We start from the raw sequence: 57671 nt of genomic DNA, 5'->3' as shown, positions 1-57671 counted from the left end.
GGTAGAAGATGCGCTGAAACGAATGACAACCGATGAAAAGATTGCTATGATTCACGCGCAGTCAAAATTTAGTTCTCCAGGTGTAAAACGTCTTGGAATTCCAGAAAACTGGATGACCGATGGGCCTCACGGAATTCGTACAGAGGTAAAATGGGATGAATGGGATCAAGCTGGATGGACAAATGATTCGTGTATCGCTTTTCCAGCGCTTACAGCACTTTCGTCAACATGGAATAAAGAATTGGCTTCTTTGTATGGTAAATCAATTGGAGAAGAAGCACGTTTTCGTAACAAAAATGTATTATTAGGGCCTGGAGTTAATATTTACAGAAGTCCATTAAACGGACGTAACTTCGAATATATGGGAGAAGACCCATTTTTAGCTTCTAAAATGGTTGTTCCTTACATTAAAGGAGTTCAGTCAAATGGAGTTGCCGCCTGCGTAAAACACTTCGCTTTAAACAATCAAGAAACCAATCGTAATTCGGTTAACGTAATTGTCGACGATCGTGCATTATACGAGATTTATCTTCCTGCTTTTAAAGCGGCTGTTCAAGAGGGAGATGTTTGGTCAATTATGGGATCTTACAATAAATATAAAGGACAGCAATGCTGTCATAATGAATATTTGTTAAACGATATTCTTCGTGGAGAATGGGGCTTCAAAGGAGTTGTAGTTTCAGATTGGGGTGGTGTTAATGATACTAAACAAGCTATTCACAATGGATTGGATATGGAATTTGGTTCTTGGACAAACGGACTTTCTTGGGGAACAAGCAACGCTTATGACAATTACTATTTAGCAAAACCATATTCTGAAATGATCAGAAAAGGAGAAGTTGGAACAAAAGAATTAGATGAGAAAGTGCGTCGTATTTTACGTTTATCTTTCTTGACCACTATGGATAGAAATCGTCCGTTTGGATCTTTTGGAACAGAAGAACATGCTTTGGCTGGTCGTAAAATTGCCGAAGAAGGAATCGTATTGCTTCAAAACAAAAACAATGTATTGCCAATCAATCTTTCTAAAACGAAGAAGATTGCGGTAATTGGAGAAAATGCAATCAAAATGATGACTGTTGGTGGAGGAAGTTCTTCACTTAAAGCAAGATATGAAATCACACCGCTTGAAGGATTAAAAAAGAGAATCGGAAATCAGGCTGAAATTGTGTATGCTAGAGGTTATGTTGGAGATCCAACAAGCAATTACAATGGTGTTGTAGCTAAAGTTAGTTTAGAAGAAAAACGTCCTCAGGCAGAATTAACTGCAGAGGCCTTAAAAGTAGCTAAAGATGCTGATATTGTTCTTTTTATTGGAGGTTTGAACAAAAGCCCAAATCAAGATGATGAAGGACACGACCGTAAACAATTAGAATTGCCTTATGGTCAGGATAAATTAATCAGCGAATTAGCGAAAGTAAACAAAAACATTGTTTTCGTAAATATTTCAGGAAACGCTGTAGCAATGCCTTGGATCAAAGAGGTTCCAGGAGTTGTTCAAGGATGGTTTTTAGGAACTGAGGCTGGAAATGCTTTGGCAAATGTTTTGGTTGGAGATGTGAATCCGTCTGGAAAATTATCTTTCACTTTCCCAGTAAAATTGGCTGATAACGGTGCACATGCTTTAGGAGAATTTCCAGGTGGAGATGAAGTAAAATACAATGAAGGAATTTTTGTAGGTTACCGTTGGGTTGACAAAAATAATATTAAACCTTTATTCTCTTTCGGACATGGTTTGAGTTATACGACTTTTGCTTACGGAAAAGTAACTGCTGATAAAAAACAAATCAATGTAGGAGATCAAATCACATTCTCTGTAAACGTTAAAAACACTGGAAGCAGAGAAGGAGCAGAAGTAGTTCAATTGTATATTACTGATGCTAAATCTTCTTTACCACGTCCAGTAAAAGAATTAAAAGGTTTTGAAAAAGTATCGCTTAAAGCTGGAGAAGAAAAAACAGTAACTTTTACGATTGATAAAACAGCTTTATGTTTCTTTGACGATAAAAAACATGACTGGGTTGCAGAACCTGGTGATTTCGAAGCAGTTATTGGTGCTTCATCAACAGATATAAAATCTAAAGTGGGATTCTCACTTAAATAAGAGTTTTTATTTCTAAAAATTGGTTGGTTTGTAAAGCTGCAAGTGTAAAAATTTGCAGCTTTGCTTTTGTCTTAAAAAAGTTAAAGGTTAGGAGTAAAATGTTAGAAGTTTTACTTTTGATAAATTAAGAATCAAATAAAATGAAACGAATATTATTTTTTACAATTGGTTTGTTTTTGTGCCAAAATATTTCAGCACAAACTCTCAATAAAATGCAATGGTTTAATGAACCTGAAAAATGGGAAATTAAAAACAATGCTTTAATCATGAATGTTACTGCAAATAGCGACTACTGGCGAATTTCGCATTATGGATTTACAGTAGATGATGCGCCTTTTTATTATGCAACGTATGGAGGTGAATTTGAAGCTAAAGTAAAATTGACAGGAAATTATATTGCTCGCTTTGATCAAATGGGATTAATGATTCGTGTTGACGAAAAAAACTATATCAAAACAGGTGTCGAGTTTGTTGATGGAAAATTCAATGTAAGCACTGTCGTAACACATGATAAAAGTGACTGGAGCGTAACGACTCTGGAAAAAGCACCGCCTTTTATCTGGATTAAAGCCGTTAGAAGATTAGATGCCGTTGAGGTATTTTATTCTTTTGATGATAAAAACTATATCATGACCAGAAATGCACCTTTACAAGATAATACCCCAGTTATGGTTGGTTTGATGGCTGCTTCTCCTGATGGAAAAGGATTTGAAGCCAAATTTGAAAATTTCTCCGTAAAACATCTGCCGGATCAAAGAAGATCAGAATGGCTAAAAAATCATCAATAGGGAAGTTAATTTTCAAATTCCAAAATCATTACTAACTAAAAAACTTAACCAAGACTAAATATAAATGAGTTCAATTTCATCTGATATTACACCAAAAAAACACTATGAAATTTTAGATGGTCTGCGTGGTGTTGCAGCTATTTTAGTAGTTGCTTTTCATATTTTTGAAGCTTTTGCTGGAGGAAACCGTTTCAAACAAATTATCAATCATGGCTATTTAGCCGTTGATTTCTTTTTTCTATTGTCAGGATTTGTTGTCGCTTATGCGTATGACGATCGCTGGGGGAAAATGGGGCAATGGGAATTTTACAAACGTCGTTTGATCCGTTTACAGCCAATGGTCATTATGGGAATGATTATAGGGGCTATATTTTACTATTTTCAAGCATCTGATATTTTGTTTCCAATGATTGGAGGAATGGAAGTGTGGAAAGTTATTTTGACTATGGTAATCGGTTTTACTTTATTGCCAATTCCGCCTTCATTAGAAATTAGAGGCTGGGGAGAAATGCATCCTTTAAATGGGCCGGCATGGTCACTTTTCTTCGAATATATTGCTAATATCTTGTACGCCTTAATCTTTCGTAAATTTTCGAATAAAGTCATGTCAGTTTTCGTACTGATATTTGCTGGATTGTTAATCAACTATACTGTTTTTGGAACAAAAGGAGATGTAATCGGTGGTTGGTCGCTGAATTTAGAACAGCTCAATGTTGGTTTTACGCGTTTGTTATATCCTTTTTTTGCTGGTGTTTTATTATGCCGTTTAGGAAAGCTGATTCACTTAAAAAATGCTTTTTGGATTTGCAGTATTTTAATTACTATTGTTTTAGCGCTTCCGAGATTTGGAGATGAAAACAGCCTTTGGATGAACGGTTTGTACGAATCATTCTGTATTATTTTTATGTTTCCACTTATTGTTGCTATTGGTGCAGGAGGAGAAATTAAGAATGAAGTTTCTCTAAAAATCTGTAAAGCTTTGGGAGATATTTCGTATCCAATTTATATCACTCATTATCCATTAATTTATTGGTTTACCGCTTGGGTTGTGGACAATAAAGTCTCAATGGCAGATGGATATTTAGAAGGAATCGGAGTCTTAATCGTAAGTATCGTACTGGCTTTTGTATGTTTAAAATTATATGATGAACCAGTTAGAAAATGGCTTGTAAATAAGTTTCAGAAAAGATCTAATTAAGGTACAAAGTAACAAAGTGACAAAGGTACAGAGTTTTTATGCTTTGTCTCTTTGTCTCTCTGCAACTTTGTACCTCAATAAAAATATTGAATTTCTTAATTTTGTTAGTTATAGATATTCAGGAAGGGGTGAAATTTTATATTTCATCCCTTTGTTTTTAGATAATAAAATGAAAATGATTAAGTTTAAATGAAAAATGTTGAGCATTTTAACGACATTGTTGGATATAACTATCCGTTATTTGTACTAATTTTAAAAGTAGCACACGGATGATACTGATTCGCTATCGCGAAGACACGGATTAAAACGGATTTTATACAGATTAATTAAAAAAATCCGTTTTAATCTGTGTTTTTACGAAGTAAATCCGTTTTATCTGTGTCATGTAAATTATTAGTCTGTTTAGTTGATAATCATATTATTGAATGTAGAGATGCACCGTAGTGTGTCTAAATTGAAACCACAAAATGTAAATAAGAAATGGCAAGATTAGATGAAACACACAAAATGCCAATTTTTCAAAAGGCAGAGCAGATTTTGAAACTAACAGAAGGTTTGGTTCACATTATTCCAGCTGAGAATGAATTCCTCCAAGAAACTACGGTTCGATTTATGTTAGAAAATGCTATGATTATTCCCGCTAAAATTGCTGGAGCAGAAGCTGGTGATTTGTATGATCTTAGAATGGAAAATGCTGCAATTATTAGAAAAGCTGCGAGAGAATTATATGTACAGGCAGGAAGTCTTCGTTATGAGGATGGAATTACAGATACTGATTATATTTATCTCTTGCGCGATACAATAGAAGAATTCCGCTTCTTGTTTATTGATTGGGTGGCAGGTTTTGATGTTTGGAATTATATAAAAGACAGTTGGGGATTATTTAATCCGCCTGGTGTAAATGCGCATGATAAAGATCCAGATGAGGATATTCCATTTAATCCAAACGATTTTTTTAATTCAGATGATGACGATGATGATTTATAAACAAAAAGGATAAACGAGTAAGTTTTATCCCTTTGCTTTTTCGTAACCAAAGTAAAACCTTTGTTTCTCTGTTACTTTGTCACTTTGCATCTTAACCTAGAGCAACTCATAAAAATTTCTTTTCCCGATTTTAATTTTGGTCTCTTTGATTAGCGGAACCAACTCGTATGGATTTAGAATCTTCTCCTGATTAATCTGAACAGCGCCACTTTCAATCAATCTTCTGTTTGCTGATTTTGTGATGTCATTTTTAATTAAGGAACAAAGATCAATCAAGGTGATTTGATTGGATTCGTTTCCTAAAGAAGAAATCATAACCGAAACAAATGATTTTGCTTCTTGATTTTTATTTTGAAATTGATTCACAAAGAATCTTTCGGCTTCCTCAGCGCTGTTTTTATTGTGGTATTGTGTAATAATATTTTTAGCAATTAACTTTTTGATGTTCATTGGATTTTCGAGTTCCAGTCTTTTCTTTATTTCTTGTTTTTCTTTGAATGAAAAATCCGTTGTCAATTCTAAAAACTCTAAAATAAGATCATCTGGAATTGACATCGTTTTGCCAAACATTTCATTTGGTTCATCTGTTAAGCCAATAATATTGTTCAAAGATTTGCTCATTTTTTCTTTTCCATCCAATCCTCTTAGCAAAGGCATACACATTACAATCTGTCCTGACATTTTAAACGTTTCCTGCAATTGTCTTCCCATAGTGCAATTAAAAAGCTGATCTGTACCACCCATTTCAATATCGGCATTGATTTTAACCGAATCAAAACCTTGTAATATTGGGTACACCAATTCGTGCATTGCAATTGGGGAATTCTCCATAAAACGTTTGTTGAAATCATTTCGTTGCATAAGCTGTGCAACAGTAACGTTTGACATAATCTGAATCACTTCCGAAAAAGAAAGTTGATCCAGCCAATCAGAATTAAAAACAATCTGCGCTTTTTCAACATCAATAATTTTGGATAATTGTGCAATGTAAGTTTCGGCATTATGCTGTACTTCTTTAGCAGTTAATGGCTTTCTACTTTTATTTTTTCCTGTCGGATCGCCAATTCTGGCTGTAAAACTTCCCACTAAGATCACAATTTGATGCCCCAAATCCTGAAATTGTTTTAGCTTTTTCAAGACAACAGCATGTCCTAAATGCAAATCAGGCGCTGTGGGATCAAAACCCAGTTTGATAATTAGTTTTCTGTTTTCTTTTGCAGCCTGATTTAGTTTTTCTTCCAAACCATTTTCGGGAAGAAAGATGGCAGTGTTTTCTTTAAGTTTTTGAATTGTTTCCATTTTTTTGAAAATAAAAAAGCCCGGACAAAATGCCCGGGCTTTAAGGTTTATATAATTTATCTATTTAATTTACAGGTGAATACGTTGAATTATATGCATAGCCTTTCCGAGCAGATATTATTGCATAATAATAAGTGCTGAAAAATGGAAGACGTAATATGCTGTTCAAGAATTTCATGACTGCAAAGATAAATTTTTTAATTATGGTATTCAAAAAAACTTAGCCCCTTAGAATCTTAGCGACTTAGCACCTTGAAACTTATTCTAAAACCAATTGTCCTAAAGCTTCTTTGCTAAAACCTTTTAGCTCATCAGTTTTCCCTGCTTTGATTTTAGCTACCCAGTTTGGATCAGATAAAAGAGGTCTTCCAACGGCAACCAAATCAAAATCGCCTCTGTCGAAACGTCTGTTTAATTCTTCCAAAGAAGTCGGCTGAGAGCTTTCTCCTGCAAATGCACCGAAGAAATCACCAGAAAGTCCGACAGAACCTACCGTAATAGTTGGTGCTCCCGTTACTTTTTTAGCCCAGCCTGCAAAGTTTAAATCAGATCCTTCAAATTCTGGTTCCCAGAATCTGCGTTGAGAAGCGTGTATAATATCAACTCCAGCATCTACAAGAGGAGTAAGCCAAGCTTCTAATTCCTGCGGATTTTTAGCCAGTTTATAATTGTAATCAGAAGGTTTGAATTGAGAAAAACGCATAATAACTGCAAAATCATTTCCAACTTGTTTTCTGATTTCTTTGATTACTTCAATAGCAAAGCGATTACGTTCTGGCAACGTTTTACCGCCGTAAATATCTTCACGTAAATTAGTTTCAGCTCTGAAGAATTGGTCGATTAAATATCCGTGTGCTCCGTGAATTTCGATTGTATCAAAACCTAATCTTTTAGCATCAGCTGCAGCTTTACCAAAAGCAAGGATAGTATCTTCAATATCTTTTTCAGACATGGCAACACCATTTCTAAAATCAGGACGATTCAATCCAGACGGACCTTCGAAAGGAACCGGAGGAACCCATCCTGAATGATGGTTGTCCATAATTCCCATATGCCAGATCTGCGGACCCATTTTTCCGCCTGCAGCATGAACTTCATCAATTACTTTTTTCCATCCATTTAAGGCTAAATCACCATAAAAATGAGGAACATTTGCATCATTTGATGATGAAGGTCTGTCTATTACAGTTCCTTCAGATAAAATCAAACCAACTTCGCCTTCCGCTCTTTTTTGGTAGTAAGTGGCTACTTCGTCAGTTGGAACTCCGTTTGGAGAAAAAGAGCGCGTCATTGGCGCCATTACGATTCTGTTTTTCAGGTTTAACGTTTTTAAGTTAAACGGAGAAAAAAGGTTGTTTGTACTCATAGTAATTTTACAAATTAGATTGAATTAATTTACTAAGTGCTTCAAAGGCACCTTCGTTGCGTTTATAGTAAGTCCATTGTCCAACACGTTTAGCTTCTATAAAGCCAGCGCGCTGTAAAATAGACAGATATTCTGAAACTGTCGATTGTGTTAAACCAGCCTTAGCCTGAATCTGACCCACACATACTCCGTGTTCAAATCCGGCATGTTCCAGCTGACCTGGAAAGTTAATTTCAGGTTCTTTTAACCATTCCAGCATTTGTAGCCTGGACTTGTTAGATAAAGCTTTAAAAATTTCTATCGTTTCCATAGCACAAATATATCGACTTTTCCCGATATACCAATTAAGAGAAATTTATTTAGCATAATTTTATGATTGAGGAAGGAGAAAATACTGTGATGATTTAGAATTTTAGTAAAGAAAATTTATATTTGTTTTTGTATTCTATTCTCATTTTATGTCATTTCGACGAAGGAGAAATCACACTCGGAAATTGACAAAGATTGACGACATACTTTGCAGAATTTCTAGTGTGATTTCTCCTTCGTCGAAATGACAAACAATGCGGTTATAGCAAAATTTAATTACCCTCAAATCAAATTAAACTTAAATCATGAAAAAAACTTTACTCATTTTTGCATTCTTATGTTGTATAATAACCAGTTCAAAAGCACAAGTTGTAGGTGTTGATGTTGGTGACATCGCTCCAGAAATTGACCTTCCAGATTCAAAAGGAGAAAAAGTTGCACTTTCTTCTTTAAGAGGTTCCTTAGTTTTAGTAGACTTTTGGGCTTCGTGGTGTGGTCCTTGTATTAAAGAACAGCCATTATTGCTAAAGCTGCACAATACTTATACAGACAAATTATCTATTTATGGTGTTTCTATGGATACCAAAAAGCCTTTATGGACAGGAGCAATTGCAAAAGGAAAATTACCGTGGACAAACGTAAGTGATTTAAAATACTGGCAGTCTCCAGTTGTGGGCGATTATATGTTACAATCGGTTCCTTTAAACTTTTTGGTTGATAAAAATGGCATTATATTAGCTAAAAATATTCATGGAAAAGCGCTTGAAGATATGGTGAAAAATATTTTGGAATAAACAGTTGTTAATTCAGAGAAGTATTTTGTCATCAGGAATAATAATTAAATAATTAAGATTATGATTAAAAAGACACTTTTAGTACTATTGGTTTTGGTTTCGCTTAAATCCAATTCACAGACACTGGAAACAGTTTCCAAAATGAAATTGAATTATCAGAAATGTTTGGATAAAGGAAACAATATGAGCGGTTGTTCCATAAATTATTACAATCAATCGGACAGTTTGCTAAATGTGGTTTATAAAAATCTTAAAGAGAAAATAAGTTCCAAAGAACAATCAAAATTGAAAAAAGAACAATTAGAATGGCTTAAAAAAAGAGATGTATATTTTGAAAAAGTCTATTCGGATACTAAAAAAGAAGGTCATTTTATCGAAGGAACTCGAGATTTTGAGATGGTGGTTTTTGATGAAAAAGCCAATTTTGTTTTCGGAAGAGTAAAAGAATTGATTAAGAGAAATTAGATTTTGTAATTTCAAATTCAAAAGTTAAAATAAAAGCCCAATTGATTTCAATTGGGCTTTCTCATTTTTTCTTGTTTTTAAGACTCTTTGATTGGTTTTTTAACCCCTCCAAAACTCGTTTTAAGCATTTCTCTAATTTGAAATTGAGTTTTGTTTCCCGATGCACTTTTCCACTCTTTAAGATCAAAAATATGAATCTGATCAGCGTAAGGATTTGTTAGAAATGAAATTCTGGAAATCGCATATTTATAATATTTCAATTCATGAGATACATGTCGGTTTGGAACGACTATCAGAATATTTTCCCATTTCAGGAAATCCTTTGCAACATCACTTCTTTCTGTTAATCCTAAAGATTCAAAAAAAGCAACAATCTTTTGATCATTAAGCTCGCTAATCTTATGATCCAAGGTTTTAAATTTACTGTGGAGTCTATTTTCGTTTATAATAGTACTCATAATAATTCTTGCTTTTTTTATGATTTTAAGATAAAGTTACATCAAAAGAAAATTATTCTTGAATCTTAAGCCATTAGATTCATTCTAAATTTTAAAGGCCTGTTTAGAAGCGTTATTATGAATGAGTTATCAGCTTTTGATAAAATACTATTAATCTCTTTATGTTAAAAAACTTATTTTTATCGCTATTTGATTTACTAACAACCGCTTTTATGAAAACCACTTTTGTTGCAAAAACTTTACTTTCTTTTTTTCTGTTATTATCGTTTTGGGTTTCGGCTCAAAAATCGGATAGAGAATTAATTTTAATTGATAAAGACTGGAGATTTTCGTTTGGACATTTATATGATACAGAAAAAGATTTTGGACATGCTACAGGCTATTTTTCTTATTTAACCAAAACAGGTTTTGGAGATGGACCTGCAGCAAAAGATTTTGACGACCGGGCATGGAGAAAATTGGATCTTCCTCACGATTGGGCGGTTGAACAGCCTTTTAGCGAAAGCGCCAGTTTTAGTCATGGATTTAAGGCAGCAGGTAAAAATTATCCTGAAAAAAGCATTGGCTGGTACAGAAAGAAAATCAATATTCCGGAAAGTGATTTAGATAAGATTATATCCATAAAATTTGACGGTGTTTTTAGAAATTCCAAAGTATTTTTTAATGGATTTTATTTAGGAACAGAACAAAGCGGTTATAACGGTTTTGAATACGATGTAACGGCTTATGTGAATTATGGAGGAGAAAACACTATTGTTGTGCGCGCCGATGCATCTATGGAAGAAGGCTGGTTTTATGAAGGAGCAGGGATTTACAGACATGTATATTTACAGAAAACAAATTCAGTTCATATTAAGGCAAATGGAACTTATGTGACTTCAGAGTTTAAAAATAACGAAGCTGATGTTATTGCAGCTGTTTCAATAGAAAATAAAGGAAATTATAAAGGTTCGATTGAAATTGTTCAGACTATTTTTGATAATGAAAAGAAGCAGATTGCAACTTTTTCAGAAAGTCTTTTAGCGCCGGAGTTTTATAAAACAATTACACATCATTCAAAATTCTATGTTGAGAATCCTAAATTATGGGATATTGATTCGCCGAATTTATATCGTTTAGTAACTCAAATCAAGCAAAATGAAAAACTAATTGATAGTTATGAAACTACTTTTGGAATTAGAACAATTGCGTTTGATCCTGAAAACGGTTTTTTTCTTAATGGAAAATCTCTCAAATTAAAAGGAACCAACAATCATCAAGATCATGCAGGAGTTGGTACGGCATTGCCAGATGAAATTCAGTATTACAGAATTAAGAAACTGAAAGAAATGGGCTCAAATGCGTATCGCTGTTCGCATCATCCACCGACTCCTGAGCTATTAAAAGCTTGTGATGAATTAGGAATGTTGGTGATTGATGAAACCCGTTTAATGGGAATTAACGATTATCATTTAAATGATTTACAGCGAATGATGGAACGTGACCGAAATCATCCCAGTATTTTCTGCTGGTCGGTTGGAAATGAAGAATGGAATATTGAAGGAGGTATTGTAGGTGAAAGAATCACCAATGTAATGCAGAATTTCGCCAAAAGTATAGATCCGACAAGACCAGTAACGGTTGGAATCAGCAGCGGATTTAAAAGCGGGATTTCGTCTGTAGTTGAAATTATGGGTTATAATTATCTTGGAAACGGAGATATTGATGCACATAGAAATCAGTTTAAAAATCAGCCCGGAATGGGAACGGAGGAAGGTTCTACGTTTGCAACCCGAGGGATTTATTTTACAGATGATGCCAAACACTATCAAAGTGCTTATGACAAGAAGCCAAGACCGACTTTTTATAGTATAGAAGAAGGCTGGAAATTTTATGCGGAACGTCCTTATCTGGCGGGAATGTTTATTTGGACAGGTTTTGATTATCGAGGTGAGCCAACACCTTACGGTTGGCCATCGGTAACTTCCTATTTCGGAATGATGGATGTCTGCGGTTTTCCGAAAGACAATGTTTTCTATCTAAAATCATGGTGGGGAAAAGAACCTGTTTTACATCTATTACCACATTGGAACTGGAGTGGAATGGAAGGCACAGCAATTGATGTCTGGGCGTATTCAAACTGTGATGAAGTAGAACTTTTTCTAAACAAGAAAAGCTTAGGCAAAAAGAAAATGGAGCAAAATGGCCATTTAGAATGGAAAGTAAATTATTCGCCGGGAACTTTGGAAGCTGTTGGTTATAAAAATGACAAAAAAGTATTAAGTGAGATTCAAAAAACTACAGGAAAAGTCGAAAAGATCAAGTTGTCATTAGATAAAGAAAATGTTGCAAAAGGAAATGTTTCTGTAGTTACGGTTGAAGTTACAGATAAAAATGGTCTTCATGTTCCCACCGCAAACGATGAAATTGAATTTGCGATAAAAGGTGGTAAAATTTTAGGAGTAGGAAACGGCAATCCAACTTCACTAGAAAACGATCAGTTTATAGATAATTTGGCTTTGGTTTCGATAACGAATTTTCAGGAACAAAAAGGAACAACAGCTGTTTTGCCTCAGCAATTATCAAATTACTCAGAAAGTGAATGGATAACTGCTTTTAAAGACCGTGATTACAAAAAACAAGTGCCAAGTTATATTTATAGAGGGGAATTTGAATTGAAAAGTAATTCGGTTAAAAATACGGTAAGTTTCTTCTACAAGAAAATAGGAGTGGAAAACGTTGTTTTTGTAAACGGAACTAAAGTAGAACCAAGTACAGAGGATGCTCAAAAATATACTTTTAATACAGCGATTTTAAAAGAAGGAAAAAATACGATTTATATAGTAGCAACACCTTTGCAAAAAGTAAAAGATTGGGATGTCATGAATACTGATCCTGGAGTTATTCAGGTTATAACTCCAGCAGAACCTTGGAAAAGAAAGCTTTTTAATGGCTATGTCCAAATCATTATCCAAAAAGAAGATAATGCTAAAGAATTTGTTTTATCCGCTTCTGCGAAAGGATTACAAACTGGGATTTTAAAATTAAAATAGCCTCCCGCAGATTTTGCAGATTAAGCAGATTTTTAGATTAATCCAATCAAAAATAAAAAATCTCATTTATCTGCAAAATCTGCGAGAAAAAAACTTTACGACTCTGTGACTTTGCGAGATTATTCCTTTCCCATAAAAAACTTGCGTGCTTTTCGTAAAAGCGCCCCTTGCGGTTAAACCTGAAGTCCCAAACCTGAAACAAAAATAAAATAAAATAATATTGTTTGATTTTCATAACTTTGCAAAATGAATAATCAGACAGAAACTCAGAATTGCGATTTTACTTCAGATTTAAAAATGAAGGGATTTAAAGTGTATCCTATAAATGGAGATTTTAGTAAAGTTCCGGTTTATAGCCGAAGAGACTTTTATAAAATCTGCATCAATACCAGCAAAAGTCTTATACAATACGCCGACCGCGGCATAGAAACCGACGGAAGCATTTTGTTTTTCGGTAATCCGATTATTCCCTATTCTTGGGAAACACTTTCGGAGAATTATGAAGGTTATGCCTGTGTCTTTACAGAAGAATTTCTGAAAGCAAAAGACCGTTCGGAAACTTTGCAGGAATCGCCTTTGTTTAAAATAGGAGGAACGCCAATTTTTTCTTTAAACGCTGAACAAAAGGTTTTTATAGATTCGTTATTCCAGAAAATGATTCAGGAATATGAAACCGATTATGTTTTTAAAGACGATTTGATGCGCAGTTACGTCAACTTGATTATTCACGAATCAATGAAGATGCAGCCTTCGGAGAATTTCTTCAAACATAAAAATGCTTCGTCCAGAATTACCTCTTTATTCTTAGAACTATTAGAAAGACAATTTCCGATAGAAACCAAAAATGAGCCATTAACATTAAAGACACCGCAGGATTATGCGAAAAGTCTAGCGGTTCATGTCAATCATTTGAACCGTTCTGTAAAAGAAATTACCGGAAGACCAACAACGGCTCACATTACAGACCGAATTATTAACGAAGCCAAAGCATTATTACAGCATACCGATTGGAGTATTTCTGATATTGGTTATTCTCTAGGATTTGAATATCCGAGTTATTTTAATAATTATTTTAAAAGGCTTACAGGAACGGTTCCAAAATCACTTCGTATGTAAATTGTTTCAATTTCATAATTTTTTGTTTGAATATTGTTATTTTTCAGAAGCATTGTTAGCCTAATTTTGCCTCTGAAATTACAGTATTAATCATTTATCAGCTTTTAACGGACTAAATAACTACTTCATAAAGCGTCTTCTAGCTTTCTCAAATTTAGTTTCCTGATTCTGATAATTCCTAAAACCGAAAAAATTATGAAAAACTCTGAAATGAATTAACAACTCTATTTTCTAAAACGAGATATAGCGTTTTTAGAATATTTTACACCAACTGGAAGGTAAATTAACCAAACAGTAAATTTATACATTACACAAAAAAGGAATAACGGGTTATTCTTAACGTTTTGGTAATGAATAATGTATAGTTTAAAATAAAATCAAACTCAAAAAATAAGTAAATTTATGTCAACAAATTATTCAGCCGTTATCGAAGAAGGAAAAGTCCCGAACACCTATATGACGGGTGACGTTTCCTATAAAAAACAAACCAGTGATATTCATCCAGAAAACACTGTTGTAAAGGAAGTGACTTTCGAGCCTTGTGCAAGAAGTAATTGGCATAGTAATGCAGGCTTGCATATGCTGATTGCGAAAGAAGGAAGTGGTTATTACCAAGAGAGAGGAAGTGCAGTGAGAATGCTTAAAAAAGATGAAGTTGTAACTATTTTGCCAGGTGTAGAGCACTGGTACGGTGCCACTCCGTTTGATAAATTCTCTTATGTAGCCATTATTACAGAAGTGGATAAAGGACACGGTGTCTGGATGGAAGCTGTAACTGATGGAGAGTATTTTCTCTTAAGTAGTTTCTAGTAAAGTTGCTATCCCTATAGCTATCGGGACTAAGATACTGAGATTCTAAGTTTTTTTTGCTTGATGCATAAATCTCGCAAAGTCGCGAAGTCGCAGAGTTTTATTTTCTTGCGTGCTTTGCGTAAACTTTTGCTCCCGATAGCTATCGGGATTGCGGTTAAACCTGAAACCTGAAACTTGAAACAAAAAAACTAAACAAATTATAAAAAAAATGGAAACAAAAAGCATTAAAGCCTTTGGTACAGAAGCAGCCGAAGCACCATTACAAACCTTAGATATTCAAAGAAGAGCAGTACAGGCACACGATGTTGAAATCGAAATTTTATACTGCGGAATCTGTCACTCAGACTTACATACAGCTAGAAACGAATGGCATGGAACAATTTATCCAATCGTTCCTGGACACGAAATTGTGGGTCGTATTACAAAAGTAGGAGAACATGTAAAAGGTTTCAAAGTTGGCGATCTGGCAGGAGTAGGTTGTATGGTAGATTCTTGCAGAGAATGCGAACATTGTAAAAATGATCAGGAACAGTTTTGCGATGAAGGAAATATTCAGACATTCAATTCACCTGACAAACATTTAGGAGGACAAACTTACGGAGGTTATTCTCAAAGCATTACGGTTGATGAAAGCTTCGTTCTACACATTTCAGACAAATTAAATCTTGCTGCTGTAGCGCCATTATTATGTGCTGGAATCACCACTTATTCACCATTAAAACACTGGAAAGTAGGTCCTGGTCAAAAAGTAGGAATCGTTGGAATTGGAGGTCTTGGACACATGGGAATCAAAATAGCAAAAGCTATGGGAGCTCACGTTGTGGTTTTTACGACTTCATTATCTAAAACTGATGATGCAAAACGTCTTGGAGCAGATGAGGTTGTATTGTCTACAGACGAAGCACAAATGGCACAACATGCCAGAAGTTTAAACTTTATTTTAGACTGCGTTTCTGCAGAACACAATATTGATGCTTACTTAAATTTACTAAAAGTTGACGGTACGCTTACTTTGGTTGGTGCACCAATGGATCCGCTTCCTGTAACCTCTTTCAGTTTGATTTTAGGAAGAAGAAGTTTTTCAGGCTCGCTAATTGGAGGAATTAAAGAAACTCAGGAAATGCTTGATTTCTGCGCAGAGCATAACATTACATCAGATGTAGAAGTAATTGGCGTAAATGATGTAAACGACGCTTACGAAAGATTATTAAAAGGAGACGTTAAATATCGATTTGTGATTGATATGGAGTCTTTGAAATAGGTTCAAAGTGACAAAGTAACAAAGGTTCAGAGGCTTTTCTTTAAGAAATTTTTGAACTTTTGTCAAACCAATAAAAAAGAATTTAAAACTAGGTTTAATGTGACAGGGATTTAAACTTGCAAAGGTTTTTACTAAGAAACCTTTGCAACTCTGTCCCTTTGCACCTTTGTACCTAAAAAAAGAAAAAAAATGCAAACACGTAAACTAGGAAATAGCGGTCTGGAAGTCTCAGCACTGGGATTGGGTTGTATGGGAATGAGTTTTGGATATGGTCCTGCTCATGATAAAAATGAGATGATTAATCTTTTACGTTCAGCTTACGAAAAAGGAATTACTTTTTTTGATACTGCCGAATGTTATGGCCCATTTTTGAATGAAGAATTGCTAGGAGAAGCTTTAGCTCCTTTTCGCGATAAAATTGTAATTGCGACTAAATTCGGTTTTTTGGAAGGGGATTCTAAAAAAGGATTAGACAGTCGTCCAGAATGGATTAGAAAAAGTATTGAAGGCTCATTAAAAAGATTGAACACTGATGTAATTGATTTGTATTATCAGCATCGTGTAGATCCTAATGTTCCAATGGAAGAGGTTGCGGGAACCATAAAAGATTTAATTCAGGAAGGAAAGGTGAAACATTTTGGACTTTCGGAAGCCGGCACAGAAAGTATTCGTCGTGCACACGCCGTTCAGCCCGTTACAGCGTTACAGAGTGAATATTCACTTTGGTGGAGAACTCCGGAAGAAGAAATTTTCCCAACCTTAGAAGAGCTCGGAATTGGATTTGTGCCTTTCAGTCCGCTGGGAAGAGGTTTTTTAACTGCAAAAATTGATGAAAATACGCAATTTGATAGTACAGATTTTCGAAATACACTGCCGCGTTTTGCTCCTGAAGCCAGAAAAACAAATCAAGCTTTTGTTGATTTATTAGGCAAAATGGCTGCCGACAGAGGTGTTACTAATGCACAAATTGCATTAGCATGGAATCTGGCTCAAAAACCATGGATTGTTCCAATTCCAGGAACAACCAAACTGTATCGATTAGAAGAAAATCTTGGTGCATTAGACCTAAAACTCTCTGCCGAAGATCTTTCAGAAATTAATGAAGCGGCCTCAAAAATTACAATCGAAGGTTCAAGATACCCAGAGCATTTACAAAAAATAGCTGGGAAATAAATTTCAGAAATACTTAGACTCTAAGATGCTAAGCTACTAAGCTTCAAAAAACAACCCCCTTAAGCAATTCAACTCTTAAGGGGGTTTTTAGCGAAGATTTGAGGGGTTTAGAACTAAATTGTGAAAAAAATCTACTCAAACTCCGCTGCTTAAAATAAAATAAATAACCAATTAAATTTATTTTACTTTTTATCTAGATTTTGCTTCAATAGTTTTGCATGCTCTAGATGTGCTGTTAAACCCGCAATATTGTTAGATGCCCACGTTTTTACATCTTCGTCTACCGCATTTTTAGAGGCGTCTTGAAGTTTATTAATTGCTTTTTCGTGACCATCGATCATCATATCTGCGAATTTTTTATCAAAATCTACACCTGATTTTTCGTTTAGCTTTTTATATTCTTCTTGACCTTCTTCTGTCAGAGAAGTTGGTAAAGTAAAGTTTTTTGCTTTTGCTAAAGCGCTTACTTCAGAAGCCGATTTAGTGTGCTCATCAACAAGCATTTTACCAAATTTTTTCACTTCTGGATTGGTACTTTTACTTTGTGCCAGTTTACCTATTTCTATTTCAGCTAAATTGATTTCGGCCTGATCTACTAAAAATTCAGAATCATCTTCTTTACTGTCGATAGAATCAAATTTAGCCTCATTTGCATCTTCTGCAACTTCTTTTGGGTCTTCTTGTTTCGTTTCGTTTTTACAAGATTGAAGGAATAAAATAATTAATCCTGCTCCCAAAATTGCTTTTCCGGCTAATAATAACTTTTTCATGATTGTATGGTTTAAATGTTATGATGTAAAATTATTGAGAACATAAAGGAATATCTTACAGGATTTTTAGAGATTTTTATAGGATTTGGATGTTATCTCTCATTTCTCAAATAAAAAGATATTATATTAGCTAAACTAGAAAACCAAAAAATGGAAAATACTTTTATTTATGGAATGAAGGTTACTTTAGGTAATGAGAATGGTATTGTAGTAATAGACGACTTAGATGAACCTAATTTTTGTGGAGTGATTCGCTGGGACACACCTAAAGAAAATGATACGGAAGATTGGAGGGGATTATTTGGAACATTTATACAGATAGGAGGAAAAATAATAAGAGATGATCATCCTTTTCAATTCATAAAGGATGATGGATCTTTGAAATAATGGAAAAAATAAAACTATTTGTACACATATTGAATCTGAATACTCAAATCTATTTTTAATGAAACAAAAAATTACCTTCCTATTTCTTTTAACAACAACCTTCCTTTCAGCCCAAATAAGCTACAAAGGTTTTATTGACAAATATCCAATCGAATTCGTAAGCGAAGTTTATTCTGATGGTGTTGGATCTGGGGTTTACGCCTATACGAACTATGATACTCCAATTTCTTTAAGTGCAAAACTTAAAGGAAAAACTTTGGTTTTTACGGAAAAAGATAAAAATAATAAGGAGACTGCAAAATTAAGTTTCGAGAATTATAATGCAAAAAGTAGTCAGTTAAATGGAATTTGGAAAGATTTAAATTCGGGAAAAGAGTTAACAATAAGACTAACAAAAGAATTTGATCTGGAAAAAGCTTATGATATGGAAGGAAAAGAAAGAGAAATTCTACAGTCAGTTTCCTTCAAAGACAAATATTTCAAATTAATCATTTCAAAAGATAAAGAGAGTTCTTATGCAAGTGTCTCTGGTGTAAAAATATTTGAAAAAAAGACTGATAAATTAATTCAGAAATTTTATGTAGAATGCCAGCTTTTAGGAATAGGAAACATTAGTATTGATGATTATAATTTTGACGGAATACCAGATTTTTCTGTTTATGAAGGTGGTACAGCTGGACCAGATAGTACAAGTTTATATTTTTTGTATAATCCCAAAACAGGAAAGTATTTTGAAAGCAGTTTCAGCGGTTCTTCATTAGAGTTTGATAGTAAAAACAAAAGAATCTATGAACATAATCAATGTTGTGCAGGAACTAGTGTTACAGAAGCAGAGTATAAAGTAGTCAACAATAAAATGGTGCTACTAAAACAAAATTGTTTCAAATTAGATATTAAATTGGGTAAGTTGAAAAAGGTAAAATGTAACTAAATAGTTTTTTATGGAAATTAAATCAAAGTTCAGAAAGCTGTTTTGGGTAAGAATAGGGATTGGTTTTTTGCTTTTTATTTTTACATTATATCTATGCTTAAATAGTATTCCGCAATATTCACAACTTAGTAAAAACCCTGTTTTTATTGTATCGTCTGTGTTTTTACTCTTATTCTTTTTTGGAGCATTGGATTTAATTAATGTTTTCAAACTAATCGTTACAGATCAGGAAATTGAAAAAATATTTGTCATATCTGGACGTAAAGAAAAAATTCCTTTCACATCTATTACTAGTTTGGAAAATAAAAAAATAAGAATGCAAACTAAATCAGGTCATCTTACAGATGGTTATACTTTGACTATTTTGGAATTAGATGACAATAGTACCATGATAATTTCACCTGATAATTTTTCCAATTATAAAGAGATTATGTCAGCTATTAGAAGCAAACTGGAATAAAGATCTTAATTTGATTTTTATAGCTTTTATGAAAGAATCCCGCCATTACAATGAGCGGGATTTTTTTTATATCCAGCCTTTCACAATTCCCATCCCACAAATATGAAATTTCCAACAAAAATTCTGTAACGAAATTCTTTCGCTTTCGGTTGAACTTTGTATTATAAGATTTTAAAAATACAAACCATTAAAATTTAAAGTCATGCCAGATCCAAGAATTAAAAACGAAGAGCAGTACAGAGCACTTGTGAAAAAGGGATACAGCAAAGAAAAATCAGCTCGTATAGCCAACACGCCCGATGCGGGAGTAAAGGGTGGAAAAGCAAAACCTTATGAGGAATGGACAAAAGAAGAGCTTCAAAAACAAGCCTCGAGAGTCGGAATCAAAGGAAGATCTTATATGAACAAAAAAGGACTTATAGAGTCTCTTAGAAATAATTAAAATTAAATTCATTTTATCAATGTGATAAAAATATAAATACCATGAACGCAGCCAGAAAAGAATTATTAATGAATCAGCTGATAAAAGCGCCTCATCTCGTGATCGAAAAACTGGATTTGGAGTATGTAAATGATAATCAGCTGACGATTGTGCGCTGTCGTGAAGGGGAGGATTTTGTCTATAAAAAGAATGGGCGAAATGTCAAATCGAAATCGGAATTGAAAAGAATAAAAAGTTTGGTTTTACCGCCAGCATGGGAAAATGTCCGCATTGCCGATTGTACAAATGGACACTTGCAGGCAGTAGGTGTAGACGATAAAAAAAGAAAACAATATCGTTATCATCCAAAATGGAATCTGATTCGGAATCAAACTAAATTTTACAAAATAGCCGAATTTGGTGCTAAACTTCCCTCTATCAGAAAACAAGTTGATATTGATTTAGAGAAGAAAGAATGGTCGAAAGAAAAAGTCACAGCTTTAGTGATTCGGTTAATGGAAGAAACACATATTAGAATTGGAAACGAAAAATACGCCAAAGACAACAAATCGTACGGACTTTCTACTCTGAGAAAACGACATATTAATATCAATAAAAATTCGCTTCGTTTTGAGTTTATTGGCAAAAAAGGAAAACTTCATACCATTACAACAAGAAATAAGCAGTTGATAAAATTAGTCAGCCGTTGTGAAGAAATTCCAGGTTGGGAAGTTTTTAAATATTACGATAAAAACGGAGAAAAGAAAGTGTTGGACAGTCATATGGTAAATGAATATCTGCACAACATTTCAGGTGAATATTTTAGTGCAAAGGATTTTAGAACATGGGCGGCATCAATTATTTTTTTTGAAAGTTTGATGGAAATGGGTATTACGTCCGATGAAAAAGAAATCAAACAAAACATTTTGACAGCCTTTGATTTAACTGCTGAAGCACTAGGAAACACAAGAAAAGTATGTAAAGATTATTACGTTCATCCGCTTTTAATATCAACATACGAAGACGGAACTATTCAGAAGTATTTTGATAAAGCGAAAAAAAGCCGAAGCACAAAAAAATATTTTACTAAAACAGAAACCGCTTTTTCTGAATTGATCCAGAATTATCAAATCGATTTAGAATCACCGTGTCAATAAAAAAATAGAGTTACTGCATCTCTTTAAAAGCTTTGAATTTGAAATACAAACAAAATCAGTATTAACTAAAAAACTATTATTATGTTACGTTGGACAGTCATTTTTATTATTCTAGCCATAGTGGCGGGAATATTTGGTTTTGGCGGAATTGCCGCTGGAGCAGCTAGTATTGCTAAAATTTTATTCTTCATATTTTTAGTATTATTTATTATTTCTTTAATCTCAGGAAGATCGAAAGTATAAGAAGAATATCAGTAAAATAAAGAACAAACTACAACGGCACATTTATTTCGATAATGTGTCGTTTGTGGTTTCAATAAAGAAAAAATATCAATCATGGGAACAAAAAGCGGTGCTTATCAGGATGTTTATATTAAAAGGGGATGATGAGATGGTAAGCCTAAAAAATGATGTAATAGATTTTTGTGAAAAATATATTAAACCTGTTCATCCTAAAAATTGGGATTGGTCGGTTCGTGATTTCGATGATCCAAAAAATGATCCTACAATTGCCGAAGCAAGAGCAATTGCAAACGTGGTTTTTAAAGACTTAAATAGTAAAAAGACAGATGTTGATCTTTCGACAATGAATAATGTGCATGCTATAAAAGCCTATTTAGACCCAAAAAGCAAACACGAAGCTTTTAATATGGAAGAATTTGCTTTTGCCTTAAAAGTAGAATTGGAACACGGCAAAGTAAAAGATGTGAATGTAACGAACAATCATCCATTTTTAACGGCTATGATTGCGCTTGCCCACATGACCGAAAGTTTAACCTATTATAAAAGATTAAAAGTGATGGAAGCTGAGGGCGAAATCTATGAAATAGTCCGTAAATTGGAGGCTTCGTCAACAGGAAAGGAGCAATGGTATAAAGAATTAGGCAAAGCAGAGCAGGAACTTAATGAAGCAAGAACGGGCTTGGCAGAGCGCTTGGAGCGAATGGACGATATCCCGGTATTAAAAATTATTGGTGATTAATTGAATTTTAAACTCAATAAAAAGCCGTTAAGAATTGAACTTAACGGCTTTTTTGGTTTCAATTAATAAAACCTTCTTTGGTCTTCTTTTGTAAATTTATTTCTTTTCTTCTGACGCTGCACATCGTCTTCGACATAATTGTTGTTTTCGTAGTCATCATCATCGTCGATATCTTCTAAAACATCTTCGGTTTCATTGAAGTCATTTTCGAATGTATCAGCAGGATTATCAAATTCGTCATTTTCAACTTCATCATCTAAATCCTCTTCGATGTATTCCTCTTCGTCATCAAACTTATCGTCAAATTCGTCTCCTTCTTCCAAAACCACTTCATAGACATCGTCATCGGTATCTTCCAAATCTCTGTCATTATGAAAATCGTCATTTAAATCATCCAAATCATCATCGTAACCATTAAGTTTTTCGTCAGGATTTGGTTTATTCGGATTATGACCGTCTCGAACAGTATAACCTCGCTCTGCATCTTCAGCATTACTACTTTGGGTTCTTTCCGTATTTAAGTCATAAAGTTCCTCATTCATTACAGTATTTCTGTCTGAAGTATTTGGATTTCCCGGATCTTTAGGAAAAGGACTGTTTCTTTTATCTGTAGTATCCATGATATTCAATTTTAGTAATTTATATCTTCAAATTTAAGTCCGAATAACTTAAGAATTCTTATACGATTGTTTTTTGTAATTGTATAATTAACAGATGCTTAGAATGAAATTTAAAGAAGGAATCATATAACCAGTCTGATTTTTCAGTCGGTAATTTTATCATCTTATTAATTATAAAAATTATTACCATGAAAACTACAGAGAAAACTATGAATAGTAAAAAAACGACTGTAAAAGAAACAACACCAAGAGGCGTTACAAAACCAAAATCGAATGCAGCTTCGGGACTTACAGAATTATTTGAAGATGGTTTAAAAGACATCTACTGGGCAGAAAAAGCTTTGACCAAAGCATTGCCAACAATGGTTAAAAATGCTTCTTCAGTTGAATTGAAAGATGCGATTGACAATCATTTAACTGAAACCGAAGAACAAATTAATCGTCTAGAGGAAGTTTTTAAAATTATAGGTAAAAAAGCAACAGCCAAAAAATGCGATGCCATGGAAGGTCTTATTGAAGAGGCAAAAGGCATGCTGGAAGAAACCGAAATTGGCGTGGTACGTGATGCCGCTATTATTGCTGCGAGCCAGAAAATCGAACATTATGAAATTGCAACATATGGAACTTTAAGACAATTTGCAGAAACTCTAGGGTTACCGGAAGCAGCAACACTTTTAGAACAGACACTCGATGAAGAAAAAGGTGCCGATAAAATTTTAACTGAAGTCGCAGTTAACGCAGTGAATCTTGAAGCTGCAGAAATTGAATAAAAAATAAAACATACTGAAAGTGCAGTTTTTGGACTGCACTTTTTTCTACAAACCTAAAGAGAATTATATGCCCGAAGGTCCTTCCATAGTGATTTTAAAAGAAGATGTACAGCAATTTACTGGAAAGAAAATCATTTCTGTTTCTGGAGATGCGAGTATTGAAATTTCCCGACTAAAGGATAAAACTATTAATAGCTTCAAAACCTGGGGCAAACATTTTTTAATTTGTTTTGATTCTTTTACCGTTAAAATTCACATGCTGATGTTTGGCACTTATAGAGTTAATGAACGTAAAGAATCTACGCCGCGTTTAGGTCTGGTTTTTGAAGACTGCGAACTCAATTTCTACACCTGTTCTGTTAAAATCTTAGAAGGCGATATTAATTCTCATTACGATTGGAGTGTCGATGTAATGAATGAAAGTTGGGATCCCAAAAAAGCACAAATCAGTTTAGGAGAAATGCCGGATAAAATGATCTGTGATGCAATTCTAGATCAAAACATTTTTGCAGGAGTAGGGAATATCATTAAAAATGAAGTATTGTACCGTTGCTATATTCATCCCGAATCTATAATTGGAAAAATTCCGCCAAATGAAATCAGTCAGATCATTGCCGAATGTTCGATTTATAGTTTTGAATTTTTGTATTGGAAAAAGAAATTTGAACTCAAACAGCATTGGGAAGTTTATACCAAAAGTGTCTGTCTACGATGCAATCTTCCTATTCATAAAAAACCGACTGGAGACCGAAAACGCAACAGTTTTTTCTGTCCCAATTGTCAAGAATTATATATATGAAAAATCAAATTTTAATAGGTTGCTCAAGTTACTATAACAGCTTTTGGAAGAAAGTATTTTACCCACAGAGTTTACCCTCAAAAGAATGGTTTAATTTTTACTGCCAGCATTTTGATACTTATGAGTTTAATGGCAGTTTTTATAAATTCCCAACACTTAAATTTTTTCAGAATTGGTATAATAAATCGCCAGAAGTTTTTTTGTTTTCAATTAAAGTTCCAAAAGAAATCACGCATATCAAAAAACTCCAAGACTGTGAAGGTCTTTTAGAAGACTTTTATGAGGTTTGTAAAAACGGAATGAAAGAAAAATTAGGCGCTATTTTATTCCAGTTTCCGCCTAGTTATGCTTTTAGCAGAGAAAAACTACATAGCATAATCGGAATTTTGAATTACAATTTTCAGAATGTAATCGAATTTCGTCATGAGAGCTGGTGGAATGCTGAGGTTTGGAATTCTTTTAAAGAAAACAATATTACGTTCTGCAGTGTGAGTCATCCCGATCTTCCGAAGACGATATTTACAGATTTTCCTTTATTATATGTTAGGTTTCACGGAATTCCAAAGATGTTTCATTCCAGTTATTCTACTAATGAATTAACAGATATACATAGTGTTATTGATTCTAAAAAGAAAGGATTTATTTATTTTAATAACACAGCAAGCGAAGCTGGTATTTTGAATGCTTTAGAGTTAAAACGAATGCATGTTTAGAGTAAATTTAACCGCCAAGAACGCAAAGTTTTTTTTGATAAGTCTTATATAAAAGCAAGGTTCGCAAAGTTTTGAGTATAAAACTTTGCGAACCTTGTAACTTTTCTTTGCGAACTTTACGTTTAAAGCACTCCAAGCTATTAAAGCTTCAAAGTTCCTTCAATTCCGTCATCCATTGTTTTTCCAGTAACAAAAGCAGCGGTCATTTTTGCGATAGCTACCATTTTACCGTTTTTGTTATTCCAATAATAACCGTCTTCTGGCACTACTTTAATTACACTTAAATTTGGATCGTCTTCTCCGCCTGGCATCCAGACTTTTACAATAGGACTCCATAATTCTTTAATCGTTTCACGATCGTATGAAATACTTGCGGTTCCGTGAAGTGTAAGAAACTTATCGTGCGGTTCAGAAAAGAAAATTTCTACCGTTGGATTTAATGAAATCTCAGCATTTTGACTGCTGTTTCGATCAGATAAGAACCAAAGTTGCCCCAAATCGTCTATTTTCTGAACAGACATTGGTCTTGATTGTAATCTATATTCGTTGTATGTGCAAAACATACAGGTTTTGATGTGCTCTGCCAGATCTTTAATTTTATCAACAGCAAATTCGTCTGTAAGGTCTTTATGATCTCCCATGATATTGTATTTTAAAAGTTTGTATATCTCTTATAATTAATTCTATATGTAAAGTTGGCATTTTTAAATCTGTTCACATTATATAATAAAACTTAGAAATTATGAGATTTCAATTTTTAATATTTTGTAGGAATTATGTTCAAAATGAGATGTTCCAGAAAAAAATACGTTATATTTGGACTGATTAAAATTTACACTCGAAAAATACCATGGCAGATTATACTATATTATATACGGATGATGACGAAGATGATATCAGCATTTTTGCCGATGCAGTAGATTCGATTCCAAGAGAAATTAAACTGCAGACCTATAGTGGAGGAGATAAACTGCTAAGCGCCATATTTAATCCGCCCTCAACGCCTTATGTAGTTTTTCTAGATTTGAATATGCCTGGAAAAAATGGATTTGATGTTTTAGAAGAACTTAGAAATTCAGATTACAAGAAGGATATTCCAGTTGTAATCTATTCGACTTCAAGTGAACCAGGAATTATTGAGAAATGCCGTAGCTTGGGAGCAAATGCCTTTATAACGAAACCAGTTTTGATGAGTGATATTATCAAATCTATAGAACATGCTATTCAAGTGGAGTGGGATAAATTTATTCCAACCAAGTCTAATTTTGTATTCAAATTCTAATTTTACGATAAATCGGGAATATATACATTAAAGGTAGATCCTTTATCTTTTTCGCTGGAAACAGTAACAAAACCTTTATGGTTTTCAACGATTTTCTTTACAATAGCAAGACCAATTCCAGTACCTTTAAATTCACTTTCGGTATTTAAACGCTGAAAAACTTCAAAGATCTTTTCTTTGTATTCCATATCAAAACCAATCCCATTGTCCGAAACTTTAAGATGATGATATATTTTATCCTTAAATTGGGCATTTGGCAAATTGATTCCATTTACTTCAGCAACTGAAATTTTTACCCTTGGAGGAATACCGTTTCTAGAAAACTTAAGCGCATTTTCAACTAAATTATGCAATAATTGTCTGAATTGAAATTGTATAAGAGTTGCTTCCCCTAAATCATGATACTCTACTTTGGCTTTCTTTTCTTCAATTTTTTCTGAAAAATCGCCAATTACTTCCTCCATAATATCATTTATGTTTACAGTTGTAAAAACACGATCTGCAGAATTCGCTCGCGAATAGGTCAATAAATCTTGTATAAGTGTCTGCATTTTTCTTGCTGATACTTCAATTCTGGACAAATAGGTTTTGGCATTCGCCGAAATATTCGTATCATCCAATTCGTTCAATCGACTGGCAAAAGTTTGTATTTTTCTTAATGGTTCTTGAAGATCATGACTCGAAATATAAGCAAAGGACTGTAGCTCAATATTCATGTTTACTAAATCCCTGTTCTGAATTTCGAGTTGTGTAGTTCGGTCCATAATTTGTTCTTCCAACTGATTTGTGAAGTTCTTTTGTTCCTCAATATCAGTACTGGTTCCAACCCACATTGCGATTTTGCCCGATTCGTCCAATTGTGCAATGGCACGGCTGAGTTGCCATCTGTAAACGCCATCGTATCGTTTAAATCGATGAATAAAAAGAAAATCATGTCCAGTTTTTACAGACTCCATCCAGAGTTTTACATTTTCCTCCCGGTCATCTGGATGTACGACTTGAAGCCAACCGTTCTTTTCGATTTCTTTTTTTGAAAAGCCGCAGTAATTATAGAAAGTTTCATTGAAATAATTTAGATTTCCGATAGAATCGCTTGTCCAAATCTGCTGTGGAATAGAGTCGGCGAGAAGCCTAAATTTCTTTTCACTTTTTTGCAAAACCTGCTGATTGTTTTTTTCAACTGTAATATCCATTACTGTTCCTATCATTTTTGCAGGCTCTTTGTTCTCATCAAAAAATATTTTGCCATGTACTTTTATCCAGCTTATCGTATTGTCTAGTTTTAAAATACGGGCTTCATATTTGTAAATGCTTGTCTTGAATGCTTCTGCCAATGCAGCTTCTAAGATAGGTTCGTCTTCTGGAAGAATTCGGCTTCTAATATCTTGATGGACTAGTTTTTTGTCTTTTTCAAAACCAAAAAGATCCAGTAAATTATCACTGTAGATTAGATTTTTAGATTGAAGATTTAAATCCCACATGGCAATTTCTCCAATTTCAGTGGCCAATCTGACTCTTTGTTCGGCCGTTTCTAGTTTTTTTCTAGCTTTTACTTTAGGTGTAACATCATTAACAGTTACCATGATTCCAGATGATTTCCCGTTTTTTTCATACAGAGGCGTATATTCGTAATCGAGATAGAATTTTTTTAGTTTTCCTTTAATATCAACATAAGCAATTGCTTCATTTTCACGAATAGTTTTGCCATTATTAAGGACCTCATTTAATAATTCGGGATATTTTTGATTTGCCAATTCAGGAAAAACTTCTAATAAAGGTTTTCCAATAGCTTCTTTTTCTTCCTTCTGCCAAATGTTGTGCATCATTGTTGTATTGGCCATTTCGATAATATGTTCTTTTCCTCTAAAGATTGCCATTGCAATAGGAGATTCCATCACAATATTTCTAAAAGCTTTTTCGCTTTCAGTCAAAAGATGCCTTGCTTTTACTTCCTCGGTCACTTCATAAGCTACAACGATAACGCCTTCAATGGTATCACTTTCTTCTTTTAACGGATAAAAAACAAGATTAAAGTATCCTAATTCTTGATTATTATAGCGGTTTAAATTAACAGGAAGTTCATCCGTATAATAAGGAACACCTGTTTCAAAAACTTTTTTAAGCAGCGGGAAAACCGTTTCTTTCGCTTCAGGCACAGAGTCGAATATAGGTTTGTCAATAATATCATTTTCATTTTTATCAATGATATGAAGATAAGTTGTGTTTGCCATTTCTAAAACAAGATCAGATCCTCTTAAAATGGCAATTCCTAAAGGCAGTTGTTTTACAGTATTTCTAAAACGTTTTTCACTTTCTTCAATTGCATTTCGGGAAAGTACTTGAACAGTAACGTCATCTGCTATAGCTAGAATTCCAGAAATTTCTCCATTTGATTCTTTTAAAGCTTCATAAGTTACATTAATAAAATGTGTAGATATTTTACCCTTTTGGGATAGTTTAACAGGAAGCTCTTGAGCCGTAAATTTTTCGCCTGTAGTATAGACTTCTTTTAAAATTTCTTCCAAACCTTGGTCACGAACTTCAGGAAGGGCATCAAAAACAGGCTTATGCAACACTTCTTTCTCTTTTCGTTCCCAAATTTCGAGCATTAGTTTATTGGCAATTTCAATAATATAATTAGGTCCTCTAAAAATACACATGGCATTAGGAGCCTGCATAATATTGTTTAAGTGGCGTTCGTTGCTTTCTTTAAGTTTTTTGTTAATCAGGATTTTTTCGGTAGTTTCATTGCAAATTACTAATACACCTGAAGTTTTTCCTTCTTCATCGTTTACAGGACTGTAGCTGAAAGTCCAATAAACGTCTTCCATTTTGCCGTTTCTATAAATAGGAAGCAGTTGATCCTCATGCCAGGTTGCTTCGCCTTTTGTTAAAACTTGATCGATTAAAGGATGAATAAAATCCCATATTTCTGGCCAGAAATCGGCTCCTTTTTCGCCAAGTATTGCAGGATGTTTACCATCGTTTCCCAAACTCGGACGATAAGCATCATTGTAAAAACAAATATGATCCGGACCCCAAAACAAAAACATTGGGAATTTAGAATTTAATAAAATTCCCAAAGTGGTACGCAGACTTTGAGGCCAATATTCTACAGATCCAACAGATGTTTTGCTCCAATCTTTGGCTCGGGTTAGCTCTCCCATTTCTCCTCCATTTGCCAAAAAATCATAACTATTATTCATTAAAAAAAGGGTATTTGTCGTCTTATAATAATACTAAAGGTCGTATAAAAAAATCTTACTCGAAGTAAGGCATGGTTAAAATTAATAAAAAAATAAATTTCATTTGAATGTGATTTTTGAATGAGCTAAGATTAAAATCATTAGAGTTAATTTTATCCCCTTTCAATACGGAAATTTGATAAACAGATTAAAAATAAAGGCTATGAAACGAGAAGATTCAAAACATGAAACTGACAATATAAAGAGATATCAAAACGAAGGATATACCGTTAATTATATATTCGAAAACAATCGATTGATTGATTCAGAAACTAAAACTGCGTATAAACCCGAAGATATTTTCATTGTTGCACACCATCGTTACGAAGGAATGAGTGATCCAGATGATATGTCAATTTTATATATAATCGAAACAAAAGATAATGGAAAAGGAACTCATTTATTAGGTTATGGCCCTACAGCGGATTTAGAAGAAGCAGAATTCTTTAAAGATATCCCGAAGGCCAATTATTCTAAAAATGCCGATATAAATGAACTTACATAAATAGGTAAAAATAGATTGATATTTTTATTTTGCTGATGAGCAGTTGTTTCAAATTTATTTGAGGCAGCTGCTTTTTTTTTAGTTACAGAGTTAATGAGTTACAAAGAAACAAAGGTTTATTTAGTTGGCTGAGCTTCTTCATATCCAAAAAAAGACAAAGAGATAAAACCTTTGGCACTCTGTCACTTTGAACCTTTGTCCTTCCAAAATAATAATTATGAAATATCTCTCCGAAATTGTATAAGGAATTGATTGACAAGATAAACGAAATTTGAAGTATACAAATTAAGATAAAAACCAAAGTTAGTTTTTGTACGTAAATAATTACTAACTAAGTTGTTCAACCAAAAACCATATAATGAAAAAACTTTACATAAATACTGGAGGATTTGATGCTGTCTTTAATAATTTTAAAGATAGTTTTGGCGGTAAATTAATAATTTCTGCCAACGAATATAAGTTGACTTTTAAATCAAGATGGGCAAAGGGAAGTATTACTGGTGTTCGTTTTGAAAAAGAAATGACTTATCTCAATTTTGATTTTACTTTTAACGAAGATGTTAATTTGAGTATTGAATCTAATCCGTTTACACCAGTATTTTTTGTGTATTGTGAGAAAGGAAATGTGCAGCATAGTTTTGGTGCAAATGGAAATGTAAAAGGTTTGAATAAAAACCAGTCAGGAATCATGTGTAATTCTTCGACTATCAATAGTGTATTGTATTTTGACAGTCATAAACACATCCAGTTTTCATTAATCGGAATGCCTACTGCTGTAAATAATGAAGAGACCGATTTTGTTTCTCAAATCAAAAAAACATTTACAAATGAGTCAGGTAATTACATTTACATTGGAACTGAGAATCATAAAATCGAACAAAAGTTTGAGGAACTAAAAACAATTGCGAAGAAAGGAACAGTTCGTTATTTGATGATGAGAAATATTCTAAGAGAAGTTCTACAATTGGAGATAGCGCAGCATAGTTATAACTATTTAAGCACATTTAATCCGATTTTACATTTTGCTTCGAGACAAATAAATGAGATCAAAAAACTTTCAACTTTAAGTGTTTCGACTGTAACAATGCCTTTGCAGATGATTAGAAGAAGTTTACAGTCGAGAACACTCAAACAAAAATATCAGTTAGAATTAAAATCTTACAACCAGAAATTAGCTAGCTAAAAAGCCTGACATATACTTCAAAAAAACAGCTCAAACGGGCTGTTTTTTTCTTTTTATAAACTTATTCTTTTTCGTAGTGCAAAATAAAATAGACCATTATGAGATTTAAACAAAGTGAAACACCATTAGTAATAATAATAGGCCAGTCGCTTTTTAAAATGCCGTAAATAATCCATATCGCAATTCCAAAAGTAAGAATGCCAAACATTTTAAGAGAAATCTCTTTTACTTTTTTGGTTTTCCAAACTTTCAAAATCTGCGGAATTGTGGAGATGGTAATACAAGCTCCAGCAAAAAGTCCGATGATGTCTATGTAAGTCATTTTTTTGAGGTTCTAAGTTTCTGAGATTCTGAGATTCTGAGTTTTTTTGGTTCTTGCAAAGTCGCGGAGACGCAAAGTTTTGTCTCACGCAGATTTGGCGGATTCTAGCAGATTTTTATGTCTCTTTAATAAAAAAAACTCTGCGTCTTTGCGACTCTGCGAGATTAAAACATAATAAACTTAAAAAAACTCTGCGACCCTTGCGTATCCCGATAGCTATCGGGATTGCGCTCTTTGCGGTTTTAAAAAAAACTAAGCACCAACTAATTCGCCACCATTAATATGAATAAACTGCCCCGTAATATAGCTACTGTCCTCACAAGCCAAAAACACATAAGCAGGTGCAACTTCAGAAGGCTGTCCGGCTCTTTCCATCGGATTGTCTTTTCCGAAATCTGATAATTTATCAAAAGTCGATACAATAAGCGGTGTCCAGATTGGTCCAGGTGCAACACCATTTACCCGTATTTTCCGTTTTGCCAGCATAGTCGAAAGCGATCTGGTAAAACTGACAATAGCGCCTTTTGTACTCGCATAATCGGCTAAATGTTCGCTTCCGCGGAAAGCAGTTACAGAAGTAGTATTGATGATCACATCGCCTTCATTTAAAATAGGAAGTACTGCTTTTGTGATATAAAAATACGGATAAATATTGGTTTCAAAAGTCTTATGAAGATTAGCTGTTGTAATATTTTCCAATTCCTTTTCTGGAAATTGCACCGCTGCGTTGTTCACGACAATGTTGATGGTCTTAAAAGTAGTGTGGCATTTTTTAATCGCCGATTTACAGAATTTTTCATCTTTTAAATCACCACTTATCAAGAGACATTGTTGCCCTTCTTTTTCAATCATTTCTTTTGTTTCGAGGGCGTCTTTGTCTTCCTTAAGATAAACAATCGCAATATTGGCACCTTCTCTGGCAAAATGTATGGCAACACTTCGCCCAATGCCACTGTCACCGCCGGTTATAAAAGCGGTTTTTCCTAGTAGTTTACCGCTTCCAGCATAATTTTCTCTAATGATCTCCGGTTCCGGTTTCATCATATGTTCGTTGCCAGGGAGATTTTGTTTTTGTTCGGGGAATGTTTTTGTCTTCGTCATAATCTTTCTCTTTTAATGCATTTTAAATTTAGTTCAGAACATCAATTTGGTTTGCCTTAAAAGAAATTTTGTTTACCTCAATAAATGATTTTGTATGAAAATACATTTGTTTTGGTAAAATCTTAAAATAACGCAAAATTTATAACACGTACTAAATCATAATTTATCTTAGAAACAACAATCAAAAGTGGGAATTTTGTAACTATTTTTGATTTAGATAAAAATGCCCCCGGTTATTTTTTTATACATTTGAGAATTTCCGCATAGTTTTTAAGAGTTACTTCTGTAATTTCATAAAAAAATAAGAAAATTTTTATAATAATTTAAATTCAACAGTTTTGACTTACAACAGATTTAGCTTCAACACGGCATGGTATTAATTGTAGATGATATAAGGGCCAATATTATTGCCTTAAAGAAGACATTAGAACTGCATAATATCGATGTCGATAGTGCCGAATCTGGTGAAGAAGCTCTAAAGAAAATTCTAAAAACAGATTATTGCCTGATTATAATGGACGTTCAGATGCCGGGACTTGACGGTTTTGAAGTCGTTAAAATCCTTTCTGGTAATCAGCGTACCAAAGATATTCCGGTTATATTTCTTTCGGCACTTAATACCGAGAAGAAATATATCTTTAAAGGTTATGAAACAGGTGCTGTTGAATACATTACAAAACCAGTCGACTCTGATTTACTGATTTTAAAAGTAAAAACCTTCATTAAAATCTACGAGCAACAGAACGAGCTCAAAATAATGAAAGACCTGCTTTCTAAAGAAATCAAAATTAGAAAAGAAGCACAGGACAATCTCGAAATCAAAATTGCGGAAAGAACTAAAGAACTGGTTCAAAAAAATGAAGAACTAGAACTTCGAAATCACGAATTACAACAGTTTTCCTGGGTCGTCTCGCATGATTTGAATGAACCCATACGTAAGATTCAGATTTTCATTAAAATTATAAAAGATCTTTATTTAAAAACCGACGATAAAGCAATCGATTATGTCAACCGAACCATAAAATCGGCTGAGAGAATGCAGACGCTGATTACTGATCTTCTGGCTTATTCCAGACTTTCGGCTCAGGTAAAACCAGAAAGAACAGATTTAAATGAGGTTTTACAAGAAGTATTATCCGATTTTGATTATTTGATAGAAAATAAAAACGCAACGATCAAAACCAATGAACTTCCAACAGTAGATAGTATTCCAAGTCAGATGCGTCAGGTTTTTCAGAATCTGATTGGAAATGCATTGAAATTTTCCGGTAGCGAAGAAAAGCCGATAATCGAAATTACATCAGAAACAATTCTAGAAAAATCATTTGATAGTCCAACATCTCCTGAAGGCAATTTTTGCAGAATTACCGTAAAGGATAACGGAATTGGTTTTGACGAAATTTATCTCGACAGAATTTTTATTATCTTTCAGAGCTTAAACGATCGCCAAACTTACGAAGGAACCGGAATCGGACTTGCAATTGCAAAAAAAATAATTGAAAAACATAACGGATTAATAACAGCTAAAAGTGAAGTAGGACAAGGCGCAAGTTTTATTATTATACTTCCTTTAAAGTACAAACTAAAATAATTTAGAAATATATGAATGGTAATTTTAAAAGAAATTTACTAATTAGCTCACTCGTTTCGCTACTTGTACTCACTATTAGTTCTGTTGCTTCTTTTATTAGTATTAAAAGTTTACTAAGCAGTAATTTTTGGGTAAACCATACCCAGGATGTAATTTATAATTTAAACGAAGGTTCGGCAATTATCACTGAAGCCCAAACCAGCATGCGAGGGTATCTCCTTACAGGCGATGAACAGTTCGTAGATCGTTTTAATGATTCTGAAGCCAAATCAAATAATTATTTTGATAAACTGGATGAACTTACATCTGATAATCCTTCTCAGAGAAAAATGCTTGATGAACTAAGATCTAAGCGATCTGGTTTCTTTAAATACCTGAATAATCAAATCGTAAAAAAGCGTTTAAGCAAAGAAACGTTGATTTTTGATTTGAATGAAGGCCGAAATATGATGAATGAGATAAAGGCAATCATCAAAAAAGTCGAAAATACAGAGCAGAAACTTTTAGAAGAACGCAATGCCAATTCAGAACGTTATGGAACTTATAGTTTAATTCTGATTATTATCGCTTTCTTTATTGCGTTTATTATTTCGATTGTGTTCCTGATTAGAATTCTCAAAGATTACAATGAAAGATCAGCATTACAACGTGAGCTGGAAAGAAAAGACAAAGAAATTGCAGAAAGATTAGAAGTTATCGGTGGAATTGCCATCCAGATTTCAAAAGGCAATTACGATGTTCAGATTGATGATCGAAAAGCCGATACACTGGGAACTTTAGGAGAATCGATTCATGAAATGAGGGATTCTTTAAAAACCTCTTTTGAACTTTTATCTCAAAAAGAATGGCTCCAAACAGGTGTTGCATCTTTAAATGATAAAATGCTGGGCGAAAAAACGATTCAGAAACTGGCAAAAGATGTCATCGAATTTTTGTGTCAATACACCAACAGCAGTGCTGGGGTTTTATATGTTATAGATGGCGAAGAACTTACTGTTACAGGAGGATATAGTTATATACCGAGCAAAAACAGAGAAAGAATCAAAAAAGGAGAAGGACTTATTGGGCAGGCAATTGTTTCCGGAAAAATGCTGGAATTAAAATCACTTTCTCCAGACGATATACAGATCAATTATGCTTTGGGTGAAATTAAACCAACTCATGTTGTGGCACTTCCGTTAACAGATTTCAAAGTAGAAGGTGCCGTAGAATTAGCAAGTATTTATGGCTTCTCTGTATTGCAACTGGAGTTCTTAAACATAGTTTCCAATAATATCGGAATTGCTTTAAAAGCAACTCAAAATCGTAAACGAGTGATGGAATTGCTGGAAGAAACCAAATCACAGTCAGAAGAGCTTCAAATTCAGCATAGCGAACTGGAAGCCATCAATGCAGAATTGGAAGCACAAACCGAAAAATTACAGGCATCTGAAGAAGAACTTCGCGTACAGCAGGAAGAATTGGAACAAACCAACGAAGAACTTTCAGAAAGAAGTGTTTTATTAGAAGAAAAAAATACTGAAATTCAGAAAAAATCAGAAGCTCTTGAATTAACAACACGCTACAAATCAGAGTTTTTGGCGAATATGTCGCACGAATTGAGAACACCGTTAAATTCGATTTTATTATTGAGCCGTTTGTTGTCTGAAAACAACAACAAAAACATGAACAATGAAGAAATTGAGTTTGCAAAAGTAATTCAGAGTTCAGGGAACAGTTTATTGGGATTAATTGATGAAATCCTTGATTTGTCTAAGATTGAAGCGGGTAAAATGGATTTGGAATTCCTGGATGTTTCAACTAAAGAAATTACAGACAACCTGCATAATTTATTTTATTTAGTAGCGAAAGAAAAAGGAATCAACTTTGAAATCATTGCTAAAGACGCTCCAATTGTCATTAAAACAGACAAAATGCGTTTGGAGCAAATTCTGAAAAACCTGATTTCAAACGCCATTAAGTTTACAGAAAGTGGAACTGTTTCCCTTGAAATCAAAGTAGATACAGACGATGATAAAATAATCTGTTTTATTGTAAAAGATACGGGAATCGGAATTCCGGTTGAAAAACAGCCATTAATTTTTGAAGCGTTCCAACAAGCCGATGGTTCAACGAAACGTAAATATGGCGGAACTGGTTTGGGACTGTCAATCAGTCGTGAATTAGCCAAATTATTAAGAGGAGAAATCATCCTGCATAGTAAAGTAAATGAAGGAAGTACTTTTACTTTATGTCTTCCTGTTTTAGGGTTTGCCATCAATAAAGTTTCAGTGAACAAAATTCCGCATGTCGAAGAAATTGAAGTTGAAACTGAAAACGAAGAAGCAAGACCAAAATACATCAGTGAAGTAATTCCTGCAGAAATTGAAGACGACCGTGATTCGATTGTAGAAGGCGATAAAGTGATTCTGATTGTAGAAGACGATATCAATTTCGCAAAATCATTACTGGCTTTTACGCAGAAAAAGGGATACAAAGGAGTAGTAGCCGTAAGAGGAGATTATGCCCTTAATTTTGCCCTGATTTACAGACCAATCGGAATTTTACTGGATATCGAACTTCCGGTTAAAAGTGGCTGGCAGGTTTTAGAAGAATTAAAAAATCATACACATACCAAGCATATTTCGGTGCACATTATGTCTTCGCATAAATTGAAACAGGAAAGTTTGTTAAAAGGAGCCGTAGATTTCTTAGACAAACCAGTTGCGTTCGATAAAATTCCGGATGTTTTTAAACGTATCGAACATATTATCAATAAAGAATCTCAAAAGGTTTTAATTATTGAAGATAATCCACAGCATGCCAAAGCACTAGCTTATTTTCTGGAAACGTATAATATCAATTCAGAAATAAAAAGCGATGTTTCAGAAGGATTATCTGTTCTGACAGACAAGGATGTAGACTGTGTAATTCTTGACATGGGAATTCCGGACAAACAAGCTTACGAAATTCTGGATGGCGTAAAGAAAAGTCCGGGATTAGAAAATCTTCCGGTAATCGTATTTACAGGAAAAAGTTTGTCTATTAAAGAAGAATTGAAGATTAAAAAATATGCCGATTCTATTATTGTAAAAACCGCACATTCGTACCAAAGAATGCTCGATGAGGTTTCGCTTTTCCTTCATTTGGTAGAAAACAAAAAAGAAGGAAACGGTAAAAAAGAGAGTACTAAAAAACTGAATTCTTTAAATAATATTTTGTTTGAGAAAAAAGTATTGATTGTGGATGATGACGTTCGTAATATTTATTCGCTTTCTAAAGCCTTAGAAGCGTTTAAAATGAATGTTATTACTGCATTTGACGGTAAAGAGGCGATTAAAATTCTGGACGAAAACCCAGATACAGATGTTGTATTATTAGATATGATGATGCCAAACATGGACGGTTACGAAACAGCTGAAAAGATAAGAGCTAATCCTAAATTCCTTAACTTAGCAGTAATTGCCGTAACAGCCAAAGCAATGACTGGCGACAGGGAAAAATGTATTAAAGCGGGAGCTTCAGATTATATTACAAAACCTGTGGATGTCGATCAGTTGTTATCATTGCTTCGAGTTTGGTTATACGATAAAATCTAATCTTTAAAAATACTGTAAATGGAAAAGAAAAAGGTATTGATTGTAGATGATGATTCCAGAAATATCTTTGCATTAGTAAATACTTTAAAAGCAAGATCTTTTGAGTGTTTGTCTTGTTTAAGTGCAGAAGAAGCTTTAAAAATATTAAAAAATGACAGCTCGATTGATGCTGTTTTAATGGATATGATGATGCCCGAAATGGACGGCTATGAAGCCATTCCATTAATAAAGGCGATTCCGTCACAAGAGAATACATTTGTCGTTGCCGTAACGGCGCAGGCAATGACAGGAGATAGAGAAAAATGTTTAGAGGCTGGAGCAGATGCATACATCTCAAAACCCGTAGATGTTGATAAATTACTTCAAATCCTGGGAGAAATTTAAATGAATTATGATTGAAGATATTGAACTAGAAACGCTTATAAATGAAGTTTACGAATATTATGGTTTTGATTTTGGAAGCTATTCCAGAGCTTCACTTAAAAGGCGCGTAAATAGGGTTTTCTATTTAGATGGTTTTAAGCATTTTCATGAGTTTTTATCAAAAGTCAGAACAGACGAGGAGTATTGCAAAAGAATGATTGATGAGATTACGGTAAACGTGACAGAAATGTTCCGTGATCCGTCTTTTTATCTCACACTTCGAAAAGAAATTCTGCCCTTATTGGGAACCAAACCTTTTATCAGAATCTGGCATGCCGGATGTTCTACCGGAGAAGAAGTCTATTCGATGGCCATCATGCTTAAAGAATTAGGATTACTGCATAAATCGATATTGTATGCAACAGATATCAATGCCACCGTTTTAGAAACGGCGAAAAGTGGTATTTTTCCGTTAAGAATGATAAAAGATTATGCCGATAATTACCGTGATTCCGGCGGGCAGGAAGATTTTTCCGATTATTACATTGCCAATTATGGTTTTGCAAAATTCAACGAAAGCCTTTCTGAAAAAATGGTTTTCTCACAGCATAATCTGGTTTCAGATACTTCTTTTAATGAGTTCGATCTTATTATGTGTCGCAATGTCCTAATTTATTTTGATAATAATCTGCAGAAAAGAGTTATAAATCTTTTTGATGATAGTCTGGCCATGCTTGGTTTTATAGCACTTGGAACAAAAGAAACAATAAAGTATTCTATCTCTCCAACCAAATACAAACAGTTTGATAAAGAGAAAATATGGAGGAAAATAAAATAATAAAAAATTGTAAAGTAGTTATCATTGGAGGTTCTGCAGGAAGTTTACAGGCATTATTAAATATTTTGCCTTTTATAGAAAGCCCTATTTCTTTTGCCATTGTAATTGTGGTGCACAGAAAAAACTCAGACGAACAAACCTTAGAAGATTTAATAGCCTTAAGATCAAAAGTAGATGTAAAAGAGGTTGAAGATAAAGTGGCCTTAAAAACAGGGTTTATTTATATTGCACCTTCCAACTATCATTTGCTGTTTGAAAAAGACGAAACCCTTTCGTTGGACACTTCAGAGAAAATAAATTACAGCAGACCAAGCATAGACGTGTCTTTCGAATCGGCTGCGGAGATATATGGCTCAGAATTAATTGGAATATTATTGTCCGGATCTAACTCTGATGGAACCGTTGGAATAAAAGCTATTAAACAAGCAGGAGGAACAACCGTAGTACAAAATCCGCTTTCAGCAGAAATGTCTTTTATGCCGAATAATGCAATTTTACATGCCTCACCAGATTTTATTTTGAAGACAGAAGAAATCCTTGAATTTTTAAAAGGAATAAATCAGGAAACTGCTTAGAGAATTTTATTTTTTAAACACATAGAAACATAGATTTTCTTTGTCTAAAAGGCGTTTCACTTGCATTAATATACATAGAGCTATGTGTTAGAAACTAGTCTCTTTCTTGTTCTCTTTTGTAAAAACAAAAATCTATGTTTCTATGTGTTTACAAATAGATCGAAAGTATATAGCACAAACTATTTTATTTCTCATCTTCAGGCAGAATAACTTTATTTATTTCAGCTTCTTTTTCAGCTCTTTTTTGGGCTGCTTTTCCTTTTCCAATAGGAATTCCGGCAGTCAAGTACAAAGATCTGTTATAGACATTTGGCCCATCTCCTTTCATCACAGGAACTAATCCGTAGTAATATTGAATAGTAATATTTAAACCGTTGCCGACATTCATATGATAACCTGTTCCAAGAGCAATTCCGGCATCAATCACACGAATTTCATCCCTTATTTTTTTCTTGTACGTAACATCATTTTTATTGATTTCATTTGTAAACTCGTCAAAAGCAGAAGCTAGAAGTCCTAATTGCGGTCCTGTTTTAATATAAATTCTATTTTTGAATTGGTATTTAATTAAAATCGGAACATTAAAATATCGAATTTCTCTGTTCACAGTCCCGCCTTCAAAAGTAGTATCGAGATTTTCATCTTCTAAAGAATAAACAGGAATATGTCTTGCACCCATTGGAGATTTGACAATAACTCCGGTATTAATCATCCAAGCGGGATTTTTTTTGGATCGGATATCAAAATAAAAGCCAAGATTAAACCCCGGATTCATTCCAGAACTTTCCAGATTCGAAATATCCGAAAGATTAAGTCCGCCTTCCAGACCAAATTCTAAAAAAGGCGAATTGAGTTTGTCTCCAAAAATCAGGGATATTAAAACCTGAGATTTCGCCTCACTCATACAAAAGAAAGCGAGAAGTATGAATAAACCTTTTTTCATAAAAATGGGTTTAAAGTCCAAAGCGATATTGGAGACCTCCTAAAAACTGTGTACGACTGCCCAAGAAACCAGCTTCAAATCGAAACATGATATGTTTATTGTATTGATACTGTGTTCCCATGATAAAGTTCCACATATCTTTCGGAGCTTTTTGTAAAGAATATTGCACCGTCGAATTATCAGCTGTACTTAATGCCCCATCTAAATGTGTTAAAAAAGTTCCTGCTCGGTCTAACGCACGATTTGCCGTTTCATGTTTTGCTTTATTTATTGGATTTGCTTGTTGTGCAGGAGTTAAACCATTCCACCAATTGTCAACGTTAGTTTGGTTTTCGTTCACTTTTGCCAAACCGTCGTCTACTTTTTGCTGGGCATTGCTGAGGTCAAAAATGTCTGATAAAGGAATGTTTCCGTTGGTATCTCCAGAAATATGAACCCTAAAACCGCCAACCCAAACCGCAATGTTTTGATCTTTTTTATGAAATTTAAAGGTTTTACCTAATCTTGGCCCAAAAACATAGGAAAAAGCAGGTTTATCCAACGAACTAATATCCGTCCATGCCATATTCATGTCGAGTGCCAGCCAGCCGCCACCAATTCCAATTGTCGGTGTCATACCCAAACCAAAAGTAGTGGCATTAAAATTGGCTTTCGTGCTAAATGAAGCGACCTGAGACCAATTATTGTCAGCGTCAGGAACCCAAATTCCGGCGTTAATTTTAGTTGCCGTGTTGGCTTTGCCAAAGATTCCATAAATATTTAAAAAAGGCAGTAACCATATATCAGGTCGAATAGTAAGAGCACCCGCTTCGACAGAAGATTTATCAAAACGAACGATCTCGTCCAGATTAAACATTGGACTGTTATTAAAACCGACTTCCAAATTACTGATATTGATTTGAGAATCCTGCCAAAAATAATTGATGGATAATCCGGCAGAGTAAGGAAGTTTGTAGCCCTTTTGAGCCACTTTTTCTCCCCAGATGGGCAGTGCGTATGGGTATTCTTCTACTTTTAGACTGTCTTTTAATTGCTGATTTTTTTCTCCTACGATTTTGTCGGTGTAGACCTGACCAAAAAAAGGAACACTAAATAATAAGAAAAAGGCTGATATTAGTTTATTACATTTCATTGACTAGAGTGTTTAATTGTTAAATAAAACTGCTTGAAATAATGATGTACTAATGTATTCTGAAGGAATTTCGGCTTGTCTTTTACTTTTTTGGAGTGTAGAATATGTGGTAATTAGTGTTAAAGTTAACTAAAAATTCTTTTGTTGCGTCTAAAATTTTAAGAAATGTAGTTAACAATCAGTTGATTATGTTTTTTTTGAAAAGGGAAACAATAAATTATTATTTTTACGCTCATGAAATGGATAGCAATTATAATGTCAATTTATTTGATGGCACTTTCAAATATGCCTTGCGCAGATATGGAAGTGAACAGTGCTATGCATAAAACAGCACAGTTTGCCTCAGAAGACAATCATTCGCATGATAAAGACAATGATTTGTGTTCGCCATTTTGCGCTTGCAATTGTTGTGGTGCTCAGGTTTTAAGCTACCAGACTCCTGCAAATTTTGAGTTTCCTGCGCCTTACAATCTTATTTCAATTCCTTTACCAACTTACCAATCTGTTTTTATTTCCGATTTCTACGGAAGTATTTGGCAGCCCCCTCAAATAGCATAATGATTGCCTGATTCGTTTTGGGCTAGAGAGCTGTGGACTTTCCACAAATTTATAAGACAAATTCTTGTCTCATTTCTCATGTCATTATATATTTCAAATGCTAGATAAAATCATTCAATTTAGTATACGAAACAAATTCGTTATACTATTATTTACCCTCGTTTTAATAGCTTGGGGAAGCTATTCGCTTAAAAAATTACCGCTTGATGCTTTGCCTGACGTTACTAATAATCAGGTTCAGATTATTACTACTGCGCCCACTTTGGCAAGTCAGGAAGTCGAGCAGTTAATTACGTATCCACTGGAACGCGCTGTAAAAACAGTGCCGGATATTATAGAACTCCGCAGTATTTCTCGTTTTGGATTATCAGTTGTTACCGTCGTTTTTGAAGACGATGTCGATATTTACTGGGCTCGCGAGCAGATTTTCCAACGCTTAAAACAAGCTGAAGAAAACATTCCTGATTATGTAAATTCTCCAGAACTGGCCCCAATTTCAACAGGATTAGGTGAAATTTATCAATACGATGTTTATGCCAAAAAAGGCTATGAAAACAAATACAGTGCGGTCGAACTAAGGACGATTCAGGATTGGATTATTATTCCGCAATTGCAGGGAATCCGAGGTGTTGCTGATGTAAGCACTTGGGGCGGAAAACTAAAACAATACGAAATCGCCGTAAACCCAAACATGCTTAACAGTTTGGGAGTCACCATAACCGAAATTTTTGATGCTTTAGAAAAAAACAATCAAAATACGGGTGGCGCTTATATTGAAAAAGATCAATATACTTATTTTATCCGCGGTGTCGGAATGGCAAAAGGTGTAAAAGATCTTGAAAATGTCGTTGTAAAAAATCGGAACGGTTCTCCTGTTTTGGTTCGTAATGTGGCGCAGGTTCGTGAGGGCGTGGCATTGCGTTACGGCGCTTCTACCAAAGACGGAAAAGGAGAAATCGTTTCTGGAATGGTTTTAATGTTGAAAGGAGAAAATTCCAGCGCTGTTGTAAAAAGAGTGCACGAAAAAATGGCTCAGATTAATAAAATCCTTCCCGAAGGTGTTGTTGCTGAAGCATTTATCGACAGAGGAAAATTGGTCGATAATTCGATTAAAACCGTAGCCAAAAATCTTTTAGAAGGAGCATTGATTGTCATTTTTGTTTTGATCCTATTTTTAGGAAACCTTCGTGCGGGATTAATTGTAGCGTCAGTGATTCCGCTGGCAATGCTATTTGCTGTTATTTTAATGAATGCCTTTGGCGTAAGCGGCAATCTAATGAGTCTCGGAGCAATAGATTTCGGAATCATAGTCGATGGCGCTGTGATTATTGTAGAAGCCACGATGCATCATCTGCAGAAAATCAAAAATAAAAAAGAACTGACTCAGGAAGAGATGGACGATGAAGTCTATAACTCGGCTTCAAAAATTAGAAATAGTGCCGCTTTTGGAGAAATTATTATTCTAATTGTATATCTGCCGATTCTGGCTTTAATTGGAACAGAAGGAAAAATGTTTAAACCGATGGCGATGACAGTTGGATTTGCTATTATTGGCGCTTTTATTCTTTCGCTGACTTATATTCCAATGATGAGCGCTTTGTTTCTTTCTAAAAAAACAGAACACAAAGAAAACTTTAGCGATCGAATGATTGCGTGGCTGGAAAGCCGTTATACGCCTTTATTGAAAAAAGCGTTGGAGTTTAAAAAAGTTGTTCTTTCTATTGCAATTGGATTATTCGCTTTGGCTTTTATTATTTTTCAAAATATGGGGGGCGAATTTATTCCAACCATTGAAGAAGGCGATTTGGCAATAAATGCCACTATTATGACAGGAAGTTCGCTTACGCAGATGGTGGAAACGACTACCAAATACGAACAGATTCTCAAAGCGAAATTCCCAGAAATCAAAACTATCGTAACTAAAATAGGAAGCGGCGAAATCCCAACCGATCCAATGCCGATTGAAAGCGGGGATTTGATTATTGTTCTAAAAGACAAAAAAGAATGGAAAGGCAAATACCATAATTGGGAAGAATTGGCGAATGCCATGAAAGAAGAAATGGAGGTAATTCCAGGAGCCAATATTGAAATTTCGCAACCAATCCAAATGCGATTTAACGAATTAATGACAGGAAGCCGATCTGATATTGCAATTAAGATTTTTGGCGACGATTTAGAAATCCTAGACGCTAAAGCCACAGAGCTAATTTCAAAAATAAAAGGAATCGATGGAATTGGAGATTTAAAAGCCGATAAAGTAACAGGTTTGCCACAGATTACGATAAAATACGATTACGATAAAATCGCACTTTACGGATTGAATATTTCCGATATCAATCAAATTATCCGTTCTTCATTTGCCGGAGAAAGCGCTGGAAAAATCTATGACGAAAGCAAACGATTTGATGTTGTAGTGCGAATGGATGAAAACAACCGCGCTGATATTACAGACGTGAGCAATCTGTTTATTCCGCTTCCAAATGGTCAGCAAGTACCGCTTTCTCAAGTGGCTTCTGTAGATTACGAGCAAGGCCCGGTACAGGTCATCCGCGAAGACGGAAAACGTAGAATCACTGTTGGTTTAAATGTCCGCGGAAGAGATATTAAAAGTGTGGTGGAAGAAATTCAGCAAAAACTGGATAAAAACTTTAAACTTCCTGCGGGCTATTACGTAACGTATGGCGGTCAGTTCGAAAATTTAATTGAAGCTTCAAAAAGACTTTCAGTTGCATTGCCAATTGCGTTAGGACTGATTTTGGTACTTCTTTATTTTACTTTCAAAAGTGTCAAACAAGCTTTATTGATTTTTAGTGCGATTCCGTTATCGGCGATTGGGGGCGTTTTTGCGCTTTCGCTGAGAGGAATGCCGTTTAGTATTTCAGCTGGAATTGGATTTATTGCTTTGTTTGGAATTGCGGTTCTCAACGGAATTGTATTGATTTCTTATTTCAATCAATTGAAAACAGAAGGGATTTCAAATCCGTTTCAAAGAATTATCATTGGAACGAAAACGAGATTACGTCCGGTTTTAATGACCGCAGCTGTGGCTTCTTTAGGATTTTTGCCAATGGCATTATCCACAAGTGGCGGGGCAGAAGTACAGAAACCTTTGGCAACCGTAGTAATCGGCGGTTTAGTCTCAGCAACTTTATTAACCTTAATCGTTTTACCGATTTTGTATTTAATGCTGGAAAAGTTTAACTCGAGAGTAAAATGATTTTTCACGCAGATTTTGCAGATTTAAGCAGATTTATTTTTTGATTGTAATAAATATTAATCTGCGTATATCTGCTTAAATCATTTAAAATCTGCGTGAAATAAAAATAAAAAATGATGAAAACACAATATAAAGTCAACATAAAATTCTTTGCGAACTTCGCGCTTCCTTTGCGAACTTTGCGGTTAATTACGTTTCTACTGGCAAGCACAGCAACATTTGCACAGCAATCTATCAGCCTAGAAAAAGCTATAGAACTCGCCAAATCAAACAACATCGACTTAAAAATAGCCGATAAAGAAATTGAAAAACAAACTGTTCTCAAAAAAGCCGCTTTCCAGCCAGATCCGCTTCAAGTGCAGTATCAAGGCGGTCAGTTCAATAGTGCTGATTTTGATCATAATGTTTCGGTACAACAGTTTTTTCCTTTGGGAAATGTCACAAAAGCCAACCGACAATTACAGGAGGAACTTGCAAAACTGGCCGAAAAACGAAAAGCATTATCAGCTTATGAAATAGAAAAAGCAGTGACTTTGGCGTATTATCAATATTTGTACGGTGTTTCGATTCAGAAGTTAAACAAGGAACTGAATGATATTTACACTAAATTCTTAAAAAATGCCGAGCTCCGATTCAAAACAGGAGAAAGTGGGAATATCGAAGTGATTTCTGCGAAAGCAAAAGTCAAAGAAATAGAAACACAAAAAGCACAATTAGAATATGATTTAGCGATTTATCAAAAACAGCTTCAGTTTTTTATTCAGACCAATGAGAATATTGTTCCCGATCAAAATACGGCATTGCAATATGTTTTGGTCCAAGATCAAGAAAATTCAAAAGCAGAGAATTTGATAACAGAGCTTTATCAGCAACAGATTTCGGTTTATCAGAAAGAAGCGAGAACATTCAAAGCGTTGCGAACACCAAAAGTTGGTTTAGGTTATTTCGCCCAAACGATAAATACCGAATCATTGTTTCAAGGATTTACGGCAGGATTGCAGATTCCGTTGTTTGGAGGAGTGAATACAACGAAAGCCAAAGCGGTAGAAATTGGTATTTCGCAATCGCAATTGGCTTTAGATAAAAACAAAATGATTTTAGACCTGCAAAAAGAAGAGTTGCTGAACAATTTCCAAAAACAGCAGAAAAACTTAGCTTATTATCAAAACGAAGGTTTGCAATATGCCAATCAAATTATTGAGACAGCGCAGAAAAGTTATGCCAATGGCGATTTAAGTTATTGGTCGTATATCAGTTTTTTAAATCAAGCAATCGACATTAAAAAACAATATGCTGAAGCCACACACAGCTACAATCAAAGTGCAATCGAACTCCAATTCCCAACCATCAAAAACAATTAATCATGAAAAATATATTTAGCAGTAAAGATTTAACCGCAAAGAACGCTAAGGTTTCGCAAAGAGCGCAAAGTTTAATTTGCTTGCGTGCCCTGCGCTTTGTCTTTGCGTGCCTTGCGGTTACTTTGGCAAGCTGTAATGAAAAGAAAACGGAAGAACCCAAAGAAGAAGAAAAATCAAGTACAGAAGTGGCGTTGACAGAATCACAATACAAAACCGTAGGCATTGAAACAGGATTGGTAGAAGACAGAAATCTAAACAAAATCATTAAAGCCAATGGTTATACCACAGTTCCGCCTCAAAATTCTGCTGAGGTTTCAACTTTAATAGGAGGAACGGTAAAAGATATCTTTGTTTTGGAAGGAACTTATGTCAACAAAGGAAAAGTTTTGGCAACCATTCAGAATCTTGAAGTGATTCAAATGCAGGAAGAATATCAATCTGCAACTGCCAATGTTGAATATTTGCAATTGGAATATAATCGTCAGAAAACGTTGAGTGATGAAAATGTAAATCCGAGAAAAACATTCCAAGAAGTTAAAGCCAAATTAGCAGCGGAAAGAGCGCGTGCGCAAGCGGCAAAGAATAAATTAGAAGCTCTGCATGTTTCTGCAAAAGGAAGTTCGTCTTTAGTTCCAATTGTAGCACCAATAAACGGTTACGTTGGTAAAATTAATATTGCGAAAGGCGCTTTTGCCAATACAGGAGTTTCTTTGTTTGAAGTGGTTGACAACAGTCAGATGCATTTGGACTTAAATGTGTATGAAAAAGATTTGGGATCGATTTCGATAGGTCAGGTAATTGATTTTGTTCTTACGAATCAGTCCAATAAATCGATTAAAGGAAAGATTTTCGGAATCAATAAATCATTTTCCAATGAAAGCAAAACCGTGGCTGTCCACGCTAAAATTGATCCTGCTGATGCAAAAGGGTTAATTCCCGGAATGTATGTTTCGGCAAATATTAATATTACGAATGCTACAGTTCCGGCACTTCCAAAAGATGCTGTCGTTAAAAATGCTGATAAATACTTTGTTTTTGTTCAGGAAGAAGCACATGCAGAAGAAAAACACGAGCACGCGGCAGGCGAAAAAGAAGAAGCTCACGAAAAAGAAATTCACTTTAAAGCCGTTGAAGTAATGCCTGGAACCACAGATTTAGGTTTTACCGAAGTTAAGTTTGTGGATAAGATTGAACTGCAGGCAAAAATCGTTACAAAAGGCGCTTTCTATTTATTGTCGGCAATGAAGGGCGGGGGAGAACATGAACACTAGGCTGCTTGCCGCGAAGGCGCTAGGGCGCTAAGTTTTTTACCTCATTTTATGTCATCCTGACAAAGGAGGGATCACACACGGAGCTCTACAAAGATTGGCGAATTACCATGCGGAATTCCTAGTGTGATCCTTCCTTTGTCAGGATGACAAACGGTACGTATAACTCTTTAGCATAAAAAAACTTTGTGTCTTAGTGCCTTTGTGGCAATAAACTTTACCACAAAATGATTAAATTTAGAACATAATTTTAAACAAAGTTTCAGAGAAACTCCAACCTGAAACTTTAAACCTGAAACTTTAAACCTGAAACTTTTAAAAATGATACATCAAGATATAGAAGTAAAAAATATAAAAAGTAAACCGAAAACTTCCTGTTGCTGTTCGCATGATGAACCTGTGCATACAGAAAGTGACGGACACGACCATGAAGGACACAATCACGACCATAATGTTGAAGGAAGTTTGTTTCAGTTATTCTTGCCCTCTATTATATCATTAATTTTACTGTTAATCGGAATCGCTTTTGACAATTACTTTCCACAAAATTGGTTTACGGGAATTGTCAGAATTGCTTGGTATGCAATTGCATATCTTCCTGTTGGTTTTCCCGTTTTAAAAGAAGCTTACGAAAGTATTGTAAAAGGCGATGTTTTCTCAGAATTTTTTCTGATGTGTATTGCCACAATTGGTGCATTTGCGATTGGACAATATCCAGAAGGTGTTGCTGTTATGCTGTTTTATACAATTGGAGAGACTTTTCAAGGAATGGCAGTCAGCAGAGCAAAATCGAGTATAAAAGGATTGCTGGATCAACGTCCAGATGAGGTTAGTATTTTGGAGAATAATAGTGCTGTAAAAGTCAAAGCAAAAGATGTTCAAATTGGAGCGGTAATCCAACTTAAAGCGGGCGAAAAACTGGCTTTAGACGGCGAATTATTGTCTGATTCGGCTTCATTTAACACTGCAGCTTTGACAGGAGAAAGCAAACCAGATACTAAGAAAAAAGGCGACACAGTTCTGGCTGGGATGATAAACGGAAATACTATTGCAGAAGTAAAAGTAACGACGGCTTATAACGACAGTAAATTGTCTAAGATTCTGGAATTGGTACAAAATGCTACGACAAAAAAAGCACCTGCCGAATTATTCATTCGAAAATTTGCTAAAATTTATACGCCGATAGTAGTTTATCTGGCAATTGCAATTTGTTTGCTTCCAATGCTTTTTGTAGAAAAGTATGTTTTTGCTGATTGGCTTTACAGAGCTTTGGTATTTCTGGTAATTTCTTGCCCATGTGCGTTGGTTATTAGTATTCCGTTAGGTTATTTTGGTGGAATTGGCGCTGCAAGTAAAAACGGAATTCTTTTTAAAGGAAGTAATTTTCTGGACAGTATTTCGACGATTCAGAATGTAGTGGTTGATAAGACAGGAACTATGACTGAAGGTGTTTTTAAGGTTCAGGAAGTTATTATAAAACCTGAATTTGATAAAGATGAAATCCTGAAATTAGTTAATGTTCTGGAAAGCCGAAGCACCCATCCTGTTGCCACTGCGATTCATAATCATGTGGGAGAGATTGATGCTTCAATTGAATTGAAAGAAATCGAAGAAATTTCAGGACACGGATTAAAAGCTATTTTTAATGGAAAAGAACTGCATGTTGGGAATTTTAAACTTCTGGATAAATTCAATATTTCGTATGATATTAATCCTTCAACGATAGTTTATACGACGATTGCGATTGCTTATGATGGAAAATTTGCAGGTTATTTAACGATTGCAGACGAAATTAAAGAAGATGCAAAAGAAACAGTTGCTAAACTAAAATCTTTAGGTGTAAAATTAACGATGTTGAGTGGCGATAAAACCAATGTGGTTCAGTTTGTGGCTGAAAAATTGGGAATTACAAAAGCTTTTGGGGATTTACTTCCAGAAGATAAAGTCAATAAAGTCAACGAAATTAAAGCCAAAAACGAAACTATTGCTTTTGTAGGCGACGGAGTAAATGATGCGCCTGTAATTGCTTTGAGTACTGTTGGAATCGCCATGGGAGGTCTAGGAAGCGACGCCGCAATAGAAACGGCCGATGTTGTAATTCAGGATGATAAACCTAGTAAAATTGCAATGGCAATTAATATTGGAAAACAAACTAAAAAGATTGTCTGGCAGAATATTACTTTGGCTTTTGTTGTAAAAGCTTTTGTACTGATTCTAGGTGCTGGCGGACTTGCTACAATGTGGGAAGCTGTTTTCGCAGATGTTGGTGTGGCGTTATTGGCGATTTTGAATGCGGTTAGAATTCAGAGAATGAAGTTTTAAAGGGACTGAATAATATCTTTCCATCTCGTTTGGGAATAAAAGTTTTTAAATTCCTTATTTGCTAGTAGTTCTTTTTTGTTTAAATCGTCTCTAAGATGATTCAGGCTTAAAAAATCCAATGCAATGCTTCGGTATTGTTCTTCTTTTGTTTTATTATAAATTTTAGCGAATAATACAGAAGCTTCATAATTCTGTGAACTGGTCATTCCTCCTAAAATCATCGAAGCATTATTGTAATTATCATATACTTTTGGGTATTTTTTATACCTATAATACTTTTTAGCTTCGTTGATGAGATTTAATGTACTTTCAGTATCTTTTTTGTTTTGATTTAAAGCTGCTACTGCTGTTGGAAGAGAATATTGGAAACCATAATTTAAGGCATAAATTTTTAAAGGCAGAAGACCAAAAGAGGCTCTTCTTTCATCAGCCTTATTTTCGTCAATAATAGCTCTAAATCCTGAAGCTTCTCCGTTTTGAGTCCAGTTGACCTGAGTGCCGTAAAGTTGTTTGTAATTAAGATTGCATTGTACTCTGTCATATAGAAAAGCGAAGTTTTCCATGTTGATTTCGTTTGTTCCGGTTAATTTTTGCATTTCCTCTAAGGCAGTTTTCTGAAAAAAAATATCTTGGTCGGCATGCTGTACAAGCAACCATAAATTATTGGAACCATCTTTACCAATTTCTGATATTTTGGGCCACCCGTATTTTTTGATAATTTCTTTTGCCTGTGTAAGATTTTTAAAATCCAATTCATTGATTTGTTGCTGTAGTTGGGCTAATTGATCTGAATCTGAAGTTTGAATTTTTAAATACCGAATTCTTTGATCCTGAATAGTCATGGCATTAATTTGCCTACGAAGTTCAGGTAGTTTTAAGGTCTTTTCAAATTGGAGTTCGGCAACACGGGCTTTTTCAGAAATAGAATCCCAGAGTTCATCGTAGTCGTTTCTCAAATAATCAAAATACGGATCAATAAGAAGAACGTCTGTTTCTGTCCAGCCTTTATCCAGAGAAATATTAAGGTATTTAAAAGCTTCATCCTGATTTTGGTCCAGAGCGTATACACCTGCTGCTTTATAAGCATTTAGTGCATCTGGCTGTTGTAGGGCAAATGCTTTTCTGTAAAGCGGAATAGCATTTTTATAGTCTTTTTGAAGATGCAATAAAGAAGCTTTTGCAATTAGTTCTTCATAGTTAGTATTTATTTGTGCTTTAGAATCAGATAAGCCGGAAAATAGTAAAAAGAGGAAGAAAAATTGTTTCATATACTTTAAAACCATGCTGCAAAATATTTGGAATAATGAAAATACAAATTTTATATTTAAATGTTTGGTATATAATGTATTAAAGTTGAATTTCTTTTATTATTTCCAATTTGATTTACTTTTTCAAATGTTTCTGCTCCTGAATTTCTCCATTTCCAAAAGACCAATTTTCAAGACCGTTATTCTCCAAAAGGATAATAATGACATTGTTTATTAGAATTGGTGTAGTCGAGGCAATTCTTGTCGCAATTTGATGGTATAATTTCTTTTTTTGCTCTAGCGTTCTTCCTTGTCCTGCCGTTATTTGAACATAAATAATCTCATTAGAATGCGAAATACCAAGGTAACTTTCAGGATATTTGATTTGATGCGTTTCTAGTTCTTCAATTACATGGAAATAATCGGCTGAGGGAATATTAAATTCTTGGATTAAAGATTGATGAATGGATTCTGAAATGTTATTTTTTGTTTCCAGCGAAAGTTTTTTCGGAAGACTGATACGTACAAATGGCATTTTGGCTATTTTTAAATTAGTTGTTTAGCGGAAGGCAATCTTTCAATAAAAATAAGAAATTTTAAAATTTAATAGTAATCCTATTTCCATTGTTTTGTAAGCGAACTTCTGTTTTGTTGCTTTCAGAAGGCGTTTGGGTTGGATACCAATTTCGATTTGGCCTTACTATAATCAATAAACCTTCATCGTCTCCAATTGCAGCAAAAGCTTCGCTATTGGTGTTTTTAGAAAAGAAATTTAAATCATATTTAGAGATCAATTCATTTCCTAATTCCAATGGGTTTTCATTTACAATCCCGATTTCGCTGATATTTAAAATAGATTTAGAACTAAATGCTTTGTTCTCTGAATTATCAAGATCATGTCTGGCAATGAACTCTAATAAATTACCGTTGTTATCATAAAAATAGATAGCATGGGCGTTCCAGTTCTCAAAATTGGTAATAACATTTTCATCTTTAATTACAATTAAATCTGTTTTATTACGGCACCATTTAATCGCTTCATCAAGCTTGTTTTCAGGAATATTAAAAGCAAAATGATAAATAGATTTGAAGCTCGGTTGTTCAACGAATTTTAAAATGGAATTTCCTGCTTGAATGCTAACTGAATCTACAGTTTTTTCTATGATAGACAGTTCCAAAATATCTTGATAAAAAGCAGTTGTTTGTTGAATATTTGGGGTCTGAATTTGGATTTTTGCTAACTTCATAATGCTTATTTTTAGAAGAATTAGTACTTCTTTTTTGTTTCAAACAAATTTAAAAAACGAAGTCCTTCTTTTGACTGTTAAGGTATTCTAAGCTTCAATAAAAGTATAATCAAAAAATATGAAAAAAGTTGGTTTTCCAATAAAAAAGCCCTTTTCAAAAATGAAAAGGACTTACAAGATTTGCAAAATTGTTGGGGCAAAATACAAATCATTCTAACTAAATTATTTTGGCATTTCTGGAATTATAATTCTTCTTGTAGGCGTGCTTAAAGTTTCAATAAAAGCTAATAAATCTCCCATTTCTTCCTTACTTAAATCCAGTTTTTTAAGCATTGGATCTACTTTCGGAATTAAAGAATCTCTGGCAGTTCCAAGATATTTTTTCTGAACAGGAGAAGGATTTCCTAAATTGTACAATTCCACAACATCCAATAAAGTCGGAAAATGGCCGTGATGCATCCAAGGTTTTGTGTTTACGACTTCGCGAAGTGTCGGCGTTCTAAATTTCCCAATATCTTTTACATCTTTAGTAACATTATAACGTCCAAAATCTTCGTTTTTGGTTCCGAATAAAGTCTGTCCGTCATTATGAAATTGATTGTCGCTGAAATAAGGCGTATTATGACAGTTAATACACTGTGCTTTGGTTCTGAACAAATGAAGTCCTTTTACCTGTTGGTCCGTATAAATATCTGATTTTCCGCTTACAAACTGGTCAAATTTACTTTTCGGACTATTTATAGATCTTTCGAAAGTAGCGATGGCATATTGTATTCTTTCTAAAGTCACTTTTTTATCTCCAAAAGCCTTAGTAAATAAGGAATTATATCCTTTTATTTTGGCAATTTTATCAACAGCAATCGTTAGTTTTTCGTTCATTTCTAAAGGATCTTGAACAGGAAATTGTGCTTGATCTTCTAAACTTGAAGCACGTCCGTCCCAAAATAGGGAAGTAGCATACGCCGAATTTAGAATTGTCATCGAATTGCGTTTTCCTGTCTGACGATCATGTCCAAACGAACGTGTTAAATTATCTGTCCATCCTAATTCTGGATTATGACAGGAAGCGCAGGCAATTTGGCCACTTCGAGATAATCTTGGGTCAAAAAACAAAATCTTACCCAGACTCTCTTTTTCCTTAGAATACGGATTATAAGCGGGATAAGGCACAGCAGGAAGTACGCCAATATCCTGAAATTTAGATTTATCAATACTTTCATGTAGTTCCGCAGCAGGCCATTTTGAGGTATCGCCACTGGAATAGAGTTTTCGTAACTCTTGAATATCAATATAATCGGAGCCTTCGGCTGTTTTGTACGCCGATAATCCGAGCAGGAATAAGATTGGTAAGATTAATTTTTTCAACTCTTTTGTTTTTTGTTTTTTGTTTTTTGTTTTTTTTGATTTGTTTCAAGTTTCAGGTTTCACGCTTCAAGTTGCAGCAGAACGTGAAACCTGAAACCTGAAACTTGAAACATTTTTTTTATGCCAAAAGCTTTGTCAAAGTTTAAAACTTTGACAAAGCTTGAAAAGTTTCGATTTTCAGCTGTCAACTGCGACTGAACACTAAAATCTGTACACTGAACACTAAAGCGTAACTTCTTTAGGACACGATATACTTAAAGCAGCCGGTTTAGGATAGGTTCTATTATTATACATTCTGTATTGTGTTGAAACTGTTCCTCCAAAAAGTTTATCATTTGTAAGCTTCAATTCAAATGAGATTTCATACAAACCAGCACTGATTTCTTTATATGTTCCTTCTCCTGAAATAGCTATGACATGAGTATTTGTAGCACTAGATCCAATTGTAATATCTTGCGGAATTACTAATACAGTTCCTTCGGTTTTGCTTGTTCCATTTGCTGGGAAAAACTCTAAAGCTGAGGTAATATTAAATCCAGGAGAAATCGCTGCCGAGTTACTTTCGTTAGAGAACCATCTTTTTAGACCGAAAGAATTTACAGTATTGGTACCACTCGCAACGTTAAAACCAATTTTGAATGCATCGTGATATACGTCATCATTTGGATTTGCAGTTCCTTTGTCGCTGTACAAAATAGCATTTTCATTGTCTTTTGTAACTACAACTGGAAAAGTCAGAGCATTAAAGGTCTGCCAGGTACAGTTACCATTATTATTAAACCAATGTTCTCCATAAGTCAAATAAAAAGCATTTGTTGGGTCTGTAAATTTAGATGCCGGATTTGCCTGAATGTCTCTAGGCGATTTTATTGGTTTTACTATTGTTAAACCAGTACTTCCAGTAGCAATATAGTTTGGGGTATTGACTAGCGTAATTTTTGATTCATAACGTGCATCGTCGTTTTGAATATCTTCCAATAATGTTAAATGATAGGTTATTGAGCTCCTGTTAGTGCCATAATCATCATGTGTAAGAGAATATTCGAAACCATTTTGAAATTTAAAAATATTCGCATTTTCAATTTCTGACGGAATAAATCCGTTAGGGAAATTTACTTTAAAATCGATAGTTTCACCTACTTCTCCTTTAACAATAAGCTGTGATACAGGAAAAGTGTAAACAGTATTTATGCTTCCTAAATTAACTGTAAAAGTTTTGTTAGGTGCGTATGAATTAAGATTTCCTATATGTATTTCAGGATCGGATGCATTCTCTAATTGTAAAGTGATGGACTGTTTATCTGTCCATCTTTTTTCAAATGAAAGATAAATAGTATCGGTAAGTTTTGTGCCTTCAAAACGCAACGTATTTTTAGGCTCAACGCTAAAACTATTGCTATCTCCGGATGTTGAGGAGCTAAAATTTACTGTGACAGCTTCTTTTAAATTTTTACTTGTCAAACTTACAGGAATTTTTAAAACCCTTACCGACTGATTTTCATACGTTTCTATAGGTATGGTAGTGGTATTTACAACAGGATATTCGATTGGTATGTTGTTACTGTTTACCATAAAATTAAACCTTACAAAAGGATCAACAGTTGTATCTAATCTGTAATCATCTTTTGAACAAGAAAACAGCGCTAAAACAATACTTACGATGGATATAAATTTAATACGATTCATTTTGTTTTAAGTTTGTGTTAAGGTTAATATTACGACGCGGTATTGGCAATATAAATTTTGGTGATGGATAAGTTAGGCTGCAGCTAAATGAAACACAACCATCGTTTCTCGAGACATCTTTTTTATTTCGGGCAATATCAAATAAGAAATAGCCTTCGAAACTAAGTTCTTTTCTTCTTTCCAAAAATATGGCATCCCTAAGGCTCTCAGAGTTTTGAAAAACAGTTGCATTTGCTCTTGTTCTGATAGTATTAAGATCTTTTACCGCTTGATCGGTATTATTAAGTTCTAAAGCGGCCTCTGCACGAATTAGATATTGTTCGCTTAATCTGAAAGCAACATATCCAGGATTTCCTTGAAATTTTTCAGTAAAATAATAGTCTAATGTTTTAGCCTCTAAATTAACCGATGTAGTTAAGGGATGGTTTGTGTATAATTCCCTGCGAATATCTCCTGTTTCATATAAATTCAATAAATCTAGCGAAGCAACATACTTACCATAGATAGAATTTGAACTGTATCCAAAAAATGCTGCCATAGAGCCACTTGATGCTCCTTCTTGGTTTCTTGGTATAGAAAATTCTAATAAAATTTCTGATACTGGAAGATCTGGCTTTTTCCATTCAGCAATATAATTTGCGGAGCTTACTAAACTGACTCCAGAATTTGTAATAACATCATCAGCGGTGTCATAAGCATTTTTCCAATCTTTTTTAGATAAATAAACTCTCGATAGTAAGGCTTTTGCATTGTTTTTATTGAAATAAGAATAGCTATAACCATTTAAAAGAACGGTATCCGAATAAAGATTTAAAGCACCTTTAAGATCACTTATAATCAAATCGTAAGTGTTCGATGCAGTTTCTCTAGCAGGATATTGAATTCCGTCAGTAATTGATTTAGTCATGTAAACAATTCCTTTATGCGAAGCATCATCAGTAAAACCGTAATTTTGACTGTATAATTCACTTAGTAAAAAATGAGAATAAGCTCTTGCTGTCAGGGCTTCGGCTTTTATCTGACTTTTTTCATTAGCTGTTGCATCTTTTAATGCATCAGTAAATTCCAAAATTAAATTAGCCTGATTAATAATGTCATAACTATTGCTGTAAAAACTGGCTAAATCTGAATCATTGGCTAAATCATCAAAATTATATAATAGCTCAACACTGCTAGGAACACCAATAGAACCAACTGTAGTTGAAGTGGTTACTGAGGGAGCAAATTTTAGATTTCCTCCCTGAAGATCTGCATACACTACAAAAGCTTCACTTTTTACATTTTGTTCAAGTTCACGGTATAAACCGTTTAAAGCTGTTAAAACTCCTTGTTTTGTTGACAACTGCTCGTTAATAGAAGTTTGTGTGCCTGGTTCCTGTTCTAAAAAATCACTGCAACTTTGGAATAAGCAGATTACAGCCAGAAGCAAAGGAAATTTGAATTTATTTATATTTTTAAAGTACTTCATCATTTTTAGAATTTAGCATTAATACCCATGGAAATTGTTCTGGCCTGAGGATAAGTGTAACTAAACTCTCTAATGCCATTCATGCCTTTAGGGCTTTTTTC

The 57671-nt window shown here is 34.2% G+C and carries 53 protein-coding genes (2 of these 53 cut by a window edge); 34 read left to right on the top strand and 19 right to left on the bottom strand.

Going from position 1 to position 57671, the window contains the following annotated elements:
* From GSY47_RS10545 to GSY47_RS10530, 4 genes are all read left to right on the top strand, one after another.
* A protein-coding gene (locus GSY47_RS10545; RefSeq protein WP_179003426.1) for a glycoside hydrolase family 3 C-terminal domain-containing protein crosses the window boundary here: on the top strand, positions 1-2104 show its 3' portion. Its footprint begins 113 nt before the window's first position; only the last 2104 of its 2217 coding nucleotides appear in the window; its start codon lies off the left edge, out of view; the stop codon is at positions 2102-2104.
* A 140-nt stretch (positions 2105-2244) separates the two neighbouring features.
* The gene (locus GSY47_RS10540) at positions 2245-2892 is read left to right on the top strand and encodes a DUF1349 domain-containing protein (protein ID WP_179003427.1); all 648 of its coding nucleotides are present in this window, start codon (positions 2245-2247) and stop codon (positions 2890-2892) included.
* 64 nt (positions 2893-2956) lie between these two features.
* Entirely contained in the window at positions 2957-4090 is a 1134-nt protein-coding gene (locus GSY47_RS10535) for an acyltransferase family protein (protein WP_179003428.1), read from the top strand.
* Positions 4091-4570: 480 nt separating this feature from the next.
* Entirely contained in the window at positions 4571-5077 is a 507-nt protein-coding gene (locus GSY47_RS10530; protein ID WP_179003429.1) for a hypothetical protein, read from the top strand.
* 96 nt (positions 5078-5173) lie between these two features.
* On the opposite strand, the gene tyrS is transcribed toward GSY47_RS10530, so the two are convergent.
* From tyrS to GSY47_RS10515, 3 genes are all read right to left on the bottom strand, one after another.
* Positions 5174-6376: a tyrosine--tRNA ligase gene (gene tyrS / locus GSY47_RS10525; RefSeq protein ID WP_179003430.1), complete on the bottom strand. Its 1203-nt coding sequence runs from the start codon at positions 6374-6376 to the stop codon at positions 5174-5176.
* 259 nt (positions 6377-6635) lie between these two features.
* The gene (locus GSY47_RS10520; protein ID WP_179003431.1) at positions 6636-7742 is read right to left on the bottom strand and encodes an NADH:flavin oxidoreductase; all 1107 of its coding nucleotides are present in this window, start codon (positions 7740-7742) and stop codon (positions 6636-6638) included.
* Positions 7743-7749: 7 nt separating this feature from the next.
* Positions 7750-8052, bottom strand: a complete 303-nt coding sequence (locus tag GSY47_RS10515; protein ID WP_091496855.1) for an ArsR/SmtB family transcription factor — start codon at positions 8050-8052, stop codon at positions 7750-7752.
* 304 nt (positions 8053-8356) lie between these two features.
* On the opposite strand from GSY47_RS10515, the gene GSY47_RS10510 reads away from it, so the two are divergent.
* Positions 8357-8845, top strand: coding sequence for a TlpA family protein disulfide reductase (locus tag GSY47_RS10510; protein WP_179003432.1), 489 nt, complete (start codon positions 8357-8359; stop codon positions 8843-8845).
* Between the two features lie 60 nt (positions 8846-8905).
* Positions 8906-9310 carry a lysozyme inhibitor LprI family protein gene (locus GSY47_RS10505; protein ID WP_179003433.1) on the top strand — a complete coding sequence of 135 codons (405 nt, stop codon included), beginning with the start codon at positions 8906-8908 and terminating at the stop codon, positions 9308-9310.
* A gap of 77 nt (positions 9311-9387) precedes the next feature.
* Here GSY47_RS10505 and GSY47_RS10500 read toward each other — a convergent pair whose 3' ends face one another.
* Positions 9388-9768, bottom strand: a complete 381-nt coding sequence (locus tag GSY47_RS10500) for a hypothetical protein (RefSeq protein ID WP_109192937.1) — start codon at positions 9766-9768, stop codon at positions 9388-9390.
* A gap of 212 nt (positions 9769-9980) precedes the next feature.
* On the opposite strand from GSY47_RS10500, the gene galA reads away from it, so the two are divergent.
* The 5 genes from galA (at position 9981) to GSY47_RS10475 (ending at position 17163) form a co-directional block, all read left to right on the top strand.
* On the top strand, positions 9981-12800 hold the full coding sequence (galA, locus tag GSY47_RS10495) for a beta-galactosidase GalA (protein ID WP_179003434.1): 2820 nt from the start codon (positions 9981-9983) through the stop codon (positions 12798-12800).
* A gap of 246 nt (positions 12801-13046) precedes the next feature.
* Positions 13047-13916 carry a helix-turn-helix domain-containing protein gene (locus GSY47_RS10490; RefSeq protein ID WP_219071257.1) on the top strand — a complete coding sequence of 290 codons (870 nt, stop codon included), beginning with the start codon at positions 13047-13049 and terminating at the stop codon, positions 13914-13916.
* Between the two features lie 402 nt (positions 13917-14318).
* Entirely contained in the window at positions 14319-14726 is a 408-nt protein-coding gene (locus GSY47_RS10485) for a cupin domain-containing protein (protein ID WP_179003436.1), read from the top strand.
* A gap of 211 nt (positions 14727-14937) precedes the next feature.
* Entirely contained in the window at positions 14938-15990 is a 1053-nt protein-coding gene (locus GSY47_RS10480) for an NAD(P)-dependent alcohol dehydrogenase (RefSeq protein ID WP_179003437.1), read from the top strand.
* 189 nt (positions 15991-16179) lie between these two features.
* Complete coding sequence (locus tag GSY47_RS10475) at positions 16180-17163, top strand: aldo/keto reductase (protein ID WP_179003438.1); 984 nt, start codon at positions 16180-16182, stop codon at positions 17161-17163.
* 182 nt (positions 17164-17345) lie between these two features.
* On the opposite strand, the gene GSY47_RS10470 is transcribed toward GSY47_RS10475, so the two are convergent.
* On the bottom strand, positions 17346-17933 hold the full coding sequence (locus GSY47_RS10470; RefSeq protein ID WP_179003439.1) for a DUF4142 domain-containing protein: 588 nt from the start codon (positions 17931-17933) through the stop codon (positions 17346-17348).
* A gap of 150 nt (positions 17934-18083) precedes the next feature.
* Here GSY47_RS10470 and GSY47_RS10465 point away from each other — a divergent pair, with 150 nt between their 5' ends.
* The 7 genes from GSY47_RS10465 (at position 18084) to GSY47_RS10435 (ending at position 22271) form a co-directional block, all read left to right on the top strand.
* Positions 18084-18320: a hypothetical protein gene (locus GSY47_RS10465; protein WP_179003440.1), complete on the top strand. Its 237-nt coding sequence runs from the start codon at positions 18084-18086 to the stop codon at positions 18318-18320.
* A gap of 58 nt (positions 18321-18378) precedes the next feature.
* On the top strand, positions 18379-19251 hold the full coding sequence (locus GSY47_RS10460; RefSeq protein WP_179003441.1) for an XAC2610-related protein: 873 nt from the start codon (positions 18379-18381) through the stop codon (positions 19249-19251).
* A gap of 10 nt (positions 19252-19261) precedes the next feature.
* The gene (locus GSY47_RS10455) at positions 19262-19711 is read left to right on the top strand and encodes a hypothetical protein (RefSeq protein WP_179003442.1); all 450 of its coding nucleotides are present in this window, start codon (positions 19262-19264) and stop codon (positions 19709-19711) included.
* Between the two features lie 202 nt (positions 19712-19913).
* Complete coding sequence (locus GSY47_RS10450; protein WP_179003443.1) at positions 19914-20153, top strand: DUF7218 family protein; 240 nt, start codon at positions 19914-19916, stop codon at positions 20151-20153.
* Between the two features lie 41 nt (positions 20154-20194).
* A complete protein-coding gene (locus GSY47_RS10445) occupies positions 20195-21289 on the top strand; it encodes a DNA topoisomerase IB (protein ID WP_179003444.1) in 1095 nt (364 codons plus the stop codon).
* Between the two features lie 81 nt (positions 21290-21370).
* Positions 21371-21532 (top strand): DUF1328 domain-containing protein, encoded by a 162-nt coding sequence (locus tag GSY47_RS10440; RefSeq protein WP_091496826.1) that lies wholly within the window; start codon positions 21371-21373, stop codon positions 21530-21532.
* A gap of 148 nt (positions 21533-21680) precedes the next feature.
* Positions 21681-22271: a DUF5661 family protein gene (locus tag GSY47_RS10435; RefSeq protein WP_246611314.1), complete on the top strand. Its 591-nt coding sequence runs from the start codon at positions 21681-21683 to the stop codon at positions 22269-22271.
* Between the two features lie 62 nt (positions 22272-22333).
* On the opposite strand, the gene GSY47_RS10430 is transcribed toward GSY47_RS10435, so the two are convergent.
* Positions 22334-22891 carry a hypothetical protein gene (locus GSY47_RS10430; RefSeq protein WP_179003445.1) on the bottom strand — a complete coding sequence of 186 codons (558 nt, stop codon included), beginning with the start codon at positions 22889-22891 and terminating at the stop codon, positions 22334-22336.
* Positions 22892-23079: 188 nt separating this feature from the next.
* Here GSY47_RS10430 and GSY47_RS10425 point away from each other — a divergent pair, with 188 nt between their 5' ends.
* The 3 genes from GSY47_RS10425 to GSY47_RS10415 all read left to right on the top strand — a co-directional run bounded on the left by GSY47_RS10425 (position 23080) and on the right by GSY47_RS10415 (position 25173).
* Entirely contained in the window at positions 23080-23661 is a 582-nt protein-coding gene (locus GSY47_RS10425; protein WP_179003446.1) for a YciE/YciF ferroxidase family protein, read from the top strand.
* Positions 23662-23728: 67 nt separating this feature from the next.
* Positions 23729-24460, top strand: a complete 732-nt coding sequence (locus tag GSY47_RS10420; protein ID WP_179003447.1) for a DNA-formamidopyrimidine glycosylase family protein — start codon at positions 23729-23731, stop codon at positions 24458-24460.
* Positions 24457-25173, top strand: coding sequence for a DUF72 domain-containing protein (locus tag GSY47_RS10415; protein WP_179003448.1), 717 nt, complete (start codon positions 24457-24459; stop codon positions 25171-25173). Before GSY47_RS10420 ends, GSY47_RS10415 begins: the two co-directional genes overlap by 4 nt.
* Before the next feature lie 140 nt (positions 25174-25313).
* Here the strand turns inward: GSY47_RS10415 and GSY47_RS10410 are convergent, their stop codons facing one another.
* Complete coding sequence (locus GSY47_RS10410; protein WP_109192954.1) at positions 25314-25814, bottom strand: pyridoxamine 5'-phosphate oxidase family protein; 501 nt, start codon at positions 25812-25814, stop codon at positions 25314-25316.
* 209 nt (positions 25815-26023) lie between these two features.
* Here GSY47_RS10410 and GSY47_RS10405 point away from each other — a divergent pair, with 209 nt between their 5' ends.
* Positions 26024-26455, top strand: coding sequence for a response regulator (locus GSY47_RS10405; RefSeq protein ID WP_179003449.1), 432 nt, complete (start codon positions 26024-26026; stop codon positions 26453-26455).
* A gap of 2 nt (positions 26456-26457) precedes the next feature.
* On the opposite strand, the gene GSY47_RS10400 is transcribed toward GSY47_RS10405, so the two are convergent.
* Positions 26458-29661, bottom strand: coding sequence for a PAS domain-containing protein (locus GSY47_RS10400; RefSeq protein WP_246611313.1), 3204 nt, complete (start codon positions 29659-29661; stop codon positions 26458-26460).
* Positions 29662-29863: 202 nt separating this feature from the next.
* Here GSY47_RS10400 and GSY47_RS10395 point away from each other — a divergent pair, with 202 nt between their 5' ends.
* Together GSY47_RS10395 and GSY47_RS10390 are read left to right on the top strand one after the other, a co-directional pair.
* The gene (locus tag GSY47_RS10395) at positions 29864-30205 is read left to right on the top strand and encodes a hypothetical protein (RefSeq protein ID WP_179003450.1); all 342 of its coding nucleotides are present in this window, start codon (positions 29864-29866) and stop codon (positions 30203-30205) included.
* A gap of 358 nt (positions 30206-30563) precedes the next feature.
* A complete protein-coding gene (locus tag GSY47_RS10390; protein WP_179003451.1) occupies positions 30564-31388 on the top strand; it encodes a hypothetical protein in 825 nt (274 codons plus the stop codon).
* A gap of 61 nt (positions 31389-31449) precedes the next feature.
* Here GSY47_RS10390 and GSY47_RS10385 read toward each other — a convergent pair whose 3' ends face one another.
* Together GSY47_RS10385 and GSY47_RS10380 are read right to left on the bottom strand one after the other, a co-directional pair.
* A complete protein-coding gene (locus GSY47_RS10385) occupies positions 31450-31710 on the bottom strand; it encodes a SemiSWEET family sugar transporter (RefSeq protein ID WP_179003452.1) in 261 nt (86 codons plus the stop codon).
* 252 nt (positions 31711-31962) lie between these two features.
* Complete coding sequence (locus GSY47_RS10380; RefSeq protein ID WP_179003453.1) at positions 31963-32811, bottom strand: SDR family oxidoreductase; 849 nt, start codon at positions 32809-32811, stop codon at positions 31963-31965.
* Positions 32812-33181: 370 nt separating this feature from the next.
* On the opposite strand from GSY47_RS10380, the gene GSY47_RS10375 reads away from it, so the two are divergent.
* Genes GSY47_RS10375 through GSY47_RS10355 form a run of 5 tightly spaced genes read left to right on the top strand, consistent with a single transcriptional unit; the run spans position 33182 to position 39756 of the window.
* On the top strand, positions 33182-34402 hold the full coding sequence (locus GSY47_RS10375; protein WP_109192960.1) for a hybrid sensor histidine kinase/response regulator: 1221 nt from the start codon (positions 33182-33184) through the stop codon (positions 34400-34402).
* An 11-nt stretch (positions 34403-34413) separates the two neighbouring features.
* The gene (locus GSY47_RS10370; protein WP_179003454.1) at positions 34414-37980 is read left to right on the top strand and encodes a response regulator; all 3567 of its coding nucleotides are present in this window, start codon (positions 34414-34416) and stop codon (positions 37978-37980) included.
* An 18-nt stretch (positions 37981-37998) separates the two neighbouring features.
* The gene (locus tag GSY47_RS10365) at positions 37999-38364 is read left to right on the top strand and encodes a response regulator (protein WP_109192962.1); all 366 of its coding nucleotides are present in this window, start codon (positions 37999-38001) and stop codon (positions 38362-38364) included.
* A gap of 7 nt (positions 38365-38371) precedes the next feature.
* Positions 38372-39181, top strand: a complete 810-nt coding sequence (locus GSY47_RS10360) for a CheR family methyltransferase (protein ID WP_179003455.1) — start codon at positions 38372-38374, stop codon at positions 39179-39181.
* Complete coding sequence (locus tag GSY47_RS10355; protein ID WP_179003456.1) at positions 39163-39756, top strand: chemotaxis protein CheB; 594 nt, start codon at positions 39163-39165, stop codon at positions 39754-39756. Before GSY47_RS10360 ends, GSY47_RS10355 begins: the two co-directional genes overlap by 19 nt.
* Positions 39757-39940: 184 nt before the next feature.
* Here GSY47_RS10355 and GSY47_RS10350 read toward each other — a convergent pair whose 3' ends face one another.
* Both GSY47_RS10350 and GSY47_RS10345 read right to left on the bottom strand, forming a co-directional pair.
* Positions 39941-40699, bottom strand: a complete 759-nt coding sequence (locus GSY47_RS10350; protein ID WP_179003457.1) for a porin family protein — start codon at positions 40697-40699, stop codon at positions 39941-39943.
* A 10-nt stretch (positions 40700-40709) separates the two neighbouring features.
* Positions 40710-41831, bottom strand: coding sequence for a hypothetical protein (locus GSY47_RS10345; RefSeq protein WP_179003458.1), 1122 nt, complete (start codon positions 41829-41831; stop codon positions 40710-40712).
* Positions 41832-42065: 234 nt separating this feature from the next.
* Here GSY47_RS10345 and GSY47_RS10340 point away from each other — a divergent pair, with 234 nt between their 5' ends.
* The 5 genes from GSY47_RS10340 to GSY47_RS10320 all read left to right on the top strand — a co-directional run bounded on the left by GSY47_RS10340 (position 42066) and on the right by GSY47_RS10320 (position 50557).
* Positions 42066-42389, top strand: coding sequence for a DUF6660 family protein (locus GSY47_RS10340; RefSeq protein ID WP_246611312.1), 324 nt, complete (start codon positions 42066-42068; stop codon positions 42387-42389).
* 97 nt (positions 42390-42486) lie between these two features.
* The gene (locus GSY47_RS10335; protein ID WP_179003459.1) at positions 42487-45606 is read left to right on the top strand and encodes an efflux RND transporter permease subunit; all 3120 of its coding nucleotides are present in this window, start codon (positions 42487-42489) and stop codon (positions 45604-45606) included.
* Positions 45607-45722: 116 nt separating this feature from the next.
* Positions 45723-46967, top strand: a complete 1245-nt coding sequence (locus GSY47_RS10330; RefSeq protein WP_246611311.1) for a TolC family protein — start codon at positions 45723-45725, stop codon at positions 46965-46967.
* 2 nt (positions 46968-46969) lie between these two features.
* A complete protein-coding gene (locus tag GSY47_RS10325; protein WP_179003461.1) occupies positions 46970-48238 on the top strand; it encodes an efflux RND transporter periplasmic adaptor subunit in 1269 nt (422 codons plus the stop codon).
* Between the two features lie 318 nt (positions 48239-48556).
* Positions 48557-50557: a heavy metal translocating P-type ATPase gene (locus GSY47_RS10320; RefSeq protein WP_179003462.1), complete on the top strand. Its 2001-nt coding sequence runs from the start codon at positions 48557-48559 to the stop codon at positions 50555-50557.
* Here GSY47_RS10320 and GSY47_RS10315 read toward each other — a convergent pair.
* The 7 genes from GSY47_RS10315 to GSY47_RS10285 form a co-directional block, all read right to left on the bottom strand.
* Positions 50554-51825, bottom strand: a complete 1272-nt coding sequence (locus GSY47_RS10315) for a DUF6624 domain-containing protein (protein WP_179003463.1) — start codon at positions 51823-51825, stop codon at positions 50554-50556. The genes GSY47_RS10320 and GSY47_RS10315 overlap by 4 nt on opposite strands.
* A 115-nt stretch (positions 51826-51940) precedes the next feature.
* Complete coding sequence (locus GSY47_RS10310; RefSeq protein ID WP_179003464.1) at positions 51941-52339, bottom strand: tautomerase family protein; 399 nt, start codon at positions 52337-52339, stop codon at positions 51941-51943.
* 61 nt (positions 52340-52400) lie between these two features.
* Positions 52401-53051 (bottom strand): VOC family protein, encoded by a 651-nt coding sequence (locus GSY47_RS10305; RefSeq protein ID WP_219071256.1) that lies wholly within the window; start codon positions 53049-53051, stop codon positions 52401-52403.
* 222 nt (positions 53052-53273) lie between these two features.
* Positions 53274-54416 (bottom strand): cytochrome-c peroxidase, encoded by a 1143-nt coding sequence (locus tag GSY47_RS10300; RefSeq protein ID WP_179003466.1) that lies wholly within the window; start codon positions 54414-54416, stop codon positions 53274-53276.
* A 222-nt stretch (positions 54417-54638) separates the two neighbouring features.
* Positions 54639-56102, bottom strand: a complete 1464-nt coding sequence (locus GSY47_RS10295) for a hypothetical protein (protein WP_179003467.1) — start codon at positions 56100-56102, stop codon at positions 54639-54641.
* Positions 56089-57573, bottom strand: a complete 1485-nt coding sequence (locus GSY47_RS10290; protein WP_246611310.1) for a RagB/SusD family nutrient uptake outer membrane protein — start codon at positions 57571-57573, stop codon at positions 56089-56091. The genes GSY47_RS10295 and GSY47_RS10290 overlap by 14 nt, the downstream gene beginning before the upstream one ends.
* Before the next feature lie 2 nt (positions 57574-57575).
* Positions 57576-57671: the end of a SusC/RagA family TonB-linked outer membrane protein gene (locus tag GSY47_RS10285; protein ID WP_246611309.1), read on the bottom strand. Its footprint extends 3252 nt past the window's final position; the window shows 96 of its 3348 coding nt (coding positions 3253-3348); its start codon lies off the right edge, out of view; it ends in the stop codon at positions 57576-57578.

Source organism: Flavobacterium quisquiliarum (assembly GCF_019308285.1).
Classification (GTDB): Bacteria; Bacteroidota; Bacteroidia; order Flavobacteriales; family Flavobacteriaceae; genus Flavobacterium; species Flavobacterium quisquiliarum.
The sequence above is the reverse complement of the archived record's forward strand: the minus strand, read 5'-3'. Positions and strand labels throughout refer to the sequence as shown.

Bases quoted from the DNA above. Each gene is read 5' to 3' on its own strand.
- GSY47_RS10320 (WP_179003462.1), top strand. From the start codon at position 48,557: ATGATACATCAAGATATAGAAGTAAAAAATATAAAAAGTAAACCGAAA.
- GSY47_RS10510 (WP_179003432.1), top strand. From the start codon at position 8,357: ATGAAAAAAACTTTACTCATTTTTGCATTCTTATGTTGTATAATAACC.
- GSY47_RS10385 (WP_179003452.1), bottom strand. From the start codon at position 31,710: ATGACTTACATAGACATCATCGGACTTTTTGCTGGAGCTTGTATTACC.
- tyrS (WP_179003430.1), bottom strand. From the start codon at position 6,376: ATGGAAACAATTCAAAAACTTAAAGAAAACACTGCCATCTTTCTTCCC.
- GSY47_RS10465 (WP_179003440.1), top strand. From the start codon at position 18,084: ATGGAAAATACTTTTATTTATGGAATGAAGGTTACTTTAGGTAATGAG.
- GSY47_RS10445 (WP_179003444.1), top strand. From the start codon at position 20,195: ATGAACGCAGCCAGAAAAGAATTATTAATGAATCAGCTGATAAAAGCG.
- GSY47_RS10435 (WP_246611314.1), top strand. From the start codon at position 21,681: ATGGTAAGCCTAAAAAATGATGTAATAGATTTTTGTGAAAAATATATT.
- GSY47_RS10460 (WP_179003441.1), top strand. From the start codon at position 18,379: ATGAAACAAAAAATTACCTTCCTATTTCTTTTAACAACAACCTTCCTT.
- GSY47_RS10380 (WP_179003453.1), bottom strand. From the start codon at position 32,811: ATGACGAAGACAAAAACATTCCCCGAACAAAAACAAAATCTCCCTGGC.
- GSY47_RS10535 (WP_179003428.1), top strand. From the start codon at position 2,957: ATGAGTTCAATTTCATCTGATATTACACCAAAAAAACACTATGAAATT.
- GSY47_RS10485 (WP_179003436.1), top strand. From the start codon at position 14,319: ATGTCAACAAATTATTCAGCCGTTATCGAAGAAGGAAAAGTCCCGAAC.
- GSY47_RS10540 (WP_179003427.1), top strand. From the start codon at position 2,245: ATGAAACGAATATTATTTTTTACAATTGGTTTGTTTTTGTGCCAAAAT.
- GSY47_RS10365 (WP_109192962.1), top strand. From the start codon at position 37,999: ATGGAAAAGAAAAAGGTATTGATTGTAGATGATGATTCCAGAAATATC.
- GSY47_RS10400 (WP_246611313.1), bottom strand. From the start codon at position 29,661: ATGAATAATAGTTATGATTTTTTGGCAAATGGAGGAGAAATGGGAGAG.
- GSY47_RS10480 (WP_179003437.1), top strand. From the start codon at position 14,938: ATGGAAACAAAAAGCATTAAAGCCTTTGGTACAGAAGCAGCCGAAGCA.
- GSY47_RS10315 (WP_179003463.1), bottom strand. From the start codon at position 51,825: ATGAAACAATTTTTCTTCCTCTTTTTACTATTTTCCGGCTTATCTGAT.
- GSY47_RS10325 (WP_179003461.1), top strand. From the start codon at position 46,970: ATGAAAAATATATTTAGCAGTAAAGATTTAACCGCAAAGAACGCTAAG.
- GSY47_RS10405 (WP_179003449.1), top strand. From the start codon at position 26,024: ATGGCAGATTATACTATATTATATACGGATGATGACGAAGATGATATC.
- GSY47_RS10390 (WP_179003451.1), top strand. From the start codon at position 30,564: ATGAAAAAACTTTACATAAATACTGGAGGATTTGATGCTGTCTTTAAT.
- galA (WP_179003434.1), top strand. From the start codon at position 9,981: ATGAAAACCACTTTTGTTGCAAAAACTTTACTTTCTTTTTTTCTGTTA.
- GSY47_RS10520 (WP_179003431.1), bottom strand. From the start codon at position 7,742: ATGAGTACAAACAACCTTTTTTCTCCGTTTAACTTAAAAACGTTAAAC.
- GSY47_RS10450 (WP_179003443.1), top strand. From the start codon at position 19,914: ATGCCAGATCCAAGAATTAAAAACGAAGAGCAGTACAGAGCACTTGTG.
- GSY47_RS10475 (WP_179003438.1), top strand. From the start codon at position 16,180: ATGCAAACACGTAAACTAGGAAATAGCGGTCTGGAAGTCTCAGCACTG.
- GSY47_RS10360 (WP_179003455.1), top strand. From the start codon at position 38,372: ATGATTGAAGATATTGAACTAGAAACGCTTATAAATGAAGTTTACGAA.
- GSY47_RS10470 (WP_179003439.1), bottom strand. From the start codon at position 17,933: ATGAAAAAGTTATTATTAGCCGGAAAAGCAATTTTGGGAGCAGGATTA.
- GSY47_RS10490 (WP_219071257.1), top strand. From the start codon at position 13,047: ATGAATAATCAGACAGAAACTCAGAATTGCGATTTTACTTCAGATTTA.
- GSY47_RS10425 (WP_179003446.1), top strand. From the start codon at position 23,080: ATGAAAACTACAGAGAAAACTATGAATAGTAAAAAAACGACTGTAAAA.
- GSY47_RS10410 (WP_109192954.1), bottom strand. From the start codon at position 25,814: ATGGGAGATCATAAAGACCTTACAGACGAATTTGCTGTTGATAAAATT.
- GSY47_RS10335 (WP_179003459.1), top strand. From the start codon at position 42,487: ATGCTAGATAAAATCATTCAATTTAGTATACGAAACAAATTCGTTATA.
- GSY47_RS10500 (WP_109192937.1), bottom strand. From the start codon at position 9,768: ATGAGTACTATTATAAACGAAAATAGACTCCACAGTAAATTTAAAACC.
- GSY47_RS10375 (WP_109192960.1), top strand. From the start codon at position 33,182: ATGGTATTAATTGTAGATGATATAAGGGCCAATATTATTGCCTTAAAG.
- GSY47_RS10420 (WP_179003447.1), top strand. From the start codon at position 23,729: ATGCCCGAAGGTCCTTCCATAGTGATTTTAAAAGAAGATGTACAGCAA.
- GSY47_RS10350 (WP_179003457.1), bottom strand. From the start codon at position 40,699: ATGAAAAAAGGTTTATTCATACTTCTCGCTTTCTTTTGTATGAGTGAG.
- GSY47_RS10295 (WP_179003467.1), bottom strand. From the start codon at position 56,102: ATGAATCGTATTAAATTTATATCCATCGTAAGTATTGTTTTAGCGCTG.
- GSY47_RS10330 (WP_246611311.1), top strand. From the start codon at position 45,723: ATGAAAACACAATATAAAGTCAACATAAAATTCTTTGCGAACTTCGCG.
- GSY47_RS10505 (WP_179003433.1), top strand. From the start codon at position 8,906: ATGATTAAAAAGACACTTTTAGTACTATTGGTTTTGGTTTCGCTTAAA.
- GSY47_RS10370 (WP_179003454.1), top strand. From the start codon at position 34,414: ATGAATGGTAATTTTAAAAGAAATTTACTAATTAGCTCACTCGTTTCG.
- GSY47_RS10430 (WP_179003445.1), bottom strand. From the start codon at position 22,891: ATGGATACTACAGATAAAAGAAACAGTCCTTTTCCTAAAGATCCGGGA.
- GSY47_RS10310 (WP_179003464.1), bottom strand. From the start codon at position 52,339: ATGCCATTTGTACGTATCAGTCTTCCGAAAAAACTTTCGCTGGAAACA.
- GSY47_RS10355 (WP_179003456.1), top strand. From the start codon at position 39,163: ATGGAGGAAAATAAAATAATAAAAAATTGTAAAGTAGTTATCATTGGA.
- GSY47_RS10455 (WP_179003442.1), top strand. From the start codon at position 19,262: ATGGAAATTAAATCAAAGTTCAGAAAGCTGTTTTGGGTAAGAATAGGG.
- GSY47_RS10395 (WP_179003450.1), top strand. From the start codon at position 29,864: ATGAAACGAGAAGATTCAAAACATGAAACTGACAATATAAAGAGATAT.
- GSY47_RS10530 (WP_179003429.1), top strand. From the start codon at position 4,571: ATGGCAAGATTAGATGAAACACACAAAATGCCAATTTTTCAAAAGGCA.
- GSY47_RS10415 (WP_179003448.1), top strand. From the start codon at position 24,457: ATGAAAAATCAAATTTTAATAGGTTGCTCAAGTTACTATAACAGCTTT.
- GSY47_RS10340 (WP_246611312.1), top strand. From the start codon at position 42,066: ATGAAATGGATAGCAATTATAATGTCAATTTATTTGATGGCACTTTCA.
- GSY47_RS10440 (WP_091496826.1), top strand. From the start codon at position 21,371: ATGTTACGTTGGACAGTCATTTTTATTATTCTAGCCATAGTGGCGGGA.
- GSY47_RS10290 (WP_246611310.1), bottom strand. From the start codon at position 57,573: ATGATGAAGTACTTTAAAAATATAAATAAATTCAAATTTCCTTTGCTT.
- GSY47_RS10305 (WP_219071256.1), bottom strand. From the start codon at position 53,051: ATGAAGTTAGCAAAAATCCAAATTCAGACCCCAAATATTCAACAAACA.
- GSY47_RS10345 (WP_179003458.1), bottom strand. From the start codon at position 41,831: ATGAAATGTAATAAACTAATATCAGCCTTTTTCTTATTATTTAGTGTT.
- GSY47_RS10515 (WP_091496855.1), bottom strand. From the start codon at position 8,052: ATGGAAACGATAGAAATTTTTAAAGCTTTATCTAACAAGTCCAGGCTA.